At 62.9% G+C, this 57,671-nt stretch carries 49 protein-coding genes and 1 tRNA gene (2 of these 50 only partly in view); 24 read left to right on the top strand and 26 right to left on the bottom strand.

The annotated features are described in order from the left end of the window. The 3 genes in view from NPS58_RS06005 to NPS58_RS05995 are tightly spaced (at most 8 nt apart) and all read right to left on the bottom strand, a layout consistent with a single transcriptional unit that may run on beyond the window. A protein-coding gene (locus NPS58_RS06005; RefSeq protein ID WP_018715741.1) for an esterase/lipase family protein crosses the window boundary here: on the bottom strand, nucleotides 1-538 show its 5' portion. The gene continues 1,403 nt to the left of window position 1, outside the view; only the first 538 of its 1,941 coding nucleotides appear in the window; its start codon is at nucleotides 536-538; the stop codon falls past the left edge of the window. Beyond that, nucleotides 535-1,569 carry a DUF4105 domain-containing protein gene (locus tag NPS58_RS06000; RefSeq protein WP_068679670.1) on the bottom strand — a complete coding sequence of 345 codons (1,035 nt, stop codon included), beginning with the start codon at nucleotides 1,567-1,569 and terminating at the stop codon, nucleotides 535-537. The genes NPS58_RS06005 and NPS58_RS06000 overlap by 4 nt, the downstream gene beginning before the upstream one ends. 8 nt (nucleotides 1,570-1,577) lie before the next feature. Further along, nucleotides 1,578-2,216 carry a TetR/AcrR family transcriptional regulator gene (locus NPS58_RS05995; protein ID WP_068679673.1) on the bottom strand — a complete coding sequence of 213 codons (639 nt, stop codon included), beginning with the start codon at nucleotides 2,214-2,216 and terminating at the stop codon, nucleotides 1,578-1,580. Nucleotides 2,217-2,668: 452 nt separating this feature from the next. On the opposite strand from NPS58_RS05995, the gene NPS58_RS05990 reads away from it, so the two are divergent. The 19 genes from NPS58_RS05990 to NPS58_RS05900 all read left to right on the top strand — a co-directional run bounded on the left by NPS58_RS05990 (nucleotide 2,669) and on the right by NPS58_RS05900 (nucleotide 28,783). Continuing rightward, the gene (locus NPS58_RS05990; protein WP_274114405.1) at nucleotides 2,669-4,156 is read left to right on the top strand and encodes an efflux transporter outer membrane subunit; all 1,488 of its coding nucleotides are present in this window, start codon (nucleotides 2,669-2,671) and stop codon (nucleotides 4,154-4,156) included. Between the two features lie 14 nt (nucleotides 4,157-4,170). Beyond that, a complete protein-coding gene (locus tag NPS58_RS05985; protein ID WP_274114404.1) occupies nucleotides 4,171-5,250 on the top strand; it encodes an HlyD family secretion protein in 1,080 nt (359 codons plus the stop codon). A 3-nt stretch (nucleotides 5,251-5,253) separates the two neighbouring features. Next, entirely contained in the window at nucleotides 5,254-8,016 is a 2,763-nt protein-coding gene (gene rbbA / locus NPS58_RS05980) for a ribosome-associated ATPase/putative transporter RbbA (protein WP_274114403.1), read from the top strand. 1 nt (nucleotide 8,017) lies between these two features. After that, the gene (locus tag NPS58_RS05975; protein ID WP_274114401.1) at nucleotides 8,018-9,148 is read left to right on the top strand and encodes an ABC transporter permease; all 1,131 of its coding nucleotides are present in this window, start codon (nucleotides 8,018-8,020) and stop codon (nucleotides 9,146-9,148) included. Nucleotides 9,149-9,197: 49 nt separating this feature from the next. Continuing rightward, a complete protein-coding gene (locus NPS58_RS05970; RefSeq protein WP_274114399.1) occupies nucleotides 9,198-9,659 on the top strand; it encodes a phasin family protein in 462 nt (153 codons plus the stop codon). Continuing rightward, nucleotides 9,649-10,395 carry an acetoacetyl-CoA reductase gene (gene phbB, locus NPS58_RS05965; protein WP_274114397.1) on the top strand — a complete coding sequence of 249 codons (747 nt, stop codon included), beginning with the start codon at nucleotides 9,649-9,651 and terminating at the stop codon, nucleotides 10,393-10,395. Before NPS58_RS05970 ends, phbB begins: the two co-directional genes overlap by 11 nt. 85 nt (nucleotides 10,396-10,480) lie before the next feature. Then, a complete protein-coding gene (locus NPS58_RS05960) occupies nucleotides 10,481-12,985 on the top strand; it encodes a DUF3141 domain-containing protein (protein ID WP_274114395.1) in 2,505 nt (834 codons plus the stop codon). After that, on the top strand, nucleotides 12,982-14,403 hold the full coding sequence (locus NPS58_RS05955) for a bifunctional enoyl-CoA hydratase/phosphate acetyltransferase (RefSeq protein WP_274114393.1): 1,422 nt from the start codon (nucleotides 12,982-12,984) through the stop codon (nucleotides 14,401-14,403). The genes NPS58_RS05960 and NPS58_RS05955 overlap by 4 nt, the downstream gene beginning before the upstream one ends. 61 nt (nucleotides 14,404-14,464) lie before the next feature. Further along, complete coding sequence (locus tag NPS58_RS05950; protein WP_054667835.1) at nucleotides 14,465-15,217, top strand: SDR family NAD(P)-dependent oxidoreductase; 753 nt, start codon at nucleotides 14,465-14,467, stop codon at nucleotides 15,215-15,217. Between the two features lie 79 nt (nucleotides 15,218-15,296). Further along, entirely contained in the window at nucleotides 15,297-16,535 is a 1,239-nt protein-coding gene (locus NPS58_RS05945) for an acetate/propionate family kinase (protein WP_054668798.1), read from the top strand. Further along, nucleotides 16,532-17,734 (top strand): sodium/glutamate symporter, encoded by a 1,203-nt coding sequence (gene gltS / locus NPS58_RS05940; protein ID WP_068679683.1) that lies wholly within the window; start codon nucleotides 16,532-16,534, stop codon nucleotides 17,732-17,734. Before NPS58_RS05945 ends, gltS begins: the two co-directional genes overlap by 4 nt. A 143-nt stretch (nucleotides 17,735-17,877) precedes the next feature. Further along, nucleotides 17,878-19,629, top strand: coding sequence for a PHA/PHB synthase family protein (locus NPS58_RS05935; protein WP_083944494.1), 1,752 nt, complete (start codon nucleotides 17,878-17,880; stop codon nucleotides 19,627-19,629). Between the two features lie 87 nt (nucleotides 19,630-19,716). Further along, nucleotides 19,717-20,211 (top strand): universal stress protein, encoded by a 495-nt coding sequence (locus tag NPS58_RS05930; protein WP_132978740.1) that lies wholly within the window; start codon nucleotides 19,717-19,719, stop codon nucleotides 20,209-20,211. Continuing rightward, nucleotides 20,208-21,281, top strand: a complete 1,074-nt coding sequence (locus NPS58_RS05925) for a lipid A deacylase LpxR family protein (protein WP_132978739.1) — start codon at nucleotides 20,208-20,210, stop codon at nucleotides 21,279-21,281. Before NPS58_RS05930 ends, NPS58_RS05925 begins: the two co-directional genes overlap by 4 nt. A gap of 203 nt (nucleotides 21,282-21,484) precedes the next feature. Further along, nucleotides 21,485-22,381 carry a ribose-phosphate pyrophosphokinase gene (locus tag NPS58_RS05920; protein WP_003050021.1) on the top strand — a complete coding sequence of 299 codons (897 nt, stop codon included), beginning with the start codon at nucleotides 21,485-21,487 and terminating at the stop codon, nucleotides 22,379-22,381. A 38-nt stretch (nucleotides 22,382-22,419) separates the two neighbouring features. Then, nucleotides 22,420-24,750 carry a xylulose 5-phosphate 3-epimerase gene (locus tag NPS58_RS05915; RefSeq protein ID WP_274114381.1) on the top strand — a complete coding sequence of 777 codons (2,331 nt, stop codon included), beginning with the start codon at nucleotides 22,420-22,422 and terminating at the stop codon, nucleotides 24,748-24,750. 83 nt (nucleotides 24,751-24,833) lie between these two features. After that, nucleotides 24,834-26,192 carry an MBL fold metallo-hydrolase RNA specificity domain-containing protein gene (locus tag NPS58_RS05910; protein WP_274114379.1) on the top strand — a complete coding sequence of 453 codons (1,359 nt, stop codon included), beginning with the start codon at nucleotides 24,834-24,836 and terminating at the stop codon, nucleotides 26,190-26,192. Further along, a complete protein-coding gene (locus tag NPS58_RS05905; RefSeq protein ID WP_274114377.1) occupies nucleotides 26,189-27,706 on the top strand; it encodes a thymidine phosphorylase family protein in 1,518 nt (505 codons plus the stop codon). The genes NPS58_RS05910 and NPS58_RS05905 overlap by 4 nt, the downstream gene beginning before the upstream one ends. Before the next feature lie 186 nt (nucleotides 27,707-27,892). After that, nucleotides 27,893-28,783, top strand: coding sequence for a LysR family transcriptional regulator (locus tag NPS58_RS05900; RefSeq protein ID WP_003296540.1), 891 nt, complete (start codon nucleotides 27,893-27,895; stop codon nucleotides 28,781-28,783). A gap of 25 nt (nucleotides 28,784-28,808) precedes the next feature. On the opposite strand, the gene NPS58_RS05895 is transcribed toward NPS58_RS05900, so the two are convergent. After that, complete coding sequence (locus NPS58_RS05895) at nucleotides 28,809-29,102, bottom strand: helix-turn-helix domain-containing protein (protein ID WP_003296541.1); 294 nt, start codon at nucleotides 29,100-29,102, stop codon at nucleotides 28,809-28,811. A gap of 102 nt (nucleotides 29,103-29,204) precedes the next feature. On the opposite strand from NPS58_RS05895, the gene NPS58_RS05890 reads away from it, so the two are divergent. Further along, a complete protein-coding gene (locus NPS58_RS05890) occupies nucleotides 29,205-29,846 on the top strand; it encodes a LysR substrate-binding domain-containing protein (protein WP_003296542.1) in 642 nt (213 codons plus the stop codon). Nucleotides 29,847-29,904: 58 nt separating this feature from the next. On the opposite strand, the gene NPS58_RS05885 is transcribed toward NPS58_RS05890, so the two are convergent. Next, nucleotides 29,905-31,836 carry a tyrosine-type recombinase/integrase gene (locus NPS58_RS05885; RefSeq protein WP_015879529.1) on the bottom strand — a complete coding sequence of 644 codons (1,932 nt, stop codon included), beginning with the start codon at nucleotides 31,834-31,836 and terminating at the stop codon, nucleotides 29,905-29,907. Nucleotides 31,837-32,062: 226 nt separating this feature from the next. Then, nucleotides 32,063-32,138 (bottom strand) — tRNA-Gly (locus NPS58_RS05880). Between the two features lie 214 nt (nucleotides 32,139-32,352). Between NPS58_RS05880 and NPS58_RS05875 the strand changes: the two genes are divergently transcribed. After that, complete coding sequence (locus NPS58_RS05875) at nucleotides 32,353-33,366, top strand: ABC transporter substrate-binding protein (RefSeq protein WP_274114371.1); 1,014 nt, start codon at nucleotides 32,353-32,355, stop codon at nucleotides 33,364-33,366. 77 nt (nucleotides 33,367-33,443) lie between these two features. Here NPS58_RS05875 and pgsA read toward each other — a convergent pair whose 3' ends face one another. The 6 genes from pgsA to NPS58_RS05845 all read right to left on the bottom strand — a co-directional run bounded on the left by pgsA (nucleotide 33,444) and on the right by NPS58_RS05845 (nucleotide 38,008). Continuing rightward, complete coding sequence (gene pgsA, locus NPS58_RS05870) at nucleotides 33,444-34,004, bottom strand: CDP-diacylglycerol--glycerol-3-phosphate 3-phosphatidyltransferase (RefSeq protein WP_274114369.1); 561 nt, start codon at nucleotides 34,002-34,004, stop codon at nucleotides 33,444-33,446. A gap of 32 nt (nucleotides 34,005-34,036) precedes the next feature. Continuing rightward, entirely contained in the window at nucleotides 34,037-35,860 is a 1,824-nt protein-coding gene (gene uvrC / locus NPS58_RS05865) for an excinuclease ABC subunit UvrC (protein WP_274115369.1), read from the bottom strand. Nucleotides 35,861-35,864: 4 nt separating this feature from the next. After that, nucleotides 35,865-36,503, bottom strand: a complete 639-nt coding sequence (gene gacA / locus NPS58_RS05860) for a response regulator transcription factor GacA (protein WP_028946100.1) — start codon at nucleotides 36,501-36,503, stop codon at nucleotides 35,865-35,867. Between the two features lie 99 nt (nucleotides 36,504-36,602). Next, a complete protein-coding gene (locus tag NPS58_RS05855; RefSeq protein WP_274114367.1) occupies nucleotides 36,603-36,989 on the bottom strand; it encodes a helix-turn-helix domain-containing protein in 387 nt (128 codons plus the stop codon). Nucleotides 36,990-37,112: 123 nt separating this feature from the next. After that, on the bottom strand, nucleotides 37,113-37,538 hold the full coding sequence (locus NPS58_RS05850; RefSeq protein WP_274114366.1) for a GNAT family N-acetyltransferase: 426 nt from the start codon (nucleotides 37,536-37,538) through the stop codon (nucleotides 37,113-37,115). Between the two features lie 86 nt (nucleotides 37,539-37,624). Continuing rightward, nucleotides 37,625-38,008, bottom strand: a complete 384-nt coding sequence (locus NPS58_RS05845; protein WP_274114364.1) for a DUF488 domain-containing protein — start codon at nucleotides 38,006-38,008, stop codon at nucleotides 37,625-37,627. Between the two features lie 113 nt (nucleotides 38,009-38,121). Between NPS58_RS05845 and NPS58_RS05840 the strand changes: the two genes are divergently transcribed. Then, nucleotides 38,122-39,738, top strand: a complete 1,617-nt coding sequence (locus NPS58_RS05840) for an inorganic phosphate transporter (RefSeq protein WP_274114362.1) — start codon at nucleotides 38,122-38,124, stop codon at nucleotides 39,736-39,738. A gap of 49 nt (nucleotides 39,739-39,787) precedes the next feature. Here NPS58_RS05840 and NPS58_RS05835 read toward each other — a convergent pair whose 3' ends face one another. The 9 genes from NPS58_RS05835 to NPS58_RS05795 form a co-directional block, all read right to left on the bottom strand. Then, on the bottom strand, nucleotides 39,788-40,282 hold the full coding sequence (locus NPS58_RS05835; RefSeq protein ID WP_274114360.1) for a DUF934 domain-containing protein: 495 nt from the start codon (nucleotides 40,280-40,282) through the stop codon (nucleotides 39,788-39,790). After that, nucleotides 40,270-41,952 (bottom strand): nitrite/sulfite reductase, encoded by a 1,683-nt coding sequence (locus tag NPS58_RS05830; RefSeq protein ID WP_274114358.1) that lies wholly within the window; start codon nucleotides 41,950-41,952, stop codon nucleotides 40,270-40,272. Before NPS58_RS05830 ends, NPS58_RS05835 begins: the two co-directional genes overlap by 13 nt. A 108-nt stretch (nucleotides 41,953-42,060) precedes the next feature. Next, nucleotides 42,061-43,029 (bottom strand): Csu type fimbrial protein, encoded by a 969-nt coding sequence (locus NPS58_RS05825; protein WP_274114356.1) that lies wholly within the window; start codon nucleotides 43,027-43,029, stop codon nucleotides 42,061-42,063. Then, on the bottom strand, nucleotides 43,026-45,377 hold the full coding sequence (locus NPS58_RS05820) for a fimbria/pilus outer membrane usher protein (protein ID WP_425313025.1): 2,352 nt from the start codon (nucleotides 45,375-45,377) through the stop codon (nucleotides 43,026-43,028). The genes NPS58_RS05825 and NPS58_RS05820 overlap by 4 nt, the downstream gene beginning before the upstream one ends. A gap of 62 nt (nucleotides 45,378-45,439) precedes the next feature. Continuing rightward, nucleotides 45,440-46,228 (bottom strand): fimbrial biogenesis chaperone, encoded by a 789-nt coding sequence (locus NPS58_RS05815; protein ID WP_274114354.1) that lies wholly within the window; start codon nucleotides 46,226-46,228, stop codon nucleotides 45,440-45,442. A 39-nt stretch (nucleotides 46,229-46,267) separates the two neighbouring features. Next, on the bottom strand, nucleotides 46,268-46,771 hold the full coding sequence (locus tag NPS58_RS05810) for a Csu type fimbrial protein (protein WP_425313024.1): 504 nt from the start codon (nucleotides 46,769-46,771) through the stop codon (nucleotides 46,268-46,270). Nucleotides 46,772-46,774: 3 nt separating this feature from the next. After that, nucleotides 46,775-47,317 (bottom strand): Csu type fimbrial protein, encoded by a 543-nt coding sequence (locus NPS58_RS05805; RefSeq protein WP_274114351.1) that lies wholly within the window; start codon nucleotides 47,315-47,317, stop codon nucleotides 46,775-46,777. Between the two features lie 17 nt (nucleotides 47,318-47,334). After that, nucleotides 47,335-47,868: a Csu type fimbrial protein gene (locus NPS58_RS05800; protein WP_274114349.1), complete on the bottom strand. Its 534-nt coding sequence runs from the start codon at nucleotides 47,866-47,868 to the stop codon at nucleotides 47,335-47,337. A 35-nt stretch (nucleotides 47,869-47,903) separates the two neighbouring features. Then, nucleotides 47,904-48,431 (bottom strand): Csu type fimbrial protein, encoded by a 528-nt coding sequence (locus NPS58_RS05795; RefSeq protein ID WP_274114346.1) that lies wholly within the window; start codon nucleotides 48,429-48,431, stop codon nucleotides 47,904-47,906. 212 nt (nucleotides 48,432-48,643) lie between these two features. On the opposite strand from NPS58_RS05795, the gene zapE reads away from it, so the two are divergent. Beyond that, on the top strand, nucleotides 48,644-49,756 hold the full coding sequence (zapE, locus tag NPS58_RS05790) for a cell division protein ZapE (RefSeq protein WP_425313023.1): 1,113 nt from the start codon (nucleotides 48,644-48,646) through the stop codon (nucleotides 49,754-49,756). 21 nt (nucleotides 49,757-49,777) lie between these two features. Here zapE and NPS58_RS05785 read toward each other — a convergent pair whose 3' ends face one another. The 4 genes from NPS58_RS05785 to NPS58_RS05770 all read right to left on the bottom strand — a co-directional run bounded on the left by NPS58_RS05785 (nucleotide 49,778) and on the right by NPS58_RS05770 (nucleotide 55,465). After that, the gene (locus NPS58_RS05785) at nucleotides 49,778-51,667 is read right to left on the bottom strand and encodes a propionyl-CoA synthetase (protein ID WP_274114344.1); all 1,890 of its coding nucleotides are present in this window, start codon (nucleotides 51,665-51,667) and stop codon (nucleotides 49,778-49,780) included. Between the two features lie 266 nt (nucleotides 51,668-51,933). Next, on the bottom strand, nucleotides 51,934-52,641 hold the full coding sequence (locus tag NPS58_RS05780) for a YebC/PmpR family DNA-binding transcriptional regulator (RefSeq protein ID WP_274114342.1): 708 nt from the start codon (nucleotides 52,639-52,641) through the stop codon (nucleotides 51,934-51,936). 95 nt (nucleotides 52,642-52,736) lie between these two features. Continuing rightward, a complete protein-coding gene (locus NPS58_RS05775) occupies nucleotides 52,737-54,128 on the bottom strand; it encodes an FAD-dependent oxidoreductase (RefSeq protein WP_274114340.1) in 1,392 nt (463 codons plus the stop codon). A 20-nt stretch (nucleotides 54,129-54,148) separates the two neighbouring features. After that, nucleotides 54,149-55,465, bottom strand: a complete 1,317-nt coding sequence (locus NPS58_RS05770; RefSeq protein WP_274114338.1) for an MFS transporter — start codon at nucleotides 55,463-55,465, stop codon at nucleotides 54,149-54,151. Nucleotides 55,466-55,746: 281 nt separating this feature from the next. Between NPS58_RS05770 and NPS58_RS05765 the strand changes: the two genes are divergently transcribed. Next, nucleotides 55,747-56,616 carry a LysR family transcriptional regulator gene (locus tag NPS58_RS05765; RefSeq protein WP_274114336.1) on the top strand — a complete coding sequence of 290 codons (870 nt, stop codon included), beginning with the start codon at nucleotides 55,747-55,749 and terminating at the stop codon, nucleotides 56,614-56,616. A gap of 87 nt (nucleotides 56,617-56,703) precedes the next feature. Here the strand turns inward: NPS58_RS05765 and NPS58_RS05760 are convergent, their stop codons facing one another. Continuing rightward, a protein-coding gene (locus NPS58_RS05760) for a Zn-dependent hydrolase (protein ID WP_274114334.1) crosses the window boundary here: on the bottom strand, nucleotides 56,704-57,671 show its 3' portion. The gene runs 316 nt beyond the window's last position; only the last 968 of its 1,284 coding nucleotides appear in the window; its start codon lies off the right edge, out of view; the stop codon is at nucleotides 56,704-56,706.

Here is a 57,671-nt window from a genome sequence, read left to right as displayed (position 1 = left end):
GCAACTGCGTCGGCATTTGTTGCCGAACTTCGAACATGCCGGTGGCCGCATGCTCGACGGCATAGTTATACCAATCCCGCACTTGGGTCTGGCGATCCTCGAAGGCCCGCTCTCCCGGAGTATGGTCACCAAGGAACAGATAAGCATAGGCATAGCGAATCGTCTCAAGCCAGGCGGCTTGCTGCGCTGAACCGGGCTTCATGGCCTGAGCCTGCGCCAGCCATAGTTCGGACAGTGCAGCCAGGCGTCTATCCGTGGCAACCCCCGTCACGGTAGCCAAGGCCTCCGCGCACTCCGAGGAGATCGGCTTTGCGCATGCCTGCTCATCCAATGCCGCCACCCTGATGGTCTGGACAGTCGCATCGCTGAGCTTGCCACGTGTCAGGATGTCGCCGCGCTTGAGTTCGATGGCCTCCCTGGCAGGTAGCGTATGAACTTCAACCACTGGGCCGAACTCGCGCAGGATCGAGCAGCCCCCCAGCAGCAGCGGAGCAAGAGCGGCGCATGCAATGAGAAGGCAGGCCTGCGGGAACCTCATGGATTCACCTCGTTGGCAGGGATGCCTGGCACGCCTTGTCGAATCGACATCGAGAAGTCATCCTCTGACACATCGGAAGCAAGGGCACGTTCGTTGATATGCCCCAGTGCCTGCAATTCATCGTAACGATAGCCAGGCGTCAATCCATGCATGTCGTAGACGTACCGCGCAAAATATCCAGACAGCAGCAGGCGATAGTCCATTGGCAATGCGGGCGCAATGACCCGGGCCAGCTCGAATACGATGGTCGTGCAGTTACTGGTTAACGTGTTGTAAAAGCGCGGTTTCTGCCGCAGTTCATTGGCCGCGTTCAGAAACTCCAGAAACAACGCGCGGGCACTCGCCTGATTCATCTGCAAGCGATAGAGATAAACATCTTCGCCTCGCGCGTTGCTGCGCGTACGCACAATGTCTCGCTCATCGGCGGCTACCAGGATCTGCTCGAACTGACGGAAGAATCCTCCTACCGCCGAGAAGGACTCATGGCGTTCCTTGCGAATTTCCAGCGAGAACACCACGCGTTCACCGCCATCGAAGCCGAACGACACCAGGGTGTGGGCGATGTGCGGCCCCATCCAGTAGGAAAGCACCAAGTCGGCGCTGCGCAGACGATCCAGGTCGTATGTGCGGCTCTCCCACTGCGGGGTGTAGTCGGTTTCGCTGCGCCACTGGAAGTTGCGCACATTATTCAGGTGAACATGGTTGCCGTCGATCCTGGCCTCCAGCAACTGGGCGACATCGTCAGCCCATACACGCTGGTGTGACGGCTGCAGCGTCCCCCACCACATGAGCAGGGAGGCGGCTGCGATCACAAATGCGAATCCGGCGATGTTGCGATTGCGCCGCCCAAGCAAGCCCGCCCGCGACAAGACAACGGTCACACCCAACGTAGACCACATGGCAATGACGAACCATCGCACCACCGAAGGTCCCGGCATCTGATGCCACAGAGCCAGCGCACCCCACACAGTCAGCAGCAGTACCACAAAGCCGATCGCCAAGCCTGCAAGGGCGCGCAGGACTATGTGCATCACTCCGCTCATTGAGGCTGCAAAAGCTCAAGCAACAGTTGCCGGTGCGCATCCCGTAACTGCACCAGCGAGATGGAAGGACTGCCCTTGGACAGCATCGAGGAACTCAGCCACAGCACTGCGGGCGCGAGCGCCAACGGGAAGAAGTGTTCGGTCAAGACGCCTGGGCGAATGACGCCTCGGCGTATGTTGCGGTGGATGATGGTCTGCGCCCGCTCTTTCAGCCCGAGCGCAACTTCGTTGTGCCAACGCTGCACCAGCTCTGGAGTTCGGGCGCTTTCGGCCAGAAGCAGCCGGTAGATCGACATCGTGGCAGGGGAGCTGAAGGTCGCGTACAGGCGATCCAGGTAGACATCTACCAGCTCTGGCAACGTCAGATCCTCATCCGGGAGCCAGCCCTGGAAATCACAAATCTGCTTCGTCGTACGTTCGAGCAAGGCGTGAAAAATTTCTTCCTTGCTTTTGAAGTGGGCATAGATGCCAGCCTTGGACAAGCCCGCGCATTCCGCCAGGCGCTCCATCGACACTGCGTTGTATGTCCGATCCGCGAATTCGACCAGGGCCGCGTCGAGTATTTCCTCTTTCCTGGCGGCAGAGGACAGGTAGCGGCGCTTGTTGTCTGGCGCGTCATCTTTCTTGGGTGGCATTCAAAGGCTCTGTTCAAAGATCTGAGGGGTGTTCCCATGGGCCTGTCACCGGCTCTACCAAGAATCAGGGCCTTCCTTGAACCCAAGCCGGCAGCTCGAATTGACCTGCGTCAATGACCGACGAGCCCGCTGATTGCGGTTCTTGGATTGTAACGTATAATTGAAAACAACCGTCCAGTGGTTTGTTTTCAAATTTCACGATGCAAGCCAACTCAGAGGCGCGAACGAACCCGGCACATCGGGATGTGACACAGGAAGAGCACCTAATCAACCAGCCAGGGGACACGGGGATGCACATATCAACAAGGAGATGAAGTGGACTTGACAGCACTTGCAAGCAGGAAAAGAAGGCCTGCGGACATCGGCCACGAACTCCGCATTGCGTGGGTGGCAGCCATTCCCTCCTCTGCGACCAGACCCTCTTCAGCCCGATACCCGTACGGAACGTGACCATGCCCCCAGCTTCCCTGTTGTTTCCTGCGTTCAGCTTGCGCACTGCCTCGTTGGCCCTGAGCGCCGTCGTCTTGACCGGCTGCATGTCGCTCGCTCCGGCGCCAGACACCCCGCCGCTGCCCGTGCCCGAAGCCTGGCCTGCGCATCTTGGATCAGGCACCGACGGCGCCCACGCGGGAGAGCTTGCCTGGCAGGCGTACTTCACCGACCCCTTGCTGCAACGCCTCATCGAGACAGCGCTGGAGAACAACCGCGATCTGCGCCTGGCCGCGCTGCGTGTCGAGGAAGCCAGCGCCGCATTCCGCATTCAGCGCTCGGATCGATTTCCTGCCGTGGGCGTGGGTGCCCAGGGTGGACGCGCCCGCGTCCCTGGCGATCTGAACATGTCGGGCCGGTCGCAGGTGGGCGGCGAATATCGGGCCGAGGTGGGTTTGAGCACCTGGGAGCTGGATCTGTGGGGCCGGGTCCGCAACCTGGAAGACGCCGCCCTGCAAAGCTGGCTGGCTTCCGACGCGGCCCGCCAGGCCGTCCACCTGGCGCTGATCGCCCAGGTGGCCGACGGTTATCTTGGCTTGCGCGAGATAGACGAACGCGTGGCTATCGCCCGTCAAACCGTCGCGACCCGCGAGGAGTCCTATCGCATTTTCCGGCGCCGCGTTGAAGTCGGCTCGACCTCGAAGCTGGACCTCACTCAAGTCCAAACTTTGCTGAACCAGGCTCAGGCGCTGCTGACGCAGCTTGAGCAGGCTCGCACCACGCAACTGCACGCCCTGGCACTGCTGGTAGGCGCTGATCCCGGCCCGCTGCCCGCCAAGGCACCCTTCGATGAAACGACGGTTCTGGCTGAGCTGCGGGCCGGTCTGCCTTCGGAGCTGCTGGTCAGTCGCCCGGACATCATTTCCGCCGAACACCAATTGCGTGCCAGCAATGCCCACATCGGCGCGGCCCGCGCGGCGTTTTTGCCGCGCATTGCGCTGACCGGCAGCTTCGGCACGGCCAGCTCCGACTTGAATGGCTTGTTCGATTCCGGCAGTCGTGCCTGGACCTTCATGCCCACCCTGTCGCTGCCCATCTTCGATGGCGGGCGCCGCCGCGCCAATCTGGAGCTGAGCGAAGTGCGCCGCGACATCGCCGTCGCCGGATACGAAAAAACCATTCAAACGGCCTTCCGCGAGGTGGCCGATGCGCTGAGCGCAAAGCACTGGCTGGCTGAGCAGTTGACGATCCAGAGAGCCAACCTGGAAGCGCAAAGCGAACGCGCACGCCTGGCCAAGTTGCGCTACGACAACGGCTCGGCCGCCTTCTTGGAAGTGCTGGATGCCCAGCGCGATCTGCTGGGAGCCCAGCAACAACTGGTACAGGCGCGCCGCGCGCTGCTGTCCAGCCAGGTGGCGCTGTATGCCGCGCTCGGCGGCGGCACCCTCGCTGCAACCGACGAAACCCAGGGTGCAACCTCGACGCCCGCTCCCACGCCATTAACCCGTTAAGGCACGCCGAACCTATGACTGTCTCACCCTCTCTCAAGAAAAAACTCCTGGTCGCTGCCGCTGCAGCGGTTGTTATCGCGCTGGCCTGGTGGGGCTGGACGGAGCTTGCCGACAGCGGACCCGGCGAAGGGTTCGTCAACGGCAATGGCCGCATCGAAGCCACCGAGATCGACATCGCCACCAAGCTTCCCGGTCGTATCGAAGACATCCTGGTGCGTGAAGGCGACTTCGTCGCGGCGGGCCAGCCACTGGCCAGGATGCAACTGGAGACACTTGAAGCGCAGCGCGACGAGGCCCTGGCCATGCGTCAGCAGGCTGAGCATTCGGTGACCGCGGCGCAGGCACAGGTGGCGCTGCGTGAAGCCGACGTGACTGCCGCCTTGGCTCTGGTTGGTCAGCGCGAGTCCGAACTGGACGCCGCGCAACGGCGCCTGACACGCTCCAGCACGCTGTCGAGTGAGGGAGCCGCCTCGATCCAGGAACTGGACGATGACCGGGCGCGCGTACGGGGCGCCCAAGCGACCCTCGCGGCCAGCAAGGCACAGGCCGCCGCTGCCCGCGCCGCGGTCGAAGCCGCCAGGGCGCAGCTTGTCGGCGCGCAGTCCAGTGTGTCCGCCGCTACGGCCAGTATCAGCCGCATCGAAGCCGACATCCGCGACAGCGAACTGCGGTCTCCGCGCGACGGACGGGTTCAGGTGCGTGTCGCGCAACCCGGTGAGGTGCTTGGAGCGGGCGGACGTGTCTTGAACCTCCTTGATCTGTCGGACGTGTACATCACCTTCTTCCTGCCCGAAACCGTGGCCGGCCGCGTTGCGCTGGGCTCGGAGGTTCGCATCATTCTGGATGCCGCGCCCGAGTATGTGATTCCAGCCACCGTTTCCTTCGTCGCCAGCGCGGCGCAGTTCACTCCCAAGACGGTGGAAACCGCCAGCGAGCGGCAGAAACTGATGTTTCGCGTGCGCGCGCAGATTTCGCAGGAGCTGCTGCGTGAACACCTGGACCAGGTCAAGACCGGGCTGCCCGGCGTGGCCTGGGTCAAGCTCGACGCCAGTGCCGAGTGGCCTCAAAACCTGTCCCTTCGCGTGCCGGAGTAAGGTATGAGCTACAGTGCGCAGCTCGCGACCGTTGCCAGTGCCCATCAGGTAAGCCTGCGCTACGGCGACGTCATTGCCCTGGATGGCATCGACCTGGACATTCCCGCCGGGCGGATGGTCGGCCTGATCGGCCCCGACGGCGTGGGCAAATCCAGTCTGCTCTCATTGCTGGCGGGTGTGCGCATCATCCAGGAGGGCACGGTCGAGGTGCTGGGTGGCGACATGGCCAGCAAGGCCCATCGCAATAAAGTGTGCCCGCGCATCGCCTACATGCCGCAGGGACTGGGCAAAAACCTGTATCCGACGCTCTCGGTCGAGGAGAATCTGCAATTCTTCGCGCGCCTGTTCGGTCATGGCGCCGCAGAGCGCCGCCAGCGGATCGATGAGCTCACCCAGGCCACTGGCCTGTTCAAATTCCTGGAGCGCCCGGCAGGCAAGCTGTCCGGGGGCATGAAGCAAAAACTCGGCCTGTGCTGCGCGCTGATTCATGACCCGGATTTTCTGATTCTCGATGAGCCGACGACTGGCGTGGACCCGCTGGCGCGCGCGCAGTTCTGGGATCTGATTGACCGTATCCGCGCCGATCGCCCCGGCATGAGCGTGATTGTGGCCACGGCCTACATGGATGAGGCCCAGCGCTTCGACTGGCTGGCCGCCATCGACGACGGCAAGGTCCTCGCCACCGGCACGCCGAAGGAATTGCTGGCAAGAACAGGCAGCCCGAACCTGGAAGAGGCATTCATCCGCCTGCTCCCGGAAGAGAAAAAGCGCGGACACCAAGCGGTAGTCATTCCCCCCTTGTCGGATGGCGGCGCGGACGATATCGCCATCGAGGCCAAAGGGCTGACCATGCGCTTTGGCGACTTCGTCGCCGTCGACAGCGTGTCCTTCCGCATCCGGCGCGGTGAAATCTTCGGCTTCCTCGGCTCCAACGGCTGCGGCAAGTCTACGACGATGAAGATGCTCACCGGGCTACTGCCGGCGAGCGAGGGACGAGCCTGGCTGTTCGGTCATGAGGTGGACCCGCATGACTTGGACACCCGCCGCCGCGTCGGCTACATGTCGCAGGCATTCTCGCTCTACAGCGAAATCACGGTACGCCAGAACCTGGAGTTGCACGCCAAGCTGTTCAGCGTGCCCCCGAAGGACATTCCGGGCCGCGTCGAAGAGATGGTGGAGCGCTTCGGCCTGGTGGAAGTCATCGACAGCTTGCCGGCCAGCCTGCCTCTGGGCATACGCCAGCGCCTGTCGCTGGCAGTCGCCATGGTGCACAAGCCCGAACTGTTGATTCTGGACGAGCCGACCTCCGGGGTCGATCCAGTAGCGCGCGATGCATTCTGGCGGCTGCTCATCGAGCTGTCACGTCGCGACCGGGTGACGGTCTTCATTTCCACCCACTTCATGAACGAGGCCGAGCGTTGCGACCGCATGTCGATGATGCATGCAGGCAAGGTGCTCGACAGCGATGTGCCTGCCAGACTGGTCGAGAAGCGCGGCGCCAAAACCCTTGAAGAGGCGTTCATCGGCTACCTCATCGAAGCCGAGGGCGGCACGGCCACCCCACCCAGCCAGCCCGAGGCCGCCCATCACGAGGAGCAGCCATCGGCGGCGCCCGCTGAACACGGTGGGCACCGCTCTGGCGGATTCAGCTTGCAGCGCATGTTCAGCTATCTGTGGCGCGAGACACTGGAACTGCAGCGGGACCCGGTCCGCGCCACCCTGGCGCTGGGCGGTTCGCTGCTGCTGATGTTCGTGATCGGCTTTGGCATCACCATGGACGTCGAGGATTTGAGCTATGCGGTGCTCGATCGCGACCAGACCACGCTTAGCCAGAGCTACACGCTGAACCTGGCCGGATCGCGCTACTTCACCGAGCACGCGCCGATCGTCGACTACGAGGACCTCGACCGGCGCATGCGCAACGGCGAACTGTCGCTGGCCATCGAAATCCCCCCTGGCTTCAGCCGCGATGTATTGCGAGGCCAGAACGTGCAGATCGGCGCCTGGCTCGATGGCGCCATGCCGCAACGCGCGGAAACCGTCCAGGGCTACGTTCAGGGCATGCACCAGCACTGGCTGCTGGTACAGGCCAGCGAGCGTGGCGGCGCCAGCGCAGCCGGCAATGCCAGCGTCGAGACGCGCTTTCGCTACAACCCCGATGTCAAGAGCCTGCCGGCCATGGTGCCGGCGGTGATTCCGCTGTTGCTGCTCATGCTGCCTGCGATGCTGACCGCGCTCGCGGTGGTGCGCGAGAAGGAGACGGGCTCGATCACCAATCTCTACGTGACGCCGGTCACGCGCATCGAGTTCCTGCTTGGCAAGCAACTGCCCTATGTCGGTCTGGCCATGGTGAACTTCCTGCTGATGAGCCTGCTCGCGGTCACCGTCTTCGGTGTGCCGGTCACGGGCAGCTTCTTCACCCTGTCGCTGGCCGCGCTGATCTTCTCCTTCGCCGCGACAGGCATGGGGCTGCTGGCCTCGGCCGTCACGCGCAGCCAGATCGCCGCCATGTTCTTTGCCATGATCGGCACCATCATTCCGGCCACCCAGTTCGCCGGCCTGATCGATCCCGTGTCCTCGCTTGAAGGCTCCAGCAAGTTCATCGGCGAGATCTACCCCGCCACGCACATGATCTCCATCAGCCGTGGCGTGTTCAGCAAAGCGCTCGGCCTGGCCGATCTGGCGGGGCCGTTGTGGTCGATGCTGCTGTCGGTTCCGGTGATTCTCGGTGCGGCCGTTTTGCTACTCAAGAAGCAGGAGCGCTGAGATGAGCGGAAGAAACGTTGCCAACATCTACGACCTCGGTGTCAAGGAGCTGTGGAGCCTTTGGCGTGATCCGATGATGCTCGTACTCATCGTCTATGTGTTCACCGCGTCGGTCTACACCTCGGCCACGTCCATGCCGGAGACGCTGCACAACGCGCCCATCGCCATCGTCGACGAGGATAATTCGGCGCTGTCCCAGCGGATTGCCTCGGCCTTCTACCCGCCGCAGTTCACGCCACCGGCCATGATCGACTATGGGGACGTGGACCCGGGCATGGATGCGGGGCTGTACACCTTCGCCCTGGTCATTCCGCCCAACTTCCAGCGTGACGTGCTGGCGGGGCGATCGCCCGCCGCGCAGCTCAATGTCGACGCCACCCGCATGAGCCAGGCCTTCACCGGCAGTGGCTATATCCAGCAGATCTTCACCGGTGAAGTCAATGAGTTCGTCAAGCGTTACCGCGGCACCGACGCGCCACCCGTGGATCTGGCCTTGCGCGCACGCTTCAACCCCGCACTGGACAAGGCCTGGTTCGGCTCGGTGGTGCAGATCATCAACCAGATCACGCTATTGTCCATCATCCTGACCGGCGCGGCGCTGATCCGGGAGCGCGAGCACGGCACCATCGAGCACCTGCTGGTGATGCCGGTCACGCCCGCGCAGATCATGCTCTCCAAGGTCTGGTCGATGGCCCTGGTCGTGCTGATCGCCTCCTTCCTGTCCCTCAATCTCATGGTGCGCGGCGTCCTGGGCGTTCCCGTCGAGGGTTCCATTGCGCTGTTCTTCGCTGGCGCGGCGCTCAGTCTGTTCGCCACCACCTCGATGGGCATCTTCATCGCCACCCTGGCGCGCAACATGCCCCAATTCGGCATGTTGATGATGCTCACCATCATGCCGCTGCAGATGCTTTCGGGTGGGTCTACCCCGCGCGAGAGCATGCCCGAGATCGTGCAGAACATCATGCTGATCGCACCCACCACCCATTTCGTGGAACTGAGCCAGGCCATCCTTTACCGGGGCGCGGGCCTGGAGACGGTATGGCAGCCGTTCCTGGCGCTGGCCCTGATCGGCACGGTGCTGTTTTTCCTGTCGCTGGCACGCTTTCGCAAAACGATCGGCCAGATGGCCTGATCGTCTGACCGCCCGATTGGGCATTTCAATCCAAGCAAGGAGTTTGACCATGAGCAATGAAACCATCCCCCTCAACCTCTTCAAGGCGAACCTGGAACTGCAACTGCGCCTGCAGCGCCTGATGCAGGAAAACGGCCAGCAATGGCTGGAGAACGCCACGCGCGCGGGCAGCGAAAACATTGCCGAGTCCGGCACTGAGATCGAAAGCCTGCTCAAGGCCCAGAACTGGCAGGAGTTGGCCACGCTGCCCGCGCAGGCCTTCTGGCGTCAGTTTCAGCACCAGATGGGTGGCGCGCAGGCACTAACGCAAGTCGCAATCAAGAATCAGACCACCTTCACCCAAGGCCTGCAGCAAGCCATTCAGGACTGGCAGAAATCGGTCACGCAGGCCGTAGGCCAGGCAGATGCGATATTGCCGTTCCAGGATATTTTCAAGCAATGGGGAGCGGTGTGGGTCGCTGCACAGCACAAGGACGCGCCAGCCAATACAGGAGGACACAATGCCGGCTGAGCAACGCACTGCACTGGTCACCGGCGGCAGCGGTGGCCTGGGCGAGGCCATCGCCCGAGCCTTGCACGATGTTGGCCATACCGTGCTCATCATCCACTCGCCAGGCAACACCAACATTGGCGCGTGGCTGGAAACCCAGGCAGGCGAAGGTTACAACTTCATCGCCTACGGCGCGGATGTGGCCGACCATGCCTCCTGCCAGGAGCTGGCCGGCCTCATTCATGCAGACGGTCACCACATCGACATTCTGGTCAACAACGCGGGCATCACGCGTGATGCTACGTTCCGCAAGCTGAGCTACGCCGATTGGGATGCGGTCCTGCGGGTCAATCTCGACTCCGTTTTCAACGTCACCCGGCCATTCATCGACGGCATGCTCGAACGCGGCTGGGGCAGGATCATCAACATCTCCTCCATCAACGGCTCCAAGGGGCAGTTCGGCCAGACCAACTACTCCGCCGCAAAAGCCGGCATGCATGGCTTCACTAAAGCCCTTGCGCAAGAGGTGGCGCGCAAGGGTGTGACAGTCAACACCGTCTCGCCGGGGTATCTGGATACGAAGATGGTGACGAGCATGTCGGAGGAAGTGGTCAAGCAAGTGACTGCCGGTATTCCCGTGGGTCGTCTGGGACGGCCTGAGGAAATCGCCGCACTGGTTGCATTCATCGCCAGCGAGTCTGCGGGGTTCATGACCGGCAGCAACGTGTCGATGAATGGTGGCCAGCACATGTACTGAGTGAGGAAGGGCCGGCAAGACGATGTGCCTGCGGCCCCTTTTCATTCAATTTTTCAGTTTCATCATAGACGGAGTGCCCATCGCCATGAATCAAGACACCACGACATCACCAACGGCCGCTTGGGGGCAGTTGCTGTGGGACCCGTTGCGACTATCGGCGATGGCAAACGAGTATGCAGTGGATGCCTGGCAGCGGTCCATTCTGTATGCCGACGTTCGCCGCCAACGCGGCAACCAGTACCAGGAGCATTTGCAGGAGCAGACGCCGAACGTACTCGACTTCGCCTCTGAGGTCATCATGTCCGGGCTGGACCTTCCGCAGCCGGTCAACTATGGCCTCGTACGTATCCTGCCGCCAGCCGACACGCCGAGCGATCCCCACAAGCGACCGTTCGTGGTGGTCGATCCACGCGCGGGCCACGGCCCAGGCATCGGCGGCTTCAAACCCGATAGCGAGGTCGGCGCGGCCCTCAAGGCTGGCCATCCCTGCTACTTCGTAGGCTTTCTGCCCGATCCCGTTCCCGGCCAGACCGTCGAAGACGTCATGCGCGCCGAAGCGGCCTTCGTGCGCAAGGTCGGCGAGCTGCACCCCGACAGCCGCGGCAAGCCCGCTGTCATCGGCAATTGCCAGGCGGGCTGGCAGATTCTGATGGCAGCCGCTGTCTGGCCCGAGCTGTTCGGGCCGATCATCGTAGCCGGCGCGCCGCTGTCCTACTGGGCCGGTGATAACCCGATGCGCTACGCGGGCGGCCTCACTGGCGGTAGCTGGTTGACGGCATTGACCAGCGATCTGGGCGCCGGCCGGTTCGACGGTGCCTGGCTGGTACAGAACTTTGAAAACCTGGACCCGGCCAATACGCTTTGGAGCAAACAGTACAACCTGTACGCCAATGTCGACACGGAAGGCCCGCGCTACTTGCAGTTCGAAAAGTACTGGGGCGGCCACGTCTTCCTGAATGACGTGGAGATGCAGTACATCGTCGATAACCTGTTCATCGGCAACAAGCTGAGCACCGCCCAACTGATGACATCCGATGGCGTGCGCATCGACCTGCGCAATATTCGCTCGCCGATCGTGGTGTTCTGCTCCTATGGGGACAACATCACCCCGCCGCCCCAGGCCCTGGGCTGGATCACCGACCTGTACCGCAACGACCTGGACGTGCTGGGACATGACCAGACCATCGTCTACGCTACCCATGACAGCATCGGACATCTGGGAATCTTCGTCTCCGGCAGCGTCGGGCGTAAAGAGCACCAGGAGTTCGCCGCCAACATCGACGTCATCGACGTGCTGCCGGCCGGTATCCACCGCATGCTGGTCGATGAAAATCCAGACGGGTCGCAGGAAGGCGAGCCGACCGGGAACGCCTACCTGACTCGGATCCAGCGCAGCAACATCGATGAAGTCCGTGAGATCGTCCGTCCCGACCCTGAGAACGATCGCCGGTTCGCCGCCGTTGCGCGGATCTCCGAGGTCAACCTGGCTTGCTACCGCAGCTTCGTGCAGCCATGGATGCGTGCCCTGGTCACGGACCAGGGTGCGAAGTGGCTGGAGCCGCTGCATCCGCTGCGCATGGGCTATGAATTGTGGTCTGACAGGCATCCGCTCGCCGCCGCAGTACATGAGGCTGCGCAACACGTGCGCGACCATCGTCAGCCCGTCTCCGAGGCCAACCCTTTCCTGCAACTGCAGGCGCAGTTTTCCACCGCCGTCGAACAGATGCTGGATCAATTCCGTGATTGCCGCGACCAGATCTACGCACAGGCGTTTGACACGCTGTACAGCCTGCCGCTGGTGCAGGCCATGACTGGACAGAGCCTGCACGACGATGCACCGCCGCGACCCCATCCCAGCGAGACGCCCGAGCATCGCCAGTATCTGGCGCAAGAGTTGACACGGCTCGAAGCGGATATTCACAGCGGCGGGATCACCGAAGCCTCCATACGGGCGCTGTTCTTTGTGCTGGCCGCGCGTGGCGAGGCCGACGGGCGGCACTTCCGGCGCGCAGAGGAACTCGCGCGCCCCCATTTGGCAAACGACTTCGACATGCAGGTCTTTCGCCACCTCGTTCGTCGGCAGGCTTTGCTCATGAGGCTCGACGAGGACGCCACGGTGTCCGCCATCCCCGGATTGCTCAACGGCATAGCGCCTGATGACATCCGCCAGGTGGCGGGAATGATCGTGCAAGTGATTGGCAGCGGCGGTGTGCTGTCCGCACAAGAACAAACCAGGCTGGAACAGGTTTCTACCTTGTTCGAGCAGGCCGAGCGCCAAGCGCAGGCGGCTTCGGCGCCCGCCGTGATAAGTCCCGCCACTGATACCTCCGCTACGGTCGTGGACGCGAAGTCGACAACCGCCATGCCACGCTCTGCCAGTGGCACATCCGCTGCGGTCGAGGATGCGAATGCGGCGCCAGCCATGCCGAGCTCCGCCAGTGACACCTCCGCTCCTGCCATAAACACGACCTCCAAGACATCCTCTCCAAAGCCTAAGGCGCCTCAGAAGAAAACTGCTACGCAGAAAACTGTGTCCAAGACGCCAGCCGCCCCGCGGACAAGTCAAACACGGCGAGGGAAAGGCAAATGACGACGTCCTCCGCACCGGTCGATGGCGCCGCCGACGCATTGCAGGTTCTGCGCAACCGCACCTTCGACGAGATCGCCATCGGCGACAGCGCCAGCCTCGAACGCGCGTTTTCGCCGCAAGACATCCACATGTTCGCGCTGCAATCGGGCGATGTGGATCCGGAATCTTCGGTGTCTTCGCCCTCGCGGGGCACCACGGAGGCCATTTGTGCAAACGTCCTGATCTCGGCTGTGCTGGGAACACGCCTGCCGGGGCCTGGAACCCAATATGTCAGCCAGAACCTGCGCTTGCTCGGAGCCGTTCGGCCCGGCGACAGGCTGACCGTGCAGATGCAGGTGAGCAGCAAAGACACGGCCACCCATCACGTCACGCTGGACTGCACCTGCACCAGCCAGGAGGGGGTGGCGGTTTTCCAGGGCCAGGTAGAGGTCGTAGCGCCCACTGAGCGCATTGAAAGAACGCGCACGGCGTTGCCGGAAATCCATCCGGATGCGCAGGGCCGCACAGGCCTGCAGCACCTGCTGGCGCATGTCGCGCACTTGCAACCGATTCGGGTAGCCGTCGCCCACCCCTGCGATGTCCCCAGCCTGTCCGCTGCGCTCGAAGCGCGCCACGCGGGGTTGATCGAGCCGGTGCTGGTCGGGCCACGAGGGCGGCTCGAAGCAGTCGCCACCGAGGCCGGGCTGGATCTGGCCGACGTCGCCATTGTGGACGTCCCGCACAGCCACGCCGCTGCGCAGCAAGCCGTCGCCTTGGCAGCCGCAGGTGAAGTCGAAGCCCTGATGAAAGGGAGCCTGCACACCGACGAACTGATGTCCGCGCTGGTTTCGGCAGCAGCGGGGTTGCGCACCAAGCGCCGGGTCAGCCATTGCTTCCTGTTGCAGACACCGGCCTATCCGCGCCCGTTCATCGTCACCGATGCGGCGATCAATATCGCCCCGAATCTGGAACAGAAGGCAGACATCATCCGCAACGCCATCGAGCTGGCACAGGTGATCGGCGTGCGCGAACCCAAGGTCGCGATCCTGGCCGCGGTCGAGACGGTCAGCCCGACGATGGCGGCCACGCTGGACGCTGCGGCGCTGTGCAAGATGGCCGATCGCGGCCAGATCACTGGCGGCCTGCTCGACGGGCCGCTGGCCTTCGACAACGCCGTCTCCATCGCCGCTGCGCGTATCAAGGGGATCGTTTCCGAGGTCGCCGGGCAAGCTGACATCCTCGTCGTGCCTGACCTGGAGAGCGGCAACATGCTTGCCAAGCAGTTGATCTTCATGGGCGGCGCAGCCAGCGCCGGGATCGTTCTTGGAGCCAAGGTGCCAGTCATTCTGACCAGCCGCGCCGACTCGCGTGATACACGCATCGCCTCATGCGCGATCGCACTGATGCTGGCCCACCACTATCGGCTGTCACCCCCTTGAGCCGACTTATCGGCAACTTATTAACCCCCTCTTTTTAATCCACCCCTTTGGAGGAAACACCATGCAGTACTCATTCTCTGGCCGCGTAGCCCTGGTCACCGGTGCAGGGTCTGGCATTGGCGAGGCCATTGCCCGGCTGCTTGCAAGCAACGGCCTGAATGTCGTCGTCTCCGATGTCAGCGCCGACAATGCGCAGCGCGTCACCAGCCTCATCAACGCCGAGGGCGGCCACGCCGTGGCCAACGTGGCCGACGTGGCATGCATCGATGAGGTCCAGGCTGCCGTGGCCTGCGCGGTCGATACGTTCGGCGACCTTCATTTTGCCGTCAACAACGCCGGTATCGGTGGCGACCAGAGCCCGGCGGGAGAACTGGACCCTGCCGCCTGGCGCCGGGTGATCGATGTCAACCTGAACGGCGTGTTCTATGGCCTGCGCCATCAGATTCCCGCCATCCTGCGCTCGGGAGGCGGCGCCATCGTCAACGTCTCCTCCATCCTGGGGGTGGTGGGCGACGCAGCGAACCCTGCGTACGTCGCAGCCAAACATGGCGTGACCGGGCTGACCCGCTCGGCAGGACTGGCCTATGCGTCCAAGGGAATCCGGATCAATTCGATTCATCCCGGTTACGTGCGTACGCCCATCCTGGATTTCCTGGATGAATCGGCCCTCCAGAAGGCCGTTGACCTGCATCCGATCGGTCGTCTGGGTACATCGGACGAAATCGCCCATGCCGTGGCGTTTTTGCTGTCGGAAGGAAGCAGCTTCCTTGTGGGCACCCAGCTCATCGCCGATGGCGGCTACACGGCGCGCTGAGTCTGAAGACGATGAGACAGCAGACACCCCCGCACACCTCGGCGAAGTCGCGCGGACGGCGCGCAGAGAGGACGACCTGATGGACGTCACCATGGCCCGCTCCGGGCGCCGCGAACACGGACTGATCCTTGTGCTGAACTGCGGTTCATCCAGCATCAAGTTTGCGGTGTTCGATTCCTCGGCCGCGCCACTGCCGCGTCAGGCATTGTGGAATGGCAAGGTGCAGGGAATCGGCGGCGCCAACCCGGATTTCGGAGAGACCGGAGTTGCGCCGTTCTCGATCGAACTGGACACGGCACATCCGTATCGCGCCGCACTGCGCCTCATCCGCGATCGTGTCAGCCGGCGGCTCGACGGCCGCCACGTAGGTACGGTCGCCCACCGTATCGTCCACGGCGGCAGCAAATACTCCATGCCCGTGCGCCTGGACGCAAATGTCCTGGCCGACCTCAAGGGCTACATTCCTCTGGCCCCGCTGCACCAGCCATTCGCGCTCGAAGCCGTGGAGATCCTGCTGCGGGAGCAGCCAGATCTGCCACAGATGGCTTGCTTCGACACGGCCTTCCACCACACTTTGCCCCAGGTCGAGAAGATCCTGCCGTTGCCCTATGCCGCATGGGAGCGCGGTCTGCGTCGGTACGGGTTTCACGGCCTGTCGTATGAGTACATGGCAGTGGCCTTGCCCGAACGCCATGGCGACGCCGCGTGCGGGCGCACCGTCGTTGCCCACTTGGGCAGTGGCGCCAGTCTGTGCGCCATGCAAGGACTCAAAAGCGTGGCCACCACCATGGGCTTCTCCGCGCTTGACGGCCTGATGATGGGCACCCGCACCGGCGCGCTCGATCCGGGTGCGGTGCTCTACCTGATGGAAGTCGAGAAGCTCTCACTGGAGCAAGTGGGGCGCGTCCTCTATCACGAGTCCGGCCTGCTCGGCGTTTCGGGAATCTCGGCCGAGCCGCGCGTCATTGTCGGGCACGAGAACGATGCAGGCGAAACGGGGGAGCGAGCGCGCTTGGCACTGGCCCTTTACGTGCGACGCATCGTGCGCGAGATCGGGGCCCTGGTCGCCGTGCTGGGCGGTCTGGACATGTTGGTGTTCACGGCGGGTGTCGGTGAACACAATGCGTTCATTCGCGAGCGCATCTGTGCGGCGCTGGGCTTTCTGGGCATTGCCCTGGATACCGACGCCAACGCCCGCCACGCGGCGAAGATTTCCAGCGACCACAGCCAGGTCATCGTGGCGGTCGAGCCCACCAACGAAGAGTGGATAGCCGCCAGCCACGCACTGTCCTGCCTGGACAGGGAGAAGGCGCGATGACGATCGATGCCTTCCATGGATTCACGCTCGCCATCGTGCTGTTGTTCGTGGGCAAGGGCCTGGTTGCGCGTTGGGGCATCTTGCGTCGATACAGCATCCCGGAATCCCTGGTGGGCGGCCTGGCCTGCGCCCTGGTTGTCTTCGCCCTGTACTACGGTGCGGGGATCGTCGTCAGTTTCGATCTCGAAGCGCGTGACGCGCTGCTGCTGTACTTCTTTGCGGCCATTGGCCTGGGTACCGACGCCCGCACGCTGCGCCATGGTGGGCGGCCCTTGCTGATCCTGTCGGGGTTGGCCATCGGGTTCATGGTGCTGCAGAACCTGGCCGGGATGGAGATGGCACGCGCCTTCGGCCTGGATCCGCGCGCCGGGCTGATGGTGGGATCGATTTCCCTGACCGGAGGCGTGGGCACCACCTTGGCCTGGTCCGATCACTTCGTTCAAAACCTCGGCATTGCGCAAGCGCAGGAACTGGGATTGGCAGCGAACATGATCGGCCTGATCGCGGCCTGCACCATCGGCGGCCCGATCGCAAGCCTGCTCATGCGCAGGCATCGGCTTCAAGCCGGAGACAGCGCCCTGGAAATTGGCACGCTGCACAGCAATGAGCAGCATGCCCGCCTGGACTACTACGGCGTGCTGCTGGCATTGCTCTGGCTCAACTTGGCCTTGATGCTGGGATACGGAATCAATGCCTTGGTAGCGCGTACCCCCGTCACGCTGCCCGCCTTTGTGGGCTGCCTGCTGGCCGGGATTCTCCTGCGCATGGTGGCCGACTGGATGAGGCCGAGTGGGGGCGGACGTCTATGGAACTGGCCGAGCATGCAGCCAGGCATTGCCCTGGTCTCCGATATCTCACTGGGCCTGTTTCTGACCATGGCGCTGATGGGACTCAGGCTCTGGGAGCTGCAGCCCGTGCTTGCCTTCATCACGGCGGCGATGCTGGTGCAGATTGCCCTGGTCATCGCATTCGTTTTGCTGATTGTTTTTCGGGCAATGGGCAAGGATTACCAAGCCGCCGTGGTGTGCGCGGGTTTCGGCGGTATTGCGCTGGGATCTACCGCCACTGCCATCGCCAACATGACGGCGGTGACTCGGGAGCATGGTGCGGCACGCGAGGCGTTCATTGTGGTGCCCCTGGTATGTGGGTTCGTCATCGATATTGCGAACGCACTGGTAATCAGCCTGATGGCCGGTTAGGCGAAGCGAAACAGCGGAGCGAGCTGGCAGATGGATACATCGCTGACGCGCTGGCGAGGCGTCGTCGCCCAGGAAATCGCAATCGACTCCCGTTTTCAAGCAAGGGGCTCTTTCTACTTGTGCAGAAATAGAGGTAATACGCTTTGACGAATAAAAAGAACGGCAATATCGACTCAGCCATCAATCCGAAGTTGGATGGGGATGCCCATGTCGCTTGGGCACAGGCTTGGTCGTCTATTTCGCCGGAGACATCGTTGCTCGCGTGGGTGGACTGGGCGAGCCATTTAGCAAACAGTCCTGGCAAGCAAGCCGAGCTTTTGGCGTTTGCAGCCTCCCTGTCCGAGCAATGGATGGCCGTATTGAAGAAGAATCGGGCCAACCCGAACCGGGGAGCCACCGCTCCTGACCGGTCACCTGTCAATGACCGCCGCTTCAACGATCCTGCATGGGATCAATGGCCCTACGACCTTTTCCGCAGTTCATTCGTCAATCAGACCAAATGGTGGGAGCAGGCCACGCAGGGGGTGTGGGGAGTGGATCCGAAACACCAACGCCTGCTGGCGTTTGGCGCCAAACAGTGGCTGGAAATGCTTTCGCCCGCCAACGCTGCGGTTTTCAACCCCGTTGTCCTGAAAAGAACCATCGCAGAGCAAGGCGCCAATCTAGCGCGGGGGACGTCCAACTTTCTCGACGACTTGCGTCGGCAACTATCCGGCCAGCCTCCCGCGGGAACGGAGAACTTCGTCGTTGGGCGCGACGTAGCGGTCACGGAAGGAAAAGTCGTTCTGAGAAATCGACTGATCGAACTGATTCAGTACACGCCCACTACCGAGAAAGTCCATCCCGAACCGATCATGATCATTCCTGCCTGGATCATGAAGTACTACGTACTGGATCTGTCACCGCATAACTCGCTGATACGGTATCTGGTTGCGCAAGGGCATACGGTTTTTTGCATCTCCTGGAGAAATCCGGATGCTGAGGATCGAGATTTGGGCATGGATGAGTACCTGGAGTTCGGCCTGCATGCAGCGCTGGACGCTGTGACTTCCGTTGTCCCCGGGCATGGAGTCCACGCGGCTGGTTATTGCCTGGGCGGAACGCTACTGGCCATTGGTGCTTCAGCCATGGCGCGTGATGGCGATACGCGGCTGGTGTCGGTAAGCCTGCTTGCCGCACAGACGGACTTCAGCGAACCGGGCGAGCTGAGTCTTTTCATCAACGAGAGTCAAGTGGCGCTGTTGGAAGCCAGCATGGCTCAAACCGGTTATTTGACCTCCGACCAGATGAGCGGAGCTTTTCAGCTACTGCGCTCCTACGATCTCATATGGTCTCGCATGATTGACGAATACCTATTGGGCGATCGCCGGCCAATGACCGACCTGATGGCTTGGAATGCCGATGGGACTCGCCTGCCCGCGAAGATGCATTCGCAGTATCTCCGACGCCTTTACCTGAATAACGATCTCAGCGCGGGGCGTTATCCCGTCACGGGTCGCCCCGTTTCAGTGGGAGACATCGCTGTGCCGGTGTTTTGCGTCGGCACTGCCTCGGATCATATTGCGCCTTGGCGCTCGGTTTACAAGCTGCATCTCCTGTCTTCGGCCGAGCTGACTTTCGTGCTGACCACTGGAGGACACAACGGCGGCATCGTGAGCGAGCCCGGCCGAGGTAAGCGCCAATATCAAATCCATACCCGCGCGGCCGGTGATGGATACATGGCGCCGGATGAGTGGCAAGCGACGATGCAGACGCATCCGGATTCCTGGTGGCCCGCATGGTCGGCGTGGCTGCGAGAGCGTTCCGGTGATGTTGTTGCGCCTCCGCTCATAGGTGCTGAATCCAGTGGATACCCCACTGTTTGCGACGCCCCAGGGGAATATGTACGCAACTGAATAAGCGCATACCGCGTCCGCTATTGCGACACGGTATACGCAATATCTGTTCGTCACCCCGTTTTACTCTGATAACTGGAGACATTCATGTACTCAAGAATCCTGGTTCCGCTCGACGGAAGTCCTACTGCCGATTTAGCGCTCCACCACGCTGCGGTGCTGGCACGCCTGAATGGCGCAACCATCGTCTTGCTGCACGTCATCGAGGAGATGAAGCACAGCAACGGCTTCGAGAGGCCGAGGATCTATATTGAAGAAGTGAGGCCGGGCTTCCTGGCGGCCGGGCAGAAGCTGCTGGACGAGGCGGCGCTGCGGCTGAGGCAGGGAGGCCTGGTGGTTGAGACCGTCCTTCTGGAAAGTAACGGCGAGCGCGTCTCGGTGCTCATCGCTCAGCAGGCACTGACTACTCAATGCGAGTTGGTGGTGTTGGGTACCCACGGACGCCGGGGCGTGGACAGGCTGCTGATGGGAAGCGATGCAGAGCAGCTCGCTCGCATCGCACCAGTTCCGGTGATGCTGGTGCGCCAGCCCCAATCGGTCATTGCGACTGCAACCCCTGGGCAGGGTGGCACGCCAGCGTGACGAAGGTTCAGTCCACCGACCAAACTGAATGGAGGCTGAAAGTCGCAGCCCCCTTGCTGCTGCTATTGCTGAGCGCCTCCGCACAGGCCCAGTCCTGCCACCAGGACAACCCGCTGCGCTCAACGGGAACGCTCAATCTGCGGATCGACAACGACATGTTCGGCGGCATTGGACAAGACCAAGGGTACTCCAACGGGTTTCTCGTCAGCTGGGTCTCCCCCAACCTTGTGGACTATCGCGATGACCCTTGCCTACCCCGTCTCGTCCGTGGGCTGAATCGTTTTCTCACGGTGCTGCAACCCGAGGGTTTTGACGAACAGAACATGACCATCGGCTTCGGGCAGATGATGTACACCCCGAACGACAAAACGCGCAGCGATCTCATCAAGGATGATCGTCCTTTCGCGGGCGCCTTGATGTTGAGCCTTGGCTATAACGCGAGGCGGGGCGATACGCTGCGCACTTCGCAACTCCGCGTGGGGGTGGTGGGGCCCTCCTCCCAGGCCAGGCAAGTCCAGAACTGGTGGCATGACACCGTCGGAGTGGACAGATTCAATGGCTGGAGACATCAACTGCGCGACGAACCCGTGCTGCAGTTGCTCCACGAACGCCGAACACGAGTCATCAGGCAAGAAAACGTCAGCGGTTGGGGTTGGGATCTGACCCGCCACTGGGGCGGCAGCTTGGGCAATTTCGCCACCTACGCGAATGTCGGCGGAGAACTGCGCTATGGCCTACGCCTGCCGGACGACTTAGGCACCGCACCGCTGCGCCCGGCTGGAGAAAACACCTCGCCCGTGCGTAAGACCGCTGGCAGCAACTGGAACGGGCACCTGTTCGTGGCACTCGACGGTCGCTGGGTTTTGCACGACATCACGTTGGACGGCAATACGTTCAAGTCCAGTCATAGTGTTGATAAACGGCCATTCGTGGCTGATGTGGGCTATGGCATCGCGATGACTCAGGGCAACTGGCGCATCGCGATAGCCCGCTACCACCGCACCCGCGAATTTCGTGGACAAAAGGAAATCCCGGTCTACGGAACGATCACCGTAGGACGGCGATTCTGATGCAGATCGATTCCTTGAACGCCATGCAAGCCACTCTGTTGCTGTTCATGACAAGAGCCTGGTTGCTTGTGGAGCTACCACGTCGACGCAGTACTGCCAATGCCGTCGTCATTAGCCAGTTGGCAAGGTGAACACAGCGAGCTGAACGATAAGGCACCCGCGCTCGATAAGAGACCAAGGACAACAAATAAGGAGATAAATGGATGCAACGACTCACCCTGGCCCTACCCGGCAATGAAGATCTGGCCCGCGGCATCGCGCAGGCATGCGGCAGCGAAGCCGGCCGCATCGAAACGCGCCGATTCCCCGATGGCGAGAGCTATGTCCGGTTGCATGGCGAACCTGCCGATCGGATCGTGGATGTGATTTGCACGCTGGCCCATCCTGATCCGCAGTTCCTGCTTCTGGCTTTTGCCGCTGACGCGGCGCGCGAACTTGGCGCGCAAGAGGTGAACCTGATCGCACCGTATCTGGCCTACATGCGCCAGGACAAGCGATTCCATGACGGAGAAAGCGTGACGTCGCGGTCCTTCGCACGTCTGGTCTCATCGACCTTCGACAAGCTGCTCACGGTGGATCCGCATCTGCACCGCTATCCGACACTATCAGCGGTCTACACGATCCCCACCATCACCTTGCATGCCGCACCACTGCTGGCCGACTGGATCGCGAATCATGTCGAAGAACCTTTGATCGTGGGCCCCGACGAGGAAAGCGAGCAGTGGGCCGGCGCCATCGCGTCCCGCATCGGCGTACCGCACGCTGTGCTTCGCAAGACACGCCATGGCGATCGCAGCGTGGACATCGATGTTCCCGACCTGTCGATCTGGCGCGGCAGAACGCCGGTGCTTGTGGACGACATCGCATCATCAGGCCGCACGCTCGCCGTCGCGGCGCGCAAGCTCGCCGAGCAAGGAATGCGCAAGCCGGAGTGCGTAGTGGTGCATGCCCTGTTCGCCGAGGATGCCTGGGCCCAATTGACACCGTTGTTTGCCCGAATTACGTCCACCGACGCAGTACCGCATCCGAGCAACCGGATTGGTCTCGCTTCGCTGATTGCCGACGCTCTCTCTAGCGGGAAAACCGATCCGCGAGGCTGATCTTTTTATCGATCCAACTATTTTCAAGGAGACCTGAAATGTCCTCTCAAGCTAACCTCGCAACCGATTGGCGTGCTGGTTACGGGCCCATCGCGCACAGGTCTGAAACCATCGAACGTATGCAGGCCCTAGTGCAACGTCTGGTCGCGCAAAGGCGTATAGCAGACGAAGCCTCGGCCCATGCGCTGCTGGCTGCAGCCGACCGGGTGGCCTGCACGGCCATGAGCGTAGTGGCGCATATGACCTATGCCCGGCGCATCGACCGAAGCGGCTGCCCACTGGGCTCCGATGATTTCAAACAAACGCCCGAAGGCCACACCGGCGGCTCGCTCAACATGGTGCCAGCCTTCGTGGGTTATCTGTTGGCCAACGCGCTGACCGGGACGACACGCGGCTGGCTCATGGGGCAGGGGCACTGCGTGGCCGCGATCGAGGCGGTGAACGCACTGACCGGCGATGTATCCGCCGCCCAGCGTGGACGCTACGACCGCAGCGAGGCGGGCCTGTCGCGTTTGATCGGGGACTTCTACTCCTATGCCATCGATAAGCAGGGTCGGCCCGCGGTACCGCTGGGTAGCCATGCCGGGCCGAACACGGCCGGCGCGATCTCCGAAGGCGGCTATCTGGGGTTCGCCGGGCTGCAGTATGTGCACACGCCGTTGCCGGGAGAAAGCCTGGTGGCATTCCTCAGTGATGGCGCTTTCGAGGAACAACGTGGCTCGGACTGGGCGCCGCGCTGGTGGCGCGCCGAGGACTGCGGCTTCGCCATCCCGGTCATGATTCTCAACGGACGGCGCATCGAGCAGCGCACCCAGATCGTGCAGGAAGGTGGCGCTACCTGGCTGGCCGAGGACCTGCGCCACAACGGCTTCGATCCGGTCATCGTTGATGGACGTGATCCGATGGCGATCGCATGGGCCATTGTTGAAGCCGAAGACACGCTGAGCGCCTTCGCCGCACGCTCGGATCGGCGCTATCCGGTCAAGCTGCCCTACGTGATCGCCGAGACGGAGAAAGGTTTTGGCTTCCCGGGCGCGGCGACCAATGCCGCCCACAACCTGCCGCTGAACGGCAATCCGCGCGAGGATGCGCAGGCACGCGAGGCCTTCAACGCAGGGGCTGCGGCGCTGTTCGTGCCCGAGAGCGAACTGGAAAACGCGCTCACCGTCCTTGCGAATCACGGCCAGAGCCAGCGCTCGCGCGAAAGCGAGCACCCCATGGCCCTACGCCATCCAGCGAGCCCTCATCTGCCGATGCCGGCCTGGGCGCCAACTGAGGTATCGGGCAGCGCCATGTCTTCACTGGATCGTTGGTTCGTGAAACTGGCGCAGGCAAATCCACAGTTGCGCGTCCGGATCGGCAATCCCGATGAACTGGCCAGCAACAAGATGGGAGCCACACTGGCACTGCTCAAGCACCGCGTCAACGTGCCCGAACCCGGCGTCCCGGAATCGACGCATGGCTCGGTGATCACCGCACTCAATGAAGAAGCCGTTGCGGCCGCCGCCCTCGCCAACAAAGGGGGGCTGAACCTGATCGTCAGCTACGAGGCATTCGCGGTCAAGATGCTTGGATTGATGCGCCAGGAGATCATCTTCGCGCGTCGGCAGAAGGAGCTGGGCCAGCCGCCAGGCTGGATCTCCGTCCCGCTGATCGTCACATCCCACACCTGGGAGAACAGCAAGAACGAGCAGTCACACCAGGACCCGACCATTGGCGAAGCATTGCTAGGGGAAATGTCGGACACCGCACGCGTGTTGTTCCCGGTGGATGAAAACACGGCGTGCGCCGCGTTGCGAGCGGTCTACGCCAGCCGCGGCCAAGTGGCTTGTGTGGTGGTCTCCAAGCGCGACACGCCGAATCACTTCAGTGCCGCCGCGGCTCAATCGCTGATCGAGCATGGAGCAGCCCATGTAGCCGGCGATCCGTCCACCGCACAACTGCAATTCGTAGCGATTGGCGCCTACCAGTTGGAGGAAGCGCTCAAAGCCCATGCCCGCCTGGAGCACCATGGGCTTGCGTCGTGCATCACCGTGGTGGTCGAGCCCGGCCGTCTACGCATTCCGCGAGACGAACTTGAGGCCGCCTTCGTGCTCGGTGACGAATCCCTGCAAGCGCTCTTCCCGCCTCACCTGCCGCGCGTGTTGATAAGCCATACCCGCCCTGAGCCGATGCTGGGCGTGCTTCGCCGCATTGACAGCGGCCCTTCGAAGACGCGGGCTTTGGGCTACATCAACCACGGCGGCACCCTCGATGTGGCTGGAATGCTGATCGCCAATCGATGCACCTGGGTGGATGCCATCTATGCCGCTGCGCAAGTGACCGGCTGGAACAGTTCGCAGGCTGCTGCTGCCGCGACCGACGCGTGAATTTCAAGTGGTTCTGACACGGTCCGCAGTGACCGCGCCAGCTCCTGATTTCACAACCCACCAACAAGCGAGGAGACAACTTCATGCTCTCACTGACCAGCCTGGGCGGTGCCGGTACCGTCACCGGCTCCAAACACCTGATCACATATGGCAGTACCCGCATCCTGATCGACTGCGGACTTTTCCAAGGACTGAAGAACCTGCGCGAGCTGAACTGGCAGCATCTTGTCGTTGAGTCCAAGGACATCGATGCGGTTGTACTGACGCACGCGCACCTGGATCATTGTGGATATCTCCCCCGATTGGTGCTGAACGGGTTCCGCGGGAAGATTTTCTCGACGCCAGCCACACGGGACGTCGCCGAACTCATCCTGCTCGACAGTGCTTGGTTGCAGGAGAAGGATGCCGAGTTCGCCAACCGGAAGGGATTTTCCAAGCACAAGCCAGCCCTTGCCCTGTATCGGGTCCGAGATGCCGAACGCACGCTCTTGCAGTTCAAGCCCGTGCCACTGCATCAGGAGACGGTATTGCCGGGCGGTGCACGCCTGGTTCTACGCAGGGCCGGCCACATTCTTGGAGCGGCGACGGCGCAGATCGACATCGGCGGCAAGCGTTTGGTGTTCTCCGGCGACCTGGGCCGCTATGACGATGCGGTCATGCCTGATCCTGAACCCGTCACGGAAGCGGACTACATCATCATCGAGTCCACCTATGGCAATCGTCATCATGACCGTTCCGATGCCGTCGAAGCGCTAGGCGACATCATCGAGCGTACGACTCGCCGCGGAGGCACCGTAGTGATTCCCGCTTTTGCCGTAGGACGCGCGCAGTCGTTGATCTATGACCTATGGCTGTTGCGACAGCGCGGTCGGCTCCGCAACGTGCCCGTCTATCTGGACAGTCCCATGGCCACCAGCGCAACTGCGCTGCTGCACCGCCATGCCGACGACCACAAGCTCGCTCAACACGATTTCGAGACGGCATTCTCAGAAGTCACATACGTGCGCGACGTTGAAGAGTCCAAGGCGCTATCGGCGAATCGCTACCCCAAGGTGATTATTTCCGCCAGCGGCATGGCCACCGGCGGCCGCGTGCTGCATCACATAGAAGCGTTTGGCGGCAGTCATCAGAACACGCTGCTGTTCTCTGGATTCCAAGCAGCAGGTACGCGCGGACGCAAGCTGCTTGAGGGCGCTCGCGAAGTCAAAATTCATGGGCGCTGGATGCCGATCAAGGCGGAGGTCGCCGAGCTTGCGATGTTGTCGGCTCATGCCGACAGCGATGAACTGATGCGTTGGCTGGGCGGCTTTACCCGGGCGCCGGAAGGGGTGTTCATTGTTCATGGTGAATCCAATGCCTCCGAGGCGCTGCGCGAACGTATTCAGCGCGAACTCAAATGGCACGCATCGGTGCCCATGCAAAACCAGGAGTTCGCCCTGTGAGTGCCCGCATCACGCCCCAGACACCCGCCTTGCAAGCATTGCGCATGCGACTGCATGCCCAGCATCAACCCGTCGTCTTGATGCGGACCGACTGCCATGTCTGCCGTGCCGAAGGGCTGGCACCGCGGTCACAGGTACTGATCATTGCCGGCGACCGCACTGTGCAAGCGCTACTGTACCAAATCGACAGCGATCTGCTCAAAACCGGACAGATCGCTCTGTCCGAGGCCGCCTGGGATGCCCTGGACATTCATGAGGGCGATCTTGTGCAGGTTCGGCATCCTCCGCTGCTCGAATCGTTGTCGGCCGTGCGTGCGCGAATTCACGGCCACCGACTGCAAACGACGGAGTTGCAGGCGATCGTCCGTGATGTGGTCGATGGTCGCTATACCGATGTCGCACTTTCGGCCTTCCTGACCGCAACGGCGGTACTGCCTCTGGATATGCAAGAGACCATCCATCTCACCCGTGCGATGGTCGATGTCGGAGATCGCCTGCAATGGCAGGCTCAGATTGTTGTGGACAAGCATTGTGTGGGCGGATTACCGGGAAATCGCACCACGCCGTTGGTGGTTGCCATCGCCGCAGCCAATGGATTGGTGATGCCCAAGACCTCATCACGCGCCATCACCTCTCCCGCTGGCACGGCGGACACCATGGAAACGCTGGCTCCTGTAGACCTGGACCTGGATACGCTCAGAAAGGTCGTGGAGAAAGAGGGTGGATGCGTGGCGTGGGGCGGCGCGATGCACCTCAGCCCCGCGGACGACATCTTCGTGCGTATTGAGCGTGAACTGGATATCGACACGCAAGGACAACTGATTGCCTCGGTGTTATCCAAGAAGATTGCAGCAGGGGCGACCCACATCGTGATCGATATTCCGGTTGGGCCAACCGCAAAAGTCCGCAGCCGGGAAACTGCCGAGCATCTTGCGCATCACCTTTCGGAAGTCGCCGCGTCATTTGGCCTTGTATTGCGTTGCCTGTTTACAGACGGGAATCAGCCTGTCGGCAGAGGTATCGGCCCGGCGTTGGAGGCGCGCGACGTGTTGGCCGTATTGCGCAACGAGGCGGATGCGCCGCAAGACCTATGTGACCGCGTGGCGTTGGTCGCGGGTGCGGTACTTGAGCTTGGCGGCGTCGCCAAAGAAGGGGATGGAATTCGATTGGCTCACGAGACGATCAGCAGTGGCCGCGCCTGGGAAAAATTTCAGAGGATCTGTGCCGCTCAGGGGGGATTTCGTGAGCCACCCCAAGCTCTTTACGTCGAACCGCTTTTGGCAACCACTACGGGACGAGCAGTACACATCGACAACCGGAAACTTTCCCGTTTAGCCAAATTGGCCGGAGCGCCAGAGAGTTCGGCCGCAGGGATTCAGTTGCAGGTTCGCCTAGGGGACGAGGTAACAAGCGGGCAACCATTGATGTTTTTGCATGCGCAAACGTCTGGAGAGATGGCCTATGCACTCGCATACGTACATGACATTGGTGACATTGTAAATATTGAACCGTAGCGCCGTAGATATACAGGGCTCTTGAATGCTCAGTCAAACACAGCCCGGCCTCTCGTTTGGAAAAGTTGAACGCCTACATCTCGTGCTCAAAGAGCATATGCAAAAAACATCGCCTAGAAGTTTTCAACCTGCATAGCGTGGAGCAAATAGAAGGAGGTCGTCAGCGTCTGAATAGGAACATTGCTCATGGAACTGCGACACCTGCGTTGCTTTATCGTTTTGGCCGAAGAGCTTCATTTCACACGGGCCGCTGAGCGCCTGCATATAGAGCAATCCCCCTTGTCTCGAACTATCAAAGAGCTTGAGGACGAGCTAGGGGTTGTGCTCTTCGATCGGAATCGCCGGGGCACAGCGCTGACCCCTGCTGGCGCCGCCTTCTTACAGGACATCCGCAGGCTGTTCACTGTCCTGGAGCAGGCACAGGAGAACGTTCGAGCGGTCGCAGCAGGCTTGCGAGGGAACCTGCGCATTGCCGTCTCCGATGGTGCGACCGACCCTCGGCTCTCGGCGTTTCTGGCCCGTTGCCGCGCCGAGGAGCCGGAGGTCGAGATACGTCTGTCCGAAGTGCCTTTGGCCGAGCAATTGCGCGGCTTACGATCAGGCGACTTCACGATCGGGTTCGCGCACACCGCCGACGTCGGTGATGGCATTGTTGCGGAACCGATCTGGCGAGACCCGCTGGTGCTTGCTGTGCCAGCCCGGCACGAGTTGCTCGCCCACAGGGAGGTTCCACTTCATGAACTCGGGAGCCACCCGCTCGTCTTGTGCGATCCACAGGTGTGCGAGGGGTACTGCCACCAACTGGCACAGCTCCTGCAGCCTCTGGAGCACAAGCCGAATGTCGTTGAGCACGCGTCCTCGCTGGACATGATGCTCACCCTTGTCGGTGCAGGCTACGGCGTCGGCTTCACAACGACGACCAGGATCGCTGGCTACCAGCGTCCGGATGTTGTGATCCGTCCCTTGGCGATGGAATCCGCAGTCATCACTACCTACTTGCTTTGGTCCGAAAACAGCAGTATGTCGGTTTCGCTGGAGCGATTCATCGCTCGCCTACGCGACCGTTTGGGCGACTGACGGCGCCATCCGCAGACGGCCAATCTCAAGAATCGGTGCCTGAACCAAGGTTGCGCTCTGTTACAGCCATCAGTTCGGCAGCACTTATCCCGAGCGCGGCGGCAATTTTCAGTATCAGAGCCAGCGTAGGCATATGCTCTCCACGCTCGATCTTGCCCATGTGCGAGCGCGCGACCCCAGCCAAGCCTGCCAGCTTTTCCTGACCGACTCCTTGTTCCAGGCGTGTGGCACGCACCGCTTTTCCGAAGGCCAGCGCTGGCTCGGCTTCAAATGTGGTTGTGCCTGGGGGACGGCCTTGTGAAATTGGACGCTTCTGCATTGACAGAAGCGTCGATCAGCCAAGAGAATTTAACCACGTTAAACTTAACTCATTGCTATCATATTGGGTTATTTTTTGACCCGATAGCTTCGTGGGGCTCTCATGCACGACGCCACAAACCGGTTGTCCCATTTCAAGCTCGCGATAGCGCCTGGTGTGCCGTCATCACGTCTCTCTAAGCTGCTTGCGCTGCAGCGCGCGGAGGAACCGGAAGTCACCATCGCGTTTTTCGAGGTCACGGCGGACGATCTGGTGGCAGGGCTTCGTGAAGGCCGTTACGACGCAGGGATGTCGCTTCAGGGCTTGGCCGATCCATCCCTGAGCAGTCAGCCCCTGTGGAGCGAAAGCATGGCCGTTGCCCTGCCGTTGCGGCTCCCTTTGCTGGATCAGGCAACGCTCACAATTGCCGGGTTGCAGGACTACATGGTGTTTCGCTGGCAAGCAGAGGCCTGTCCCTTACTGGATCAGAGGTTGTCCTCCTTCCTACCGGAAGACCAACGGAACATTCGGTACATGACTTCGTTCGAGCTGCTGGCTCTATGGGTGGCGGCGGGCTATGGCGTCGGCTTATCCGCGCAATCGCACATCGAGCATGCTCATGGATGGGGAATCAGCATGCGACCACTCTCTGATGGTCCCTACGAAATCGTGACGCACCTGCAGCGTCCCCACGGGCCAGCCAATTCTGTTTCTGAGCGGTTCGAGCGCAGAGCACTGCAGATTGCCAAGGCTGGCGCAGCCTGATCCCGAGCCTGGCGACCGGGACAGTCCCACCCCGGTCGCCAAGTCGCACCGTCGGCGTTCAAGCCCCTTCAAGCACCACGGTGCTATCCACCAACCGGCGGACACTCTGCCGCACCTGTTCGGGGATAGGCCGCGGCGAGACAGTCTCGGGGGCATCTGCATGCTGCTGATCGCCCGCGATGGTTCGGACGACTGCGACCAGATTGGTCGGTGTCACCACATCGATGGCCGCGCGATCCCCCAAATCCGGGTGTGGCCGGGTCAGCATGCGGTAAAGCTCCCAGGAGTCCGCTTCCGGGCACTGGTTCATGAGCACCAGAGCCAGCTTGTGCTTGAGCGGCACCAATTGCCAATCGGGAACACGCTGCCCCCGGTTGCCTAGACTGATGGACAGCAGCTTGCCCGCCTTCAACTCGCGGTTGATCTGGTCCTTGGACTTCCCGGCCAGCTTGCCGAACAGAGGAACCGGAAGGTTGTTCGGCGATTCGTAGATGGCGAGCATTTCCTCGCGCTCGCGCTGGATCGCGGACACTTCCGGCTCTGGCGTCCGGGTGGGGGGCGGAGGCACTTGCGACAGCCGCTGGAACGTGGCCCCGGCGGTGTTCGGCGTCACGATGATGGGAGTAGCCACCACAGGCGGGACGGGGACTGCAGGGGAAGCCTCGACGATGGCAGCGGCATCTTCCGCTTCTACCATTGCCGGCACCCCTTCGATATGGATGGTGAGATGCGCGCTCGCAGCCTCCACCTGGCCCTGTTCGAGCAGGTCGAGGCGGTCGGCCCAGTCCTGCATCATCCGGCGGCGCGGCTCCACATACTTGGCGTGGTTGTAGGCCGAACTCACCTTGTTCGGGTCGGAGTGCGAAAGCTGCGCGTCCACCCAAATCTTGGGGTAGCCGATCTCGTTGAGCGCCGTAGAGATGGTTCCGCGGATGCCGTGGCCGGTCAGTTGATCCTCGTAGCCCATCCGTTTCAAGGCGGCGTTGAGGGTGTTCTCGCTGATGCGCTTCTTGAGGTCGCTGCGATGCGTCAGCAGGTACTGCTGGGCCGGCCGCATCACCCCCAGGAGGTAGCGCAAGATCTCGATGGCCTGGAGGGACAGCGGCACGATGTAGGGCGGCACATCCTGCGGGCGCTTGCCGGCCTTGCGCATCTCGTCCTGAAGCTGCTTGACGATCTGCGGCGGGATGATCCACAGACCACGGTCGAGGTCGAACTGATCCGGGGTCGCCAGCCGCAGTTCGCCGGTGCGCACCCCGGTCAGGAACAGCAGCCGGATGCCGAGCTGGGTTTGCCAGCCGCGAGGGTTGTAGAGCCTGAGCTTCTGGAGAAATTCGGGAAGCTCGGGCAGATGCAGGTAAGGGTTATGGTTCACCGGCGGTTTGGGCTCCGCCACCACGTCCAGGTCCGTAGCCGGATTGGTTTCCATACCCTCGACAATGACCAGAGCATAGCGGAACAATTGTCCCAGCCAGGTGCGGACCTTTTCAGCGGTAGTGAAGGCCTTGCGCTGCTCGATCCTTGCCAGGACACCCAGAAGCTGGGGCCGGCGAATGTCGTAGATCGACATCCTCCCAAGGCTGGGCAGCACGTCCTTGTCGAAGATACGGAGGATCTGGGAGAGCGTGCTTTGCCGACCTTCCTTGAGTTCCTTGCGGCGATGCTCGACCCAGGCGTCGAAGACCGCCTTGAAGGTGTAATCGGAAGCCAGTTTGACCGCATGCCGTTTCTGCTTGCGGTCGGTGTGGGGGTTGATGCCCTTGGCCAGCAGCGCCCGGGCCTCGTCGCGCAGGGCACGAGCCTCGCGCAGGCCGATCTCCGGGTAGTTGCCCAGGGAGATGCGCTTTTGTTTGCCGAGCCAGTAGTAGCGCAGGTGCCACGACTTGCCGCTGGTAGGGGCGACCACCAGGCCGAGGCCGTCGGTGTCGGGGATGCTGTAGGTTTTGTCGGCGGCCTTAGCTTGCCGCACAGTCAGATCAGAGAGTGCCATCATCGAGCTCCTAAGTTGCGACTTAGGCTCAATGCTCGTCACGGCTCCCCTCCAACCCCAGCAACAATCCGGAACCTGCACCCCCCGCATTCTTTGGCCTCAATTTTGGCCTCAAAAACGCTGGCTGTTGGTGGATTTCCATGGCTTTTGCTGGAATGAAAAAAGGGCCTTTCGGCCCTTTTTTCAACGACTTACAGACGCCAGTGGAAGTCTGTAGATCATAACTTGGAGCGGGAAACGAGACTCGAACTCGCGACCCCGACCTTGGCAAGGTCGTGCTCTACCAACTGAGCTATTCCCGCGTTTTGGTGGTGGCTATTCTATAGGATCATTAAATGGCGTCAAGCCCTTGATTCAAAAAACTTTTATTTAATTGGCCATCACCGCGCAAGCGGTTGCCTGGGCGCTTGCGCAGCGCCAGTGAACGAAACCTCCCACGTCCTTCTCAGACTTCAGCCATTGCCCACACTGCCCACCCTGATTAGCTTCGCTACCTCACTTTGCAAGGAAGCTCTCATGGTCCCATTTTTCAAATACGTGGCGCTCTGCCTGGTGCTCCTGGCCCCGGCAAGCGTGCCGGCGCTAGAGCGCCCCAAGCTCACCCTGGCGGTCGGCGACCAGACGGTGCTTTATAACCTGCCGCTGACGGTCGCGTTGCGCAAGGGCTACTTCGAAGAGCAAGGACTGGAGCTTGAGGTGGTCGATTTCAGCGCCGGCAGCAAGGCGCTCCAGGCATTGATTGCCGGCGATGCAGATGTGGTCAGTGGCGCCTATGACCACACCCTGAGGATGCAGGCCCAGGGGCATGCGCTGCGAGCCTTCGTGCTGACCGCCGAGACGCTACAGGTTGTCGTGGCGGTCTCTTCCCGAACCCTCCCCGACTACTGCGCGGGCAGCGACTTGCGTGGCAAGAAGATCGGCATCAGTGCCACAGGCTCGTCGACCCAGATGGTGGCCAACCTGATCCTGGCCAAGGCGGGTGTGCGTGCCGACGAGGTCACCTTCGTCGAGGTGGGCACCTCGGCAGATGCCGTGCAGGCATTGCGCAGCGGCCAGATCGACGTAATCGCCTACACCGAGCCGGTCATCAGCCTGCTGGAGCAACAACACGCCATCCGGGTGATTGCCGATACCCGCCACCCCGCGGGAACACAGGCGCTGTTCGGCGGACCGATGCCTGCCGGCACCCTGTACAGCAGTGTTTCATTCATCGAGCAAAACCCCAGAACCATCCAAGCCTTGACCAACGCAATGGTCAAGGCCCTGCACTGGCTGCACAGCGCCAGCGCCGATGACGTCGCAGCGCTGGTGCCGCCGGCCTACCTGCTCGGTGATCCCGACCTTTACAAACAGGCGTATCGCAATATCCAGCCGGCATTCTCCACCACCGGGCTGTTTCCCACCCAAGGCCCGGCCCTAACACGACAGGCCCTGCAAGCCTTCGACCCCACCCTGCGGGAAATGGCGTTGAGCCCAGCGGGCACCTGGACCAATGATTTCGTCAATGCCGCCCTGCAGGCGATGAAATAGTCGCAGGCGCTGGCAGCCCTGCGTCCAGAAACGAAAAAAGCGACCCCGAGGTCGCTTTTTTTGGGGGCTACGGTGCGCTATTTCTTTTCCGAACCTTCGCGCAGGTGCGGCCAGGCGGCGCGCAGGTAGTGCAGCATCGACCACAAGGTCAGGACAGCGGCGATCATCAGCAAGGTGTAGCCTACCACCACCCAGAAGTTCAACGTGGCCGGATTGGCCAGCAGGATCACCAAGGCAAGCATCTGCGCGGCCGTTTTCCATTTACCCAGGTTCGATACCGCCACGTGCGCCCGGGCGCCCAGCTCGGCCATCCACTCGCGCAGGGCCGATACCACGATCTCGCGACCGATGATCACCACTGCCGGCAAGGTCAGCCACAGGTTGGCATGGGCCTGCACCAGCATGACCAGGGCCACGGCGACCATCAGCTTGTCGGCGACCGGGTCGAGGAACGCCCCAAACGGCGTGCTCTGCTGCAGGCGACGGGCCAGGTAGCCATCAAGCCAGTCGGTAGCCGCGGCGATGGCGAACACGGTACTCGCTGCCATATAGCTCCAGTGATACGGAACATAAAACAGCAGAATGAAGATCGGAATGAGCAGGACGCGAAGAACGGTAAGCAGATTTGGGATATTCATCGGCACAACTGGCTGCAAAGTGAGCGGGCATTCTACTCGCTATGCAGGTTGGCATAAATCGACTCGGCAAGCTTTTTACTGATTCCTGGTGCTTTGGCGATTTCTTCGATGCTGGCACGCGACAATTCCTGCAGGCCGCCGAAGTGCTTGAGCAGGTCGCGACGCCGTTTTGGCCCCACGCCGGCCACATCTTCGAGGCTTGAGGTGCGCCGGGCCTTGCCGCGCCGGGCGCGGTGCCCGGTAATGGCAAACCGGTGCGCTTCGTCGCGGATCTGCTGGATCAAGTGCAGCGCCGGGGAGTCCCCCTTGAGGGTGAACTCATGGGCCACATCATTGAGGTAAAGGGTCTCGAAACCGGCCTTGCGGGTTGCCCCCTTGGCCACGCCGATCAGGATCAGGTCAGGCACGGCCAGCTCCTGCAGCACTTCCCGGGCCATGTTCAACTGGCCCTTGCCGCCGTCCACCAACAGCACGTCCGGCAGCTTGCCCTCGCCGTCCTTGATCCGGCCAAAACGCCGGGTCAAGGCCTGGTGCATGGCGGCATAGTCGTCACCCGGGGTCACGCCCTCGATGTTGAAGCGCCGGTAGTCGGACTTCAGCGGCCCCTCCGGGCCAAACACCACGCAGGAGGCAACCGTCGCCTCACCGCTGGAGTGACTGATGTCGTAGCACTCCAGGCGCTGCGGCGTTTCATCCAGGTCCAGTACCTTCGCCAGTGCCTCGAACCGCGAGGCCATGTGCTGACGGTTGGCCAGGCGCGCCATCAGCGCCTGCTCGGCGTTGGTCACCGCTAATTGCTGCCAGCGCGCCCGGGTACCGCGCACCCGGTGGCTGATGGTCAGTTCGCGACCGCGCAAGCTTTCGATGGCTGCAGTGATGGCCTCGAAGTCCTCGTGCACCACATTGACGATCAGCTCGCCCGGCAGGTCGCGCTCGGCGTTGCCAATGTAGTACTGGGACAGGAAGGCAGCCATGACCTCGGCCACCTCCTCCTCGATACCCACCTGGGGAAAGAAGTTCTTGCTGCCCAGCACCCGTCCGCCGCGCACGCTGATCAGGTGTACGCAGGCGCCGCCCGGGTTGACGAAGGCGGCCACCACATCCACATCGCCGCTGCCGCCTTCCATGCTCTGCTGGTCCTGCACCCGTCGCAACAGCGCGATCTGGTCGCGCAGCTCGGCCGCCTTCTCGAACGCCAGGGCCATGGCCGCCTGTTCCATCTCGGCATTGAGCTCGTTGGTCAGCTGGTGGCTGCGCCCTTCGAGAAACATCACCGAGTGGCGCACGTCGATTGCATACTCCTCAGGCTCCACCAGCCCGACACAGGGCGCCTTGCAGCGCTTGATCTGGTACTGCAGGCATGGCCGCGTGCGGTTGCTGTAGTAGCTGTCCTCGCACTGGCGCACGAAAAACGTCTTTTGCAACAGGCTCAGGCTTTCCCGGATCGCACCGGCACTGGGGTAAGGGCCGAAGTACCTGCCCTTCTGTTTCTTGGCGCCACGATGAATCCCCAGACGGGGAAACGCACCGTCCGAGAGAAATACATAAGGGTAGGACTTATCGTCACGCAGCAGGATGTTGTAGGGCGGGCGCCATTCCTTGATCAGCGTCTGCTCGAGCAGCAGCGCCTCGGTCTCGTTGGCGGTAATGGTGGTTTCGACTTGGGCGATCCTGCCCACCAGGGCAGCCGTCTTCGGCGCCAGGCCGGTCTTGCGAAAGTAACTGGCGAGGCGTTTCTTGAGGTTTTTGGCCTTGCCGACATACAGCAGCCGGGCGTCACCGTCGAACATCCGGTAGACACCCGGGCGACCGCTGCAGGTCGCCAGGAAGGCACTTGAATCGAACACAGGGGTCATGAGCTCAGAGACTGGCGTCAACCATGCCATGGCGGACCGCCAGCAGCGTCAGTTCGACGTCGCTGGTGACCGAGAGTTTTTCGAAGATCCGGTAACGGTAAGTATTGACCGTTTTCGGTGACAGGCACAGCTTGTCGGAAATGATCTGCACTTTCTGGCAACCGACGATCATCAGGGCGATCTGGATTTCCCGCTCCGACAGCGCGTCGAACGGCGAGCCCTGGGGCTGGAACGACTTGAGCGCCAACTGCTGGGCGATCTGCGGGCTGATGTAGCGCTGGCCGGCGAACACCAGGCGAATGGCCTGGACCATTTCATCCAGGCCGGCGCCCTTGGTCAGGTAGCCGGCGGCGCCTGCCTGGAGCAGGCGCGTGGGGAACGGATCCTCTTCGCACACGGTGACGGCCACGACCTTCACATCGGGGTGACTGCGCAGCAACTTGCGGGTGGCCTCGAGGCCACCGATGCCAGGCATCTTCACGTCCATCAGGACCACATCGGGCTTGAGCTCACGCGCGACCTTGAGCGATGCCTCGCCGGAGTCGGCTTCGCCTACAACCTGCAAGTCATCGATATCGGCGAGCATACGGGTGATGCCCGTACGCACCAGATCGTGATCATCGACCACCAGGACCCTAATCAAGCAGACACCTCGCACGATGGCGAAAAATTGGATCCGGCCACCTTAGCAAAAAATCGCGTGGTAGAGCTAACGGAACGCATCTTTGTGCGCCACCCTGTGTCATTTTCCCGACAGCCGCCCGGCCATGCTGCGCGCTTGCGCACCGATCGGCACGCAGGGACTGGGCAATGCCTGGGCGAGGCTGCCCAACAACTGTTGCACGGCGGCCTGGTCGGCCGCAGGCAAATTGCGAAAGCACCCCAGCAGATAGTCTTCTTCAGCGCTCAGGCTGCCTTGCGGCACGGGTGTGCGCACCCCACTCAGCACATACAGGCTGTCGACCCCGCGAGCCGCCACGGCAGCCAGGTAATCGGCCTTGGGCGTGCGCTCTCCGCTTTCATACTTGCCCTGGGCATTGGGCTCTACGCCACCGATATCCCCGAACACCCGCTGAGTCATCCCCAGGCGCTCCCGTTCTTCCCTGAGCCGCGATCCGATTCCGTTCATGCGATTCCACTGTCTCCCGTACATCGTCCGAACGGGCCGGCCTCAAACCACGCCAGCCCTTGTAGACCGGCACTATGCACGGGTTCACAACGTCGACACAAGCCGCCGGCCCCGCCGGCTGCGCTAGTCGACACGCCGCTGCATGCGCACGAAGCACTCATCCTCGCCCATGACGACAAAGCCTGCGCGCCGGTACAAACCCTGGGCCGGGTTGCTCTTGAACACCGTCAGGCGCAGCAGAGGCAGGCGACGCTCGCGCGCCCAATCGGCCAGTTGCTCCAGCACGTGCGTACCGATGCCCTGCCCTCGCGCCGACTCGATCAAGTGCAGTTCGCGAATGTACAGGGCCTGGCGGTCTTGGCTCAGGCTGCAAAACCCTACCGCCCGGTCATCCTCGACGACCAGCCATTGCTCGCGCCAGTGCCAGGCCTGGTTGAAGGCCTCCTCGATCCACAGCAAGTCGAACTCATGGTAATAAGGCAGCATCGCCCGCCGGGTCAGGTCGCGGGCGAAGGGGCAATGGTCATCGGTGGCGGGGGTCAGGATCATAGGTTCTTCATTCTGAGAATGTACGAGCGGGGTCGCCCCGCGATCTTGTGCACGGCTTCAGGACCTCTCGCGGGGCAACCCCGCTCCTACAGGTAGCAGACTGGTGAGCTGGGTGGGCCGCGGCGCTCCAGTTCATCTTCCAGCCACGCCGCCAGCACCTGGGCATTGTTGTGCTCGGTGTCCTTGCCGGCATAGAGCAGGGTCACATCGCCCTGCCCGGCCATGCCCAGCAGTTTCCACCAGTGTTCCGGCCGGGCGGTCAGCTCCTGTCGGTAGCGTTCGGCGAACCCGCTAAAGTCCACTTCACCGCCATGGAAGGCCTGGCGCAATGCAGTCGACGGCGCAACCTCCGGCAGCCACAGCGCCTGCAGCTGGTCCTTGCGTTTGTTGCGCGGCCACAATCGGTCGACCAGCACGCGCTGGCCGTCCTCCGGGGACACGGGATCATAGACGCGCTTGCAACGGATCATCGGATTTCTCCCATTCATCCCACCAGCGTAGAGGCATTTATTGACCGAGGTCACGTTGGCGTCATGCAGAGTTTCTATGCTGGGCGCCTGAGGTAACGTAACCCGGAGTCATCATGACTACCCCGACGCTGACCAGCCACCCCACGCTGGCCACAGCCGATCCACGGCCGCGCCTGAATCACAAGCCCGGCCGCACTACCCTGATCCTGTTTTTGGGCTTGCTGCTGGGCGGATTGTTCTACACCGGCTGGAGCCTGTTCCGCGATATCGACGCCACCGGCACCGTCATCACCACCTGGACGCCCTTCTTGTTGCTCGGGGTAGCCCTGTTGATCGCCCTGGGCTTCGAGTTCGTCAATGGTTTCCACGACACCGCCAACGCCGTGGCCACGGTGATCTACACCCACTCGTTGCCGGCCTCGGTGGCGGTGGTCTGGTCGGGCTTTTTCAATTTTCTCGGGGTGTTGCTTTCAAGCGGCGCCGTGGCTTTTGGCATCATTGCCCTGCTGCCGGTCGAGCTGATACTCAAGGTCGGCTCCTCGGCAGGCTTTGCCATGGTGTTCGCCCTGTTGCTGTCGGCCATCATCTGGAACCTTGGCACATGGTGGCTGGGCCTGCCGGCCTCGTCCTCGCATACTCTGATCGGCTCGATCATCGGTGTCGGCGTTGCCAACGCCTTGATGCACGGCCGCGACGGTACCAGCGGTGTCGACTGGTCCCAGGCTGCCAAGGTCGGCTACTCACTGCTGCTCTCGCCGCTGGTGGGATTCGCTTGCGCTGCCCTGTTGCTGCTGGCGCTACGTCACCTGGTCAAGCGCCAGGACCTGTACCAGGCGCCCGTCGGTAACACACCGCCGCCCTGGTGGATTCGCGGCCTGCTGATCCTGACTTGCACCGGGGTGTCCTTCGCCCACGGCTCCAACGACGGCCAGAAAGGCATGGGCCTGATCATGTTGATCCTGGTGGGCACCCTGCCCATGGCCTACGCCCTCAACCGCACCATGCCGGCCGAGCAGTCCCTGCAGTTCGCAGCGGTTGCCGAGGTCACCCAGCAGGCCCTGGAACGCAGCGCCCCCCAGTTGCTGACCGCCGACCCACGACAGACGTTGAGCGACTTCATTCGCCAGCCGGCCGCCAGCCCCGAACTGGTCCCGGCCCTGGCCGCCCTGGCAGGTTCGATCGGCGAAGAGGTAAAAGGCTACGGCTCGCTGAACCGCGTGCCCGCCGAGGCGATGGCCAACGTGCGCAACGACATGTACCTGACCAGCGAAACCATCCGCCTGATCGGCAAGCACCAACTGGTCACTTTCACCCCCGACACCCAGGACAAGGTGCAACTGTTCAAGCGCCAGCTCGACGACGCCACGCGCTACATTCCCCTGTGGGTGAAGATTGCCGTGGCCATTGCCCTGGGGCTGGGCACCATGGTGGGTTGGCGGCGGATCGTGGTCACGGTCGGCGAAAAGATCGGCAAGACCCACCTGACCTACGCCCAGGGCGCTTCGGCAGAGTTGGTGGCGATGTGCACCATTGGCGTTGCCGACATGTACGGCATGCCGGTCTCGACCACCCATGTGCTGTCGTCGGGGGTAGCCGGCACCATGGTTGCCAATGGCTCGGGACTGCAGATGCGGACCATCGTCAACCTGATGATGGCCTGGGTCCTGACATTGCCCGCGGCGATTGTGATGGCCGGCGGGCTCTACTGGCTGTTGCGCCAGGTGTTCTAAGCCGATAGACGTCCATACTCGAGGGCACCGCAACGACCGGAACCCGGCACTAGCGACGCCGGAACAACGGCCTTGGCTCGATCACCGAGCGCCCGTACAGCACGCTCATCCCTGCCAGGCCCTTAAGGGCATCCTCGGCGCACTTGTCCTCACGCACCGCGAAACTGTCGAAGCCGCATTGACGCATATGGCTGAGCTGATCGCGCAGCACATCCCCTACCGCCCGTAGCTCGCCACGCCACCCCAGGCGGGTGCGCAGCAGATAGGCCTGGCTGTAACCGCGCCCGTCTCTAAAACTGGGAAAGTCGATGGCTATCAACGGCAACTGCGCGAACCACGCCAGCAGCGGTTCGACCTCATCGTCCGGCCCCAGCCACACCCCTGCCTGAGCGTCTGGCTGCTGCGCCTGGCGGGCCAGCCAGGCGTCGAGCGGCAGAATCAGCAAGCCTTCGGGCAGCGGTTGCTCCACGTCGCGCAGCAACTGCCAACCGTCCTCGGCCAGCAGCTGCGCCTCGCCGTCGCGCAAGGCAATCACATTACGCATATCAGCTCCTCCGGGCGCTTGGCATAGACCCGCTCCTTGAATGGCTCCAGCCCCACCCGGCGCACGGTATCGACAAAGGGCTCGTCCAGCTCGCGGTAGGCGCAGTAGGTGGCGATGATCTGCTCGATCACCCGAGGAATTTCGGCGGCACTGAACGAGGGGCCGATCACTTTGCCCAAGGTGCTGTTCTTGCCCTGGGCGCCGCCGAGGGTGACCTGGTACCACTCGCTGCCGTTCTTGTCGACGCCCAGGATGCCGATATTGCCGATGTGGTGGTGGCCACAGGCATTGATGCAGCCTGAGATGTTCAGACTCAATTCGCCCAGGTCGTGCAGGTAGTCCAGGTCATCGAAACAGCGCTGGATCGACTGTGCAATGGGGATCGACTTGGCATTGGCCAAGGCGCAGAAGTCCCCGCCGGGGCAAGCGATGATGTCGGTCAGCAGGCCGATGTTCGCCGTTCCCAGGTCGCGCTCGCAGGCCAGTCGCCACAGCGCGTGCAAGTCCTGCTTGCGCACATCCGGCAGGATGAGGTTCTGCTCGTGGGCGATGCGGATTTCGCCAAAGCCGAACTGCTCGGACCAATCCGCCACCGCCTCCATCTGAGCAGCCGTCAAGTCGCCTGGCGGCGAGGACTCGCCCGGCTTGGTCGAGAGCACCACGCTGGCGTAGCCCGGCACCTTGTGCGGCTTGACGCAGCAGGCCACCCAGCGGGCAAAGCCATGGTCCTGGGCCAGGTGGGTCTCATACTCGAGCTCTTCGTCGACGACGCTGGCGTAGGCCGGCGGCTCGAACGCCGCGGCCACCCGCTGGAACTCATCCTCGGTCAACTGCGCCGGGCCATCCTTGATGTGCTGCCACTCCTGCTCCACCTCACGGGCGAAGGCTTCGATGCCCAGGGCCTTGACCAGGATCTTGATGCGCGCCTTGTACTTGTTGTCGCGTCGACCGTGACGGTTGTACACCCGCAGGATCGCCTCGACATACGACAGCAAGTGCTGCCAGGGCAGGCCCTCGCGGATCTGCAGGCCGAGGATCGGCGTGCGCCCCAGGCCACCGCCGACCATCACCCTCAGGCACATCTGGCCGGTGGCGTCGCGGTACAGGTACAGACCGATGTCGTGCATCATGATGGCCGCCCGGTCTTCACGGGCCGAGCAGATGGCGATCTTGAACTTGCGTGGCAGAAACAGGAACTCAGGGTTGATGGTCGACCATTGGCGCAGGATTTCGGCCAGCGGCCGCGGGTCTAGCAACTCGTCGGCGGCGACGCCGGCGAAGGCCTCGGTGGTGATGTTGCGCACACAGTTGCCGGAGGTCTGGATGGCATGCATCTCGACCTCGGCCAGGCGCTGCAGAATGTCCGGCACCTGGGCCAGTTCGATCCAGTTGAACTGGATGTTCTGGCGGGTGGTGAAATGGCCGTAGCCGCGGTCGTACTCACGGGCGATCAGCGCCAGTGTACGCATCTGGCGTGCGCCGAGGGTGCCATAGGGGATTGCCACTCGCAGCATGTAGGCGTGCTTTTGCAGGTACAGGCCATTTTGCAGGCGCAGGGGCAGGAACTCTTCTTCAGACAGCTCCCCGCCCATGAAACGCTCCACCTGATCGCGAAACTGCGCCACGCGCTCGAACACCAGCGCACGGTCATACTCGTCATACTGATACATGGTTCGGACCTCATCACGAAGGCCCTTACTATGGCGTTCGGGTGTACTGAGTTACAGATTCAGGTTTGGGGGATTTATACGGAGCAGATCAAGCCCGCCCCTACAGCGCTAGAACTGCACATCGAGAATGATGCTGTCCTGGTATGTGCCTGCTGGCGGCGTGGCCTGGTCGGTGTAGACCTTGGCGTTGTAATTGAAGACCTGGCTGCCGTTACCCGTACCGGCACCCGGGTTGATATCGGCGTCGGTACTGGCGCGGCGGCTACTGGTGAGCTTGCCCCAGCGCACATTGCCGGCGCTTTTGAAGAGGTCGTAGGCCAGGTAGTTGTTGGCCGCCGACTTCATCCGCCGTCGCCCACCCGCGACGTTCTGGCCATCGTCCAGGCCTACGGTGTAGTTGCTGCCCTTGGTGCAGGAAATGTTCACATTGCCATTGACGGCGGCAAAGCCACCCACCACCGGCGCGCTGCCAAAACTGATGCTCGGTGTGGTGATCTGGCAGTCGTTGGTCACGGTCAGGCTGATGGTCAGGTTGCTGGTGCCTTCGAGCTTCTGGCGCCCCAGGCACAGCAGGTTGCCTACGCCAATGCCGTAGCAATAGTCGATGTTCCAGTACACCGCCAGCGTTTCCCGATAAAGCCCGGCCGCGACGTTGGCACCAACCCGCGTCTTCAAGTAGATCGGTACCGATCGCGGCGTGCTGCCTCCCAGTAGCCCGAGGGCATCGATGATTCCATTGCGGGCAAAGTCATAGGCCAGCCCGCGCGTTATCGGGTAGCTGGTGCTGTTGTTGGCATACAGGGTGTAGGGGATCACGTCGCCGGTGGGACCCACCAGCCCGGTGGTGCTGCCGACGGGAGTGAAGGTGGCATAGAAGTGGTCATCCGTGCGCAGCAGGGTCAGCAGCGACCCGGTGCACTGCAGGCCGGCATTGGTGGTCGAGGCCGACTGCACCGCACTGAGCACCAGCGAGGAGCTGACCGAGCCGAAGCTTGCCGGCGCCGTCGCCACCACCGCGCACAGGCCGTATGCCTGGGAACTGGCCAGTAGCACCAGGCACGCCAGCAGGCGTTTCATCGGCATACCAGCGGCCCGATCAGCGGCACCTGCTGCTGATCGCCGTCCATGTCGAACTGCACCCGGCAACGGCCACCGGCGGCCAGCTCGACCACCAGGCTGTTGTGCTCGGCCAGGCCCTCCAGGTAAACCAACCCGTCCCAGCCCACCACCGCATGGCCGCCACTCTGCTCGTGCAGCACCTGGCTGCCCAATGGCAGGTCCTTGTGGTTGGCATCCACCAGCTGCAGGCTGGCGGCCACCACGTTGCGCATGGGGAATTCCAGCAAGTAGCCTGTGCCGCGGCGCACCGCCACCTTCTGTTCGACCTGCTGCACCTGCACGGTGCTGGGCAGCTCCATCGGGTCGATCTCGTACTTGCCGCGGTAATAGCCACTGCTCCAGGGCACCAGCAGGTGCCCGTTCTTGTCGGTGCGGCCCACCCGCTGGTTTTCGTAGCTCACCGGCACGTCGGCGAAGCCGTCGGTGCTGACCACCACAAAGGCGTCGTCGATGCGGTTGGCGGCGAACACTCCGGCATCCATCCACACCAGCGAGCCACTGGCGTCGGCCCACCGCGTCATGTTGTCGTCGCTGCCGTACAACCCGGCCTGCAGTTGCACCGACTGCAGGCGCCAGGTCAGGTCGGCCTGTCGATACGCCTCGCGGTCGCCATCGGCGTAACCGAGGTTGAAACCCATACCGCCCTGGCTCGGCACAGCGCGACTGTAGTTGACCCGTTGCAGGTTCTCTCCGGCCTGGTTGCGCTCAAGGCTCATGCTCAGGGTGCCGCGCAGGTCGAACGGAATCACCAGCTGCGCCTGCACCGCCCACTGGCTTGCGCCGATTTCGCGGTTGGCCGACAGGTACAGGCTGCTGTTGGCCCACAGCGACTTGCTCCAGCTCAGGTTGATCAGCCGGGTACGGCTGTTGTCACCGGCACGCACATCGAAATAACCGGCCCCCAGGCTGCCGTACCGGTCCAGGTTCAGGCTCAGCGTGGCTTGCTCGCTGCGCTGGCTCAGCCGCGCATAGGGGCTGTCGACCAGCGACAGGTCGGCGTAGTCGCCGTGGCGTTGCAACCGCTGGTAGTTAAACCCCAGGCGCCGGCTGTTGTACTGGTAGCCCAGGCTCAATTGCTGGCCGCTGCGACTGTCAAAGCGGCTCTGGCTGACGGCCGCGTTGACCACCCCCCAGTTGCCCACCTGCACATTGCCGCCCAGGCCACCCAGGGCCAGGGATTCGGCGGCTTCGGCATGGCTTTCCAGCGTCACGCTGTCGCTCAGGCCATAGCGCAGGCTGCCTGCCGCCACGCCCGGCCCGTAGGCAAAATCGCGGATCGCATAGTCACGGCGCAGGTTACCTGCGGCCACCGAGAAGTCTGCCAGGCCTTTTTGCAACAGGCTGCTGGTGACATAGAACGGCAAGGTGGTCGACACCTGCCGGCCCAGCGCATCGGTGGTCACCACCACCGCTTCCCCTGCCCCGTTGATGAACGGAACGTTGGTCAGGGTATAGGGGCCAGGCTGAAGCTCGGCGCTGGAGCTTTTGTAGCCGTTGATGAACAGGTCCACCGACGAAGGCACCGCCGCCTCGCCGGCAAAGGCTGGCAGCGGATAGGTGACCAGGTCAGGGCGTACGCCGAAGTCGCGCGACACTTGCACGCCGCCCAGGCGAACCGAACTGGTCCAGGGCAAGGCACCGCTGAGCACATCGCCGACTTCCAGGGTCAGCAGGCGGGCTTCGTCGGTGTAGCGCCAGGTGGTGTCGTAACGACGGAAGCCTTCCTGACTGTCGTCGAACTGATTGCCGCCCAGGACCTGGCGCCATTGCCCGGTCGTCGACAACGTGCCCCAACCGTCGAACAGCCGCAGCTCGTTCCAGGCCGCCAGGTAGCGGCCGCCATCGTCGGTATCGTTCAGGTACAGGTCGTAGTTCAACAGCGCGCCAAAACTGCTGCGCGCCTCGCTGGGCGGATACAACTGCGAATTACCGATGCGCTGGGTCGGCAGCCAGCCCGGCGGTACCTGGACGACCAGGCGCTGACCCTGGCTGTCGTAGTCGCTGTGCAGGCCCGGAATGCTGTCCAGCGCAACCTCTACGCCGTATTCACCGGGCAGCTCGATACCGGCGGCCCGCAATTCGGCAGTGGCCATGTACAGGCGTCCGGCGCGTTGCTGCACAGCGACCGGCTCAGGGCTGCTCATCTGGTTGACCACCAGTTCGAGATACAACGGCGCGTCGGTCACCGCCTCCAGGGACACCGGCGGTGGCGGCAGTTCGCCGCCAAACAGCGGCGCACAGCTCAGCACGGTCAAGCCGCAAGCCCTCAGCGCCAGGCGGCGTGCCGCGGCCAGAGAAACCCTCACACACAATATCCAACCATTACCGGGTCCTCCCTGGCCCCTGATGCGGTGCTACCTGCAGGTGATCACTGGCCCTGGTTCAGGGCTTGCGCCGGCTCCTGCCCGTTGACCCGGCCCTTGAGTACCGTGGCCGGCGTCATCGGCTGCGGTGCCGGCCAGCGCATACTGGCGCCAGGCAGTACATACCCGAGCAGGCCATCCACCAGCGGCCGGCTCTGGCCGCCCTGCTGCAATACCACATCGGTCAGGCGCGCATGTACTGGTCCGGTATTGCGGATTTCCACAAAAGGCTTGCCCTGCACCGACACCTGCCGCCAGCTCAACGCCGGCCTGCCGACCCCGGCATCGCCGCGCTGGCCGCTGGCATCGGCCTTGCCCCACAGGCCTTCGCCATACACGAACAGGGGCACCGAGTAGCGCATCTGAAAGCGGATCGCCGCCTGGGGCTTGTCGGCACTGGCCGCAGGCGGCAACGCGGGAGGAATTTCATCGATGATGATCCGGTAGGCCTGTTCCTGGCCAACCGGCGAGGTGCCGGTGCGGGTCAGGCGGATCAGCTGCTTTTGCCCAGGGGCGATATTGGCCACCGGCGGGCTGCCGATGATCTCGCGCTGGGCCTGGTACTGGTCGTCGAACTCGCCCTGGCGCCAGGCGAACACCCGTACCTGCAGGTTGGCAGGCTCGCTGCCGCGGTTTTCCAGCCACAAGGCACCGGCCTTCTGGCCTGACTCGAGCACCGGGTCGACTGGCCAGATCAACACCGAAGTGGCTGCCTGCAGCGGCGCACTGCTCAGCAGTGCCAGCCCAAAGGCCGCCCATTTGACTCTGCGCGCACAACCAGCGCTTGCCCCCATGCCTTGCTCCTTATTGTCGTGTCGTCCATTGGCCGGGCTTCAAAAGCTCAGCACCACCTGCACTACGTCCGTGTAGTTGCCAGCAGGCAACTTGCCAGTCAGTTGCGCCCTGGCGTACACCGCCAGCTTGATGGCTGCCGCATTGCTGTAGCTCACCGGTACGCTCTGGTTGATGCCCAGCCCCTGGCTGAAGCCGGCATCGCGAAACAGTTGATAGGCCACCAGCGATGCGCCGCTGCTGCGCTTGAGGTTGCGTGTACCGCTGGCGCCGTTCTGCCCGGCATCGACACTCATGCTCAGATTGACCCCGGGCGTGCACTGCAAGGTCACCGTGGTGCCACCGAGGGCTGTGGTCACACTGCCGACGGACAGCGCCGAGTAACTGCCGAAATCCAGGTTGCCGTAGTTGCTTGCGCTCCCCGCCACCAGGCATCCCGCAGCGACTGTGGCACTGACCTGGAAGGTGCTGGTAAGTGCTGCATCCAGCGGTGCTGCGGCGCTGCACAGCAGCATTGCCAGCAACCTGGGAAACACCCGGCGCATGGCTCAGAAACTCAGTTCGACCGCCACCGTGTCGGTGTAGACCCCGGCTGGCAGGCCCGGCTTGCCGCTGGCCTGGCCGTACAGGTCGACCGTCTGCGCCACCCCGGTGCTGGTCGGCAAGGTGATCACCCCGTCGATGGCGAGCAGTTGCGTATGCCCCGCGTCGGTGTAGAAGTCATAGGGCACATAGTTGCCATTGCCATCGGCCAGTGCGCGGCTGCCGCCGTCCGACTGGTTGTCGTTGGCCCCGGCGCCCACCTTGATGGCCGGGATGGTGCCACTGGAACACAGGATGCTCATGGCGCCGCCCCCATCACCCATCACCTGGGCATTGGCAGAGGCGAACAGCGCGTCCTGGGTCCCGAAGTTCAGCGTACCGAAGTTCTGGCCAGTGGCACCGGTACCGCCGTTGACCTGGCAACTGGCGATCAGCGTCAGGGTGGCGTTGATGTTGCCCGTGACGGTGTCGGCCAGCGCCTGGCTGCCAAGCGTGCCAAGCGCCAGGCCAACGCCTGCGAAGATAAAGCGGGAAATGTACGGATGCATGAGTCACTCCTTGCGAGTTACCAGTCCAGGGTCACCATCAGGGTGTCGCGGTAGATGCCGGCCGGCAGCGCCTTGGGATGGGCAACCACCGCGCCGTAGATCGGAATCGGCACTTGCGCGCCGCTTGCGACCGAAAAGTTGCGGGTCTGCCCGATGTCGTAGCGGGCCCGGCCGGAAGGGTCGGCCGATAATTCGTAGGGAATCAGCACGCGGCCGTTGCTCAGGCGGCGAATGGCCCCATCGCCATTGGCACCGCCGTTGATGCTCACGGTAAAGGCCCGCACGGCGGGGTTGCAGCGCACTTGCAGGCTGCCCTCGCCGGCGGCTTCGTCAAGGTGCGAACGCAACGGCGCGACCCAACTGGGGCCCTGGCTGCCGAAGTCCAGCACCCCCGCCCCCGGCGACTCGATCACCCCAGCGCTCGGGTCGCCACTGATCTGACAAGCACTGGTAATCACCAGCCGGGCGTGAACATGCCCGTTCATGGCGGCAAATGCATCCGGGCTGACCAACAGCAAGGGTGCAGCGCTCAACAACAGGAGTCGTTTCATACTGCCGGTTCCTCTAGCAGGCGCCGTTCCTGGTCTTACCAGGTCACGGTGACTTTGAGCAGGTCCGAGTAGCCACCCACCTGCGGCACCTGGGCCAGGCGGTCGATACGCGCATACAGTGGCAACGCCACCGAGCCTGAATCCGGCACCCGGGCGTGCTGCGCGACATTGACCGGCAAGGGCATGCGCCACGCCGGATCCTGGTACAAGCGATAGGGAATCGGCCGTGCCAACGGTTGATTGCTGGACAGGTAGCGCACTTCACCCACGCCGCCGTGCTGGCCGCCATCGACCTTCACTTGGTAAGCGGTATCGGGATTGCATTCAAGGCGGGGTGGGCGCTGGGCGAGCAGTTGGCTGCTCAAGGGGCCGGCGGGGTCATCCAGGCGTGCGACACTGCCGAAGTCGAGGACGCCCAGGGCCTGGGCGCCAGCATCGCGGGGCTGATGGATCAATACACAGCCACGCTGCACATCCACTTTGACTTCGACCATGAAATCGGCGGCAACTGCACTGTTTACAAGCGTCAGCCCAAACAGCGCTGCCAGCAGGCATCCCTTCACCTTATCTTCCTTCGACGCAGGATAAATCTGAAAATCAGGGTAGCAGCCGAGGCAAAACCTGCCAGCCCACTCGGGAATGTACAACGCCTGTACACTTTTTCCAGGCGGAAAATCCGGGCAAGGGAGCGCTGGCCGACGCTGCCGCGATTGGTTAAATTAGCCGCGCTCGCTCAAGCCGGTCCTTGAGTCCCCAAGCCCTCAAGGAGCCCTGTTTGTTGACTCTGCTGCCTTCCTGGATACGTTCTTTACGCCCCTTTCGCCGCCCCCGGGTTGCCCCGCAAAAGGGTGACAGCGGCATTGCCGGTACCGTTCGTCAGCATTTCAATGAAAAGGCATCAGCCCAGGGCTACACCCTGAGCCAGGGCCAGCTGGCAGTCATCGAGCACATGGCCAGCCAGGCCGCCCTGATCGGCAGCAGCGAGGCGCGCAGCCTGTACCTGTATGGCGAAGTCGGACGTGGCAAAAGCTGGCTGCTCGATGGCTTCTTCCAAGTCCTGCCCCACGCTCACAAAAAGCGCCTGCACTTTCACAACTTCTTCGCCCACCTGCACCAGGGCATGTTCGACCATCGCCACCAGGACGATGCCCTGGCCTGCACGCTCGATGAGTTGCTCGGGACGTGCCAGGTGCTGTGTTTCGATGAATTCCATGTGCACGACATCGGCGACGCCATGCTCATCACCCGCCTGTTCCAGGCGTTGTTCGCGCGGCGGATCTTTCTCCTGGTGACTTCCAACTACACCCCCGAAGGCCTATTGCCCAATCCGCTCTACCACCAGCGTTTCGAGCCTGTCATCCGCCTGATCAACAGCCAGATGCAGGTACTTGAGGTCGGTGGCGAGCAGGACTACCGCAACCTGCCCACCCATGCCAGCCAACAACGCTTCACCCAGGGACATTACTTGTGGCCGGGCAGCCCTGTGCAGCGCCAGGCACTGCGCTTGCCGCCCATGGGCGATACGCCGGTCAGCATTACGGTGGGCAAGCGGGTATTGTCGGCCCGGATGAGCCAGGGAGGCACGGTAGGGTTCGATTTCGCCGAGCTCTGCGAACAGCCCACGGCGGTCATCGACTACCTGGCGCTGGCGCAACGCTTCGACCACTGGATCATCGACCGCCTGCCACGCCTGGAAGACTGCTCGATCGCCGCGCAGCAACGCTTCATCAACCTGGTGGATGTGCTCTATGACCAGGACAAGCACCTGGTACTGATTGGCACGGCGCCGCTGGCGCAGAGCCTGGGCGGCACGGCCAGCGACCTGGCGCGTACCCGCAGCCGCCTGGGCCAGCTCCAGCAGCCACAGGCATCGGCCTGCCCGGCCTGACTGCCGGGCAGGCCGAGCGCTTCAACCCGCCCGGGCGAGGCTGGCCAGTACCGCTTCGATTTCCCCCAGTACCGCTGGATCGTCCAGGGTCGAGGGCGGCGTATAAGGCTGCTGGTCGGCGATCTTGCGCAGTACTGCGCGCAGGATCTTGCCGGAGCGGGTCTTGGGCAGGCGCTTGACCACCCGCACCCGGTTGAAGCATGCCAGGGCACCGATCTGCTCGCGCACACTGGCCACCAGCTCGCTCTGCAGGGCGGCCTCGCTGATGCCCTGGCCGTCCTTGAGCACCACCAACGCCAATGGCACCTGCCCCTTGATCTCGTCATGCACGCCAATCACCGCGCATTCGGCCACGGCCGGGTGACGCGCCACCAGGTCTTCCATTTCGCCGGTGGACAGGCGATGGCCCGAAACGTTGATCACGTCATCGGTGCGTCCCATGATGTAGACAAAGCCGTCTTCGTCCAGATAGCCGCCGTCGCCGGTGTGGTAGTAGCCGGGATAGGCAGTGAGGTAGGCGTCCAGGTAACGCTGGTGGTCGCCCCACAGGGTCTGGCTGCAACCGGGCGGCAACGGCAGGGCAATCACAATGGCGCCCTGCTGGTTGGCGTCGAGCAGGTGGCCGTCATCGTCCAGCACCCGCACGTGGTACCCCGGCACCGCACGGTTGCTCGAGCCCGGTCGTGCCGCACACCCGTCAAGCCCGACACACGGCGCGGTCACCGGCCAGCCGGTCTCGGTCTGCCACCAATGGTCGTGGACGGTCTTGCCACTGGTGGCTTCCAGCCATTGATGAGTGCTGGAGTCGAGCTTCTCGCCGGCCAGGAACAGTTGGCGCAGGGAACTCAGGTCATAGCGCTGCAGCAGCGCGCCCTCGGGGTCTTCCTTGCGAATCGCGCGCATGGCCGTGGGCGCGCAGAACAAGCCGTTGACCCGGTATTGCTCCACCACCCGCCAGTAGGCACCGGCATCCGGGGTGCGGATCGGCTTGCCCTCGTAGAACACCGTGGTGCAGCCGTTCATCAATGGCCCGTAGACGATCAGCGAGTGACCCACCACCCAGCCGACATCGGAGATGCCCCACCACACGTCACCCGCCTGCATCCCATAGATATGGCGCATGGCAAAGCCCAGGGCCACGGCATTCCCGCCGTTCTCGCGGACGATACCCTTGGGTTTGCCGGTGGTGCCGGAGGTATACATGATGTACAGCGGGTCGGCGGCAGCCAGCTCGACCGGCGCCACGGGGCTGGCTCCAGCCACCGCCGCCTGCCAGTCCAGGTCGCGGCCTTCGATCAGGTTTGCCTCGGCTTGCGGGCGTTGTAGCACCAGCACCTGGCGCGGTTGGTGCCTGGCCAGTTGCAGCGCGCGATCGACCAGCGGCTTGTATTCGATGACCCGGTCGAACTCCAGCCCGCAGGAGGCCGTCAGCAACAGGGTGGGTCGCGCATCGTCGATGCGCAGGGCCAGCTCGTTGGCGGCAAAGCCGCCGAACACCACCGAGTGCACCGCGCCGATACGGGCGCAGGCCAGCATCGCCATGGCCGCCTGGGGCACCATCGGCATGTAGATGATCACTCCATCGCCCTTCTCGACGCCCAGCGCACGCAGCAACCCGGCCAGGCGCGCCACTTCGTCGCGCAACTGCGTATAGGTGAACGATTGCTGGCTGCCGGTTACCGGCGAGTCGTAGATCAGCGCCGTCTGCTCGCCGCGGCCTTGCTCGATCTGATGATCCAGGGCCAGGTAGCAACTGTTCAGGCGCCCGTCGGCAAACCACTGGTGGGTGCCATCGGCGTTTTCACTGAGGGTATTGAGCGGCTTGCGATACCAGGCCAAACGATCGGCCTGCTCGGCCCAGAAAGTGGCGGGGTCGGCAATGGAGTGGGCGTAGCTGTGCTGATAAGTCATCGTTACTGAACCCTGGGCTTGTTGTTATTAAAAAGGGCGAATAACGATTATGGCCATCAACGGCCCGGGTGCCAGGCGACTTAAGTCTCATCGGACATGCACAAATGCAGGGTGGGGAAATATCGGCCCGCCACCGGTGCTGGCAGGCACGGGCCTGCCCCGCGAGAGGCCAGTACAGCCTGCACTTTCGGGGCTGCCCGAACTACGACCGCTTCGCGGCCGATCGCGGAGCAAGCCGCTCCCACATCCACGGGAGCGGCAGCAAATTACCCGGCCAGACCTACATAAACGTTCTGCACATCATCGTTGTCGTCGATGGCATGCAAGAACGCCTCGACCTCGGCCATCTGCTCATCGCTCAAGCCGCTGACCGGGTTCTTCGGGGTATAACCGATCTTCGCCGAACTCACGGTGAAGCCAAACTCCGGCAGGGCCTTCTGCACGGCATCCAGGTCGGTGGTGTCAGTGATGAACAGGGTCGAACCCTCTTCTTCACCTTCCTCGAAATCCTGCGCACCCGCTTCGATCGCCGCCATTTCCGGATCAGCTTCCGCGCTGGCCGGCGCCGCCTCGATCAAGCCGACATGGTTGAAGTCCCAGGCCACCGAACCCGAAGCACCCAACTGGCCCTTGCGAAACAGCACGCGAATCTGCGCCACGGTGCGGTTGACGTTGTCGGTCAGGCACTCGACGATCAGCGGCACCTGATGCGGGGCAAAGCCTTCATAGGTCACCAGGGTGTACTGCACCGCATCGCCATCCAGGCCTGCACCCTTGCGGATCGCCCGCTCCAGGGTCTCGCGGGTCATGGAGGCTTTCTTGGCCTGCTCGATCGCCAGGCGCAAGCGCGGGTTCATGTCCGGGTCGGCACCGGACTTGGCAGCGATCTGGATCTCTTTGGACAGCTTGCCCATGATCTTGCCCTTGGCGTTGGCTGCTGCTTCTCTATGCTTGGCTTTCCACTGTGCGCCCATCTCGACTCTCTTGTTTCAGGTGCCGGTTCAGGTAGCGACCGGCAAAGTGGGTGCAGTTTATACATCCTCGTTGTGGCAATCGACAAAAAAACTGCTCAGGCCTTGTCGGCCTTGCCCGCCGCAGCGGCAAAGCGGGCCAGGCGCACATCCAGGCGCCGCGGCCGGTGCCCGTGGTCCTCGGCCTGCTCCTTGCGACGAATGGCGTTGCGCACCATCAGTGAGCCCAGGTAACGGATGGGTTCGGGCGGAAAGTATCCCAGCGGGCCATTGACCAGCGGGGAACGGGTCCAGGGGTTGTCCAGGCCCAGCACCAGCGACGACAGGATCTGCCCGCCCATGTGGCACGGGCCCACGCCACTGCCCGAATAGCCAAAGCCGTAGAACACATTGCCCTGGGCACCGAGCTTGCCGAAGAACGGAAGGCCGGTGACGGAACGGTCCGAGGGGCCATTCCAGGTGGCCGCCACCGGGACCTGGGCAAGGCTTGGGAAAAACTCGCCCAGGCTGCGGCGCAGCAGCCCTTCATAGGGCGACGGCTGGTCGAATACCGGCAGCATCCGCCCGCCGTAGGCAAAGGTATTGCCACCCTTGCCGAGCATCAGCCGGCCATCGCTGGTGTTGTGGTAGTAATGCACGAAAATCCGCGAGTCGAGCACGCTGATGCCGCTGGTCAATCCCATCTGGCGCAGCAGGTCGGGCCGGGGCTCGGTGATGATCATGTCGCTGGAGACAATCGCCACGCTGCGCTCGAACTGCGGGAAGGCCCGCGCCATCCAGGCATTGAGCGCCAGCACCACGCGGTCGGCACGCACTGCGCCCCGGGTGGTCTCGACCACCGCCTGCGGCCCTTCCTGCAGGCCGGTCATGGCGGTGCCTTCGTGAATACGCACGCCCTTTTGCAAGGCAACCCGGCGCAAGCCGCGCACCAGCTTGCCCGGTTGCACCGTGGCCGCTGCCGGGGAGAACCAGCCTTCCAGGTGCTTGGCCGAACCTGCCAGGCGCTGCACCTGCTCCACCGGCAAGCGCTGGAAAGAATTGATGCCCTGGCGCTCCAGGGCGGCGATCACGCCATCGGTGGCGCCCATCTGGGCGCGGTTGGTGGCGGTGTAGAGGGTACCGTCCAGGCGGTAGTCGGCGTCGATGCCATGCGCGCGGCAGAAATCGCCGATGGCATGGATGCTCTGCTCCGACGCCTGCACCAGGCGCACCGCTTCCTGCAGGCCGAACAGTCGTTCGAGGGTGAAGAACTTGGCCGACCACGACAACGCACAACCACCGTTGCGCCCACTGGCCCCGGCGCCGCAGATGTCGGCTTCGATCAGCACGACGTCCAGGGCCGGGTTCTGTTCCTTGAGCATCAGCGCGGTCCACAGCCCGGTGTAGCCACCGCCGACGATGCACACATCAGCACGAGTGTCGGCGGTCAGGGGTGGGCACGCGGGCGCATCTTCCTGATCCAGCGCCTGTTGCAGCCAGAAGGGTCTCATGGTCGGGTTCCTCGAAAGTTTCAGGTACGCAGGGGTTTTATGGCCATGGCGGTGTTGGGCGCAACCGCCGGGGTATGCTCGGCCGTGGCCGGTCGGCTGTTCCAGTGCGGCACCAGTACCAGCGCCGAGAACAGGGCGCAGCCAGCAAACACGATGAACACCGTGACGCCGTCGAAGTAGCCTGGCAGCAGGCCACCGAGGATCGCCCCCACCGAACCGCAGCCATTGACGAAGCCCGCTGCCGTGGCGCCGGCCTTGGCCGTGCCGAAGTCGATGGCGGCCGCGCCGCTGATCATCGAGTCCGGTCCGTACAGGGTCAGGCCCATGACGAACAGCAAGGCCACCACCAGTATCACGCTGCCGCTTTGCATCGCGCCCATGAACAGCGCCAGCACCACGGTGAGCACCAGCAGGCTGATGACACAGGCTGGCATGCGCCGGGCTCCGAAGAGCTTATCGGAAGCCAGGCCGATCATGATCGGGCCCAGCAAACCGGCCAGTTCGAAAGCGGTAGGGATAATCGCCGCCCCCACCTTGCCCACCGAGGGCATCTGCTCGAAGACGATCACCGGGCCCCACAACAAAATGGCGTAGCGCGCCGGCTTGAGCATGAAGTAGGCAAGGCCCAGGGTCAGCACCGTACGGTTGCGCAGGATCTCGCGCAGTGGCGCCCACACGCTGCAGATCGTATTGCCGGGCACCATGCTTTCAGGTTCCGGGTCTACTGCCGGCAGGCCGACGTCTTCAGGCTTGTTGCGCTGCAGGAAGAAGAACAGCACGGCCACCACTGCCACCACGGCGGCACTGGAGAAAAACGCCGCATGCCAGCTGCCGATCAGGGTGTAGGCCCACCACCCCGCGAACGGTGACGCCACCAGGCCGCCGAAGGCATAGCATGAGCTCCACAGCCCCAATACCCGCCCGCGCTGCGACGAGGGAAAGAAGCTGCCGATGTTCTTGCACAACCCCGCCCAGCCGGTGGATTGCGCCAGGCCCTGGACCAGCATGCAGGTTGCGAAGATCGGGAAGGTGGCGTAGCTGCCCATGACCAGGGCGGCGGCCGCCGAGATGATCAGGCCGCCCAGCACCACCACCCGTGGGCCGAAGCGGTCGGCGAGCATGCCCCAGGTGAACTGCCCTACCGCATAGGCGGCGAGGTAGATGGCATCGAGGTTGGCCATGGCCATTTTGTCGAGGGTAAAGCTTGGGTCTTCGCCGATGCCGAGCTTGGCCACCGAAAAGGCTTTGCGGGTGAAATAGAACGCAGCGTAGGCAATCCAGGTAATGGCAAAGATCTGCACGCGCCAACGCTTTATATCTGCACTGTATTTGTTCATGGTGACTCTGACCTCGGAGCTTGAGTGTGCCGGCAGAATTTTTAAAAAACGCCTGTGTTGTTCTTGTGTTGCGCACTGCGTGACGACCGGTCAGGGTCGACACCTGGTCAGATGGAACCTGGAGCATGCGGGTATTGTTATGCGTTGTCAGCCAGGCCCATGACCCGTTGGTCACTGCAAGAGACGCACCGGGCTGAAGGAGATCAAATCAATTACTGACTGATAAATAAAATCGATTTATCGTATTTCACAAATAAGCTCAGCTTGTAACAGGTGCAGCGATGTCGGTTTCCCACGCGCAGTTGAAAGCCTTCCATGCCGTTGCCGTGCACGGCAGCTTTACCCGTGCCGCCGAACGGTTGTTTCTGACCCAGCCGGCGATCTCCGATCAGGTGCGAAAACTGGAGGAACGCTTCGGGGTGTTGCTGTTTCACCGCAACAAGCGTTCGGTGCAGTTGACCGACCTGGGCGAGCGTCTGCTGGCCATCACCCAGCGCTTGTTCGTGTGCGAGGCCGAGGCCCACGAACTGCTCCAGGACTCACGCGCGCTGCAGACCGGCACCCTGGTGCTGGCCGTGGATGCGCCCGTGCACGTACTGCCGCAGATCGCCCAGTTCTGTCAGCAGTACCCCGGCATCCACATCAAGATCGAGACGGGCAATACCGACGAATCGCTGCTGCGACTGTTCAACTATCAGGCCGACCTGGCGCTGCTCGGTCGCGACGTCGACGACGAACGCCTGCTCTGCGTGCCGATGCGCAGCGATCCGATGGTGGCGTTCGTGTCCCACAACCACCCCTGGGCCAGCCGTGGCTCGATCAGCCTGGCCGACCTCGATGACACGCCAATCGTGCTGCGCGAGCCGGGCTCGGTGACCCGCCAGACCCTTGAGGAAGAAATGCAGCGAGCGGGCCTGCGCATCCGCCCGGCGATCCAGGTCGAGGGTCGCGAGGCCGCGCGGGAAGCCGTGGTGGTGGGGATCGGCGTAGGGGTGGTGTCGGCGGCCGAGTTCGGCGCCGATGCGCGGGTCTGTGCGTTGCCGATTGTCGATTGCCAGCGGCGGCTGACCGAAACGCTGGTGTGCTTGCGTGAGCAGAGTTCGCGGCGATTGGTGGCGACGTTTTTGCAGATGGTACGAGACAGCCTTTGATAGCGCCCTCGCGGGCAAGCCCGCTCCCACCGGCGATCGCAAAATCTTCGCTGGGAGCGGGCTTGCCCCGCGATTGAATCCCGGGCCCTACGCCGCCTCCCTGCCCCGCGCCACTGCCTGGGCCGCTGCCAACATCGCGCGCAACAGCACCGCGCAGCCATCGGCCAGGTCCTCGGGCGCCGCATTCTCGATTTCGTTGTGGCTGATCCCGCCCTCGCACGGCACGAAGATCATCCCCGCCGGCCCCAGCTCGGCCAGGAAGATCGCGTCATGCCCGGCGCCACTGACGATGTCCATGTGCGACAGCCCCAGGCCCTGCGCCGCGCTGCGTACCGCCTCGACACACCCCTGCTCGAAATACAGCGGCGCAAAGTCGGCCGTCGGTGTCAGGGTGTGGCCCAGGCCATGCTGCTCGCAGGTGCTGGCAATCACGCCCTTGACCTGGGCGATCATCGAGTCCAGCCGTGCAGGCTCCAGGTGACGGAAGTCCAGGGTCATGCGCACCTCGCCGGGGATCACATTGCGCGAGCCCGGATAGACCTGCAGGCAACCCACCGTGCCACACGCATGGGGCTGGTGCTCCAGGGCCACGCGGTTGACCGCCGCCACCACCGCACTGGCGCCCACCAGGGCATCCTTGCGCAGGTGCATCGGGGTCGGCCCGGCATGGGCCTCGACGCCGCGCAGGGTCAGGTCGAACCACTTCTGGCCAAGCGCGCCGAGCACCACGCCGATGGTCTTGCGCTGGTCCTCGAGGATCGGCCCCTGCTCGATGTGCGCCTCGAAATACGCCCCCACCGGATGGCCACTGACCGCGCGCGGCCCGGCATAGCCGATGGCGTTCAGTGCCTCGCCGACGGTGATGCCCTCGGCATCGGTCTTGGCCAGGGTCTCGGCCAGGGTGAATTTTTCGGCGAACACCCCCGACCCCATCATGCATGGCGCAAAGCGCGAGCCCTCCTCGTTGGTCCACACCACCACCTCGAGCGGCGCCTCGGTCTCGATCTTCAGGTCATTGAGGGTGCGCATCACCTCAAGCCCGGCCAGTACCCCGA

Source organism: Pseudomonas putida (assembly GCF_028682455.1).
Lineage (GTDB): Bacteria > Pseudomonadota > Gammaproteobacteria > Pseudomonadales > Pseudomonadaceae > Aquipseudomonas > Aquipseudomonas putida_AA.
This window is presented reverse-complemented; position numbering and strand designations above follow the sequence as displayed.

Excerpts from the sequence above, each read along its gene's own strand:
- NPS58_RS05800 (WP_274114349.1), bottom strand. The coding sequence starts at position 47,868 with ATGAAACGACTCCTGTTGTTGAGCGCTGCACCCTTGCTGTTGGTCAGC.
- NPS58_RS05995 (WP_068679673.1), bottom strand. The coding sequence starts at position 2,216 with ATGCCACCCAAGAAAGATGACGCGCCAGACAACAAGCGCCGCTACCTG.
- NPS58_RS05900 (WP_003296540.1), top strand. The coding sequence starts at position 27,893 with ATGGAACTGCGACACCTGCGTTGCTTTATCGTTTTGGCCGAAGAGCTT.
- NPS58_RS05785 (WP_274114344.1), bottom strand. The coding sequence starts at position 51,667 with ATGACTTATCAGCACAGCTACGCCCACTCCATTGCCGACCCCGCCACT.
- NPS58_RS05945 (WP_054668798.1), top strand. The coding sequence starts at position 15,297 with ATGGACGTCACCATGGCCCGCTCCGGGCGCCGCGAACACGGACTGATC.
- NPS58_RS05855 (WP_274114367.1), bottom strand. The coding sequence starts at position 36,989 with ATGAACGGAATCGGATCGCGGCTCAGGGAAGAACGGGAGCGCCTGGGG.
- NPS58_RS05770 (WP_274114338.1), bottom strand. The coding sequence starts at position 55,465 with ATGAACAAATACAGTGCAGATATAAAGCGTTGGCGCGTGCAGATCTTT.
- NPS58_RS05815 (WP_274114354.1), bottom strand. The coding sequence starts at position 46,228 with ATGGGGGCAAGCGCTGGTTGTGCGCGCAGAGTCAAATGGGCGGCCTTT.
- NPS58_RS05990 (WP_274114405.1), top strand. The coding sequence starts at position 2,669 with ATGCCCCCAGCTTCCCTGTTGTTTCCTGCGTTCAGCTTGCGCACTGCC.
- NPS58_RS05835 (WP_274114360.1), bottom strand. The coding sequence starts at position 40,282 with ATGCGTAATGTGATTGCCTTGCGCGACGGCGAGGCGCAGCTGCTGGCC.
- NPS58_RS05765 (WP_274114336.1), top strand. The coding sequence starts at position 55,747 with ATGTCGGTTTCCCACGCGCAGTTGAAAGCCTTCCATGCCGTTGCCGTG.
- gltS (WP_068679683.1), top strand. The coding sequence starts at position 16,532 with ATGACGATCGATGCCTTCCATGGATTCACGCTCGCCATCGTGCTGTTG.
- NPS58_RS05950 (WP_054667835.1), top strand. The coding sequence starts at position 14,465 with ATGCAGTACTCATTCTCTGGCCGCGTAGCCCTGGTCACCGGTGCAGGG.
- NPS58_RS05915 (WP_274114381.1), top strand. The coding sequence starts at position 22,420 with ATGTCCTCTCAAGCTAACCTCGCAACCGATTGGCGTGCTGGTTACGGG.
- NPS58_RS05920 (WP_003050021.1), top strand. The coding sequence starts at position 21,485 with ATGCAACGACTCACCCTGGCCCTACCCGGCAATGAAGATCTGGCCCGC.
- NPS58_RS05910 (WP_274114379.1), top strand. The coding sequence starts at position 24,834 with ATGCTCTCACTGACCAGCCTGGGCGGTGCCGGTACCGTCACCGGCTCC.
- NPS58_RS05840 (WP_274114362.1), top strand. The coding sequence starts at position 38,122 with ATGACTACCCCGACGCTGACCAGCCACCCCACGCTGGCCACAGCCGAT.
- NPS58_RS05825 (WP_274114356.1), bottom strand. The coding sequence starts at position 43,029 with ATGAAACGCCTGCTGGCGTGCCTGGTGCTACTGGCCAGTTCCCAGGCA.
- NPS58_RS05875 (WP_274114371.1), top strand. The coding sequence starts at position 32,353 with ATGGTCCCATTTTTCAAATACGTGGCGCTCTGCCTGGTGCTCCTGGCC.
- NPS58_RS05775 (WP_274114340.1), bottom strand. The coding sequence starts at position 54,128 with ATGAGACCCTTCTGGCTGCAACAGGCGCTGGATCAGGAAGATGCGCCC.
- phbB (WP_274114397.1), top strand. The coding sequence starts at position 9,649 with ATGCCGGCTGAGCAACGCACTGCACTGGTCACCGGCGGCAGCGGTGGC.
- NPS58_RS05885 (WP_015879529.1), bottom strand. The coding sequence starts at position 31,836 with ATGGCACTCTCTGATCTGACTGTGCGGCAAGCTAAGGCCGCCGACAAA.
- NPS58_RS05970 (WP_274114399.1), top strand. The coding sequence starts at position 9,198 with ATGAGCAATGAAACCATCCCCCTCAACCTCTTCAAGGCGAACCTGGAA.
- NPS58_RS05895 (WP_003296541.1), bottom strand. The coding sequence starts at position 29,102 with ATGCAGAAGCGTCCAATTTCACAAGGCCGTCCCCCAGGCACAACCACA.
- NPS58_RS05890 (WP_003296542.1), top strand. The coding sequence starts at position 29,205 with ATGCACGACGCCACAAACCGGTTGTCCCATTTCAAGCTCGCGATAGCG.
- NPS58_RS05975 (WP_274114401.1), top strand. The coding sequence starts at position 8,018 with ATGAGCGGAAGAAACGTTGCCAACATCTACGACCTCGGTGTCAAGGAG.
- NPS58_RS05930 (WP_132978740.1), top strand. The coding sequence starts at position 19,717 with ATGTACTCAAGAATCCTGGTTCCGCTCGACGGAAGTCCTACTGCCGAT.
- NPS58_RS05955 (WP_274114393.1), top strand. The coding sequence starts at position 12,982 with ATGACGACGTCCTCCGCACCGGTCGATGGCGCCGCCGACGCATTGCAG.
- rbbA (WP_274114403.1), top strand. The coding sequence starts at position 5,254 with ATGAGCTACAGTGCGCAGCTCGCGACCGTTGCCAGTGCCCATCAGGTA.
- NPS58_RS05960 (WP_274114395.1), top strand. The coding sequence starts at position 10,481 with ATGAATCAAGACACCACGACATCACCAACGGCCGCTTGGGGGCAGTTG.
- NPS58_RS05830 (WP_274114358.1), bottom strand. The coding sequence starts at position 41,952 with ATGTATCAGTATGACGAGTATGACCGTGCGCTGGTGTTCGAGCGCGTG.
- NPS58_RS05805 (WP_274114351.1), bottom strand. The coding sequence starts at position 47,317 with ATGCATCCGTACATTTCCCGCTTTATCTTCGCAGGCGTTGGCCTGGCG.
- NPS58_RS05810 (WP_425313024.1), bottom strand. The coding sequence starts at position 46,771 with ATGCGCCGGGTGTTTCCCAGGTTGCTGGCAATGCTGCTGTGCAGCGCC.
- pgsA (WP_274114369.1), bottom strand. The coding sequence starts at position 34,004 with ATGAATATCCCAAATCTGCTTACCGTTCTTCGCGTCCTGCTCATTCCG.
- NPS58_RS05985 (WP_274114404.1), top strand. The coding sequence starts at position 4,171 with ATGACTGTCTCACCCTCTCTCAAGAAAAAACTCCTGGTCGCTGCCGCT.
- NPS58_RS05780 (WP_274114342.1), bottom strand. The coding sequence starts at position 52,641 with ATGGGCGCACAGTGGAAAGCCAAGCATAGAGAAGCAGCAGCCAACGCC.
- NPS58_RS06000 (WP_068679670.1), bottom strand. The coding sequence starts at position 1,569 with ATGCACATAGTCCTGCGCGCCCTTGCAGGCTTGGCGATCGGCTTTGTG.
- uvrC (WP_274115369.1), bottom strand. The coding sequence starts at position 35,860 with ATGACCCCTGTGTTCGATTCAAGTGCCTTCCTGGCGACCTGCAGCGGT.
- NPS58_RS05845 (WP_274114364.1), bottom strand. The coding sequence starts at position 38,008 with ATGATCCGTTGCAAGCGCGTCTATGATCCCGTGTCCCCGGAGGACGGC.
- NPS58_RS05850 (WP_274114366.1), bottom strand. The coding sequence starts at position 37,538 with ATGATCCTGACCCCCGCCACCGATGACCATTGCCCCTTCGCCCGCGAC.